Source organism: Sulfitobacter sp. F26169L (assembly GCF_026410285.1).
Classification (GTDB): Bacteria; Pseudomonadota; Alphaproteobacteria; order Rhodobacterales; family Rhodobacteraceae; genus Sulfitobacter.
The window spans coordinates 1-57,671 of the sequence record NZ_JAPMLP010000013.1; the positions used below are offsets into that span (position 1 = coordinate 1).

Here is a 57,671-nt window from a genome sequence, read left to right on the forward strand (position 1 = left end):
TTCGGGCCAACACCGCTCAGTAAAATCAAGGAGGGAACCATTCGCCCCGTGATACAGGGCCCAGAAAACCATGAGTTTTTCAACAGAATACGGACAAAGCGGAAGTTTGCAGGTGCAGCTGTCGCCGGCGCAGCATTTTCTCCGAAACGGACGTTCGAAAGGGCAATTTGGAGCAAATCTCAAGCTGACCTTTCGCTGTAATCCGTTCCCAAAACCGAGATGCGGATAAAACGGGCTTTCGCCACAGTTGCACCTACGCCCAGTCTGGACACTGTTTGTAGCCTTCGATGTGGTCTCGTGGCTGAAATGGATGTGTGAATGCACCATTGCCACATAAAAAATGTCCAAAGGTTCTATTCACTTGGAAGCTATACGGCCGTCGTTCCGCTGTTCCCGACTATCAAAAAATATGAACATATCCGAATGCTGTGGAAACCTTCATCAATGTAGCTCACGGGCTGTATCATTCAGCAATATCTTCTGCCCAGAGCGTCGGTTTTTCTGTGATGAAACGTTGCATCAGGGCGATGCAATCAGGATCATCTGCAACAATCACCTCCACGCCTTTGGACCGCAGGAAATCTTCGTTGCCGCCAAAGTTTGTGTTTTCGCCTATCACCACACGGGGGATGCCGAATTGGATGATTGTCCCGGTGCACATCATGCAGGGGCTCAGCGACGTGTACAGCGTCGTGTCGCGGTAGGTTTTCTGTCGTCCCGCTTTGCGCAGTGCGTCCATTTCGCCATGAGCAATCGGATCACCTTTTTGTACGCGTTGATTGCGGCCTTGGGCAACAACCTCTCCGCCACGTGCCAGAACGGACCCAATCGGGCAGCCGCCTTCGTCAAATCCGGCTTTGGCCTCGTCATAGGCGATGCGCAAAAGGCGTGTGTCATCTGCGTTCATCTGCTGTGTCCTTTGCCGTTAGGATTGGGCCGGAATAGTAGGGCAGCGTTTCAACAGTTGGTTGCCAAATTTCGTCCCGCTGCAATTGGTCCATATGATCGGCAATTTGATCCAAAGTAGCAAACCAAACATCTTTTGTTTGCTGCGTCTTGGTGATCCACGCCTCCACTTGAATCCAGCGGGCCAGCCGACCGGTCAGAAAAGGATGGATAATCAGCATAAAGAACCCCCCGGCGTCGTACTGCGCGTCGAACTCCTCCCAAAACCCTTCGAGACCTTTGGACGGGGCCGCAACAGGCATCATGTATCCGATCTCGTCATAGTGGGCAAAGGGCGGCCAGTCGTCTGTGCCCCAATGAACCGGCATCTCGTAAAGCGATCCTTTGCCGGTCTCCAGTTCGTAGGGAATGTCATCCGCCATCATTGAGCTGTCGTAGCGCATCCCGTGTTCGATCATGAGGTCCACCACTTCTTGCGTGATGTTATAAACCGGCGCGCGATAGCCACGCGGCTTTTGACCGCAGATGCGTTGATGTACATCCAGCGTGCGCTCAAACCACTCACGCTGTTGGCCACGTGTCTTGATCGGATCTTCATGTAGATACCCGTGGTGGCCAATCTCGTGACCGTCTTTCAGGATCGCCTCTGCTACATCTGGATAGGTTTCCAGACACCAGCCAGGGATAAAGAACGACTGTTTTAGATCCAGACGACGGTAAGTATCCAGGATGCGCGGCAGGGCTACCATAGGACCATAGCGCCCCATTGAGATAGGATAAAGACGGTCGTGGCTGTCCTCAGGCGTGGCGATGTGGATCAGGCTGTCCGCATCCATATCGAATGTAATCGCTACTGCGCATTTCGCGCCGTTTGGCCAAGGGATCGGGTTGCGGATCACAGATCAATTTTCGTTCAGGACGTGTGCGCTGGCAGTGTCCCATGACAGCCAGATTTCCGCACCGCTTTTGAGGTCAAACTTAGACAACTCGCGCTCTTGCATCTGGACTTTGAACTCATGGCCTGTTGAGTTTTCCAGAAACAGCGTGACCATGGAGCCAACAAATTCCTCCGAGATCAATTTGCAATGCGCTTTGTTTCTGGCATCGGGCTCATCTATGGAAATGTGGAGCAAATCAGCCGAGATGACAAAGCTGGCTTTCTGGCCTTTGACCAAATGCACTTCCTTTGTGGGCACAGTGAAGTCACCTGATGGCGTGGCGATACGTGCGGTGTCGTCTGACAACGACGCGACCTTGCCCGACAGGATATTATTGCGCCCCACAAACTCAGCGACAAACTGGTTGGCTGGTTCTCGGTAGATGTCCTTGGGAGAGCCGATCTGGGCGATCTCGCCTTTGCCCATGATGATGACGCGGTCTGCCATGGCAAAGGCTTCTGATTGGGAGTGGGTGACGTAAACGAAGGTAATGCCCAACTCCCGTTGTAGATCGGTCAGGACTGCCTGCATGCGGATCACAAGGTGGGCATCAAGCGCCGAGAGCGGTTCATCCAATAACAAAATCTGTGGCTCCATGACCAGTGACCGCGCAAGCGCAACGCGCTGTTTCTGGCCGCCGGACAGAGTTGAAATATCGCGATCCGCAAATTCCAGGATGTCCATCTTATCGAGCCATTTAAGGGCGCGTTTGCGGCGCTCGGCCTTGTCCACGCCGCGCATCTTAAGTCCGAACTCGACGTTCTCGCGGGCCGTCAGAAATGGGAACAGCGCAAGCGATTGCCAGACCAGCGGCGTGTCCCGTTCGTGCGGGGCAACATCGTTCATCACGTGGTCGTTCAGGCGGATCTCACCGACGCTGGGGGCCTCAAGTCCGGCAAGCATCCGCAAGGTTGTGGTTTTGCCACAGCCCGATGGTCCCATAATCGCCAGAAATTCACCTTCGCGGATTTCAAAATCAAGCTCTTTTACAGCAACGAAATTACCAAAATGCTTTTGGACTTTGTCAAAGACAACCAGCGGTTTGCTCATGTTTTGATGCTCTTTAATTGGCGGCTGGCGAAAAACACTTGGGCCAGCACAACGAGGGTCATGGAAATTAGAAATACAAAGGTGCCGATGGCGTTGACTTGCGGATCGATGTTGCCTTGCACGATCTCAAGGATGATCACTGGCAAGGTCTTGTTCAGTCCAGAAACAAACCAGGAAACGGCGAATTCATCGAAGGAGACAGCAGCTGTCAGGAACAAGGCCGAGAAGATCGCAGGCTTGCAAAACGGAATGATGACGTAGCGCATGGTTTGCCATTCGGAGCCGCCAAGGTTCCACGCGGCTGATTCCAGATCAGGATCCATCTGGTTCAGGCGCAACCGTATTACGGCCATGGCAAAGGGTGCGGTCAAAACGCTGTGTGCGATGATGATAGAATAAATTTGCCCCGACATGCCGATTTTCGAGAACCAGGCCAGCATTGCCAGCGCCATGATGATCAGAGGAATTGTGGGCGGCAGCAAGATCAAAGCAAGGTACGGGCCCTTAAAGCGGAAGTTGTAGCGGAAGTCGGAATAAGCGGTGCAAAACCCGAGGAAGGTCGCAATCACGGCGGTTGAACAGGACACGATCAGACTGTTCAATGCCGCTTCCCAGACATCAGGATCAGCGAGAATTTTCGCGTACCATTCTGTCGTGAACTCCCCCAATGGGATGGTGGGAAACCGTTGGGAGTTGAACGAAAAGATCATGCTGAATACGATCGGAGCAAAGACGAAGGCAAAAACCATCGCAACGTAGATGCCCAAAATCACATTGAGAGAGCGGCTCGGGTTCATTTCGCGCCCTTCTTTTTGCGGTAGGCCAAGGCGATTCCGGCAAAGGCGATGGCGAAAAGCGTAGCCATCATCATGATCGCGACCACGGCGGCGCGCGGCCACTGTTGACCGGACTTTGTTGTATCAAGGATCAAGATCGGCAAGGTCGGTTCCTGTGACCCGCCCAGATAGAACGGGGCCACAAAGTCACCAAACGACAGGATGAAGCAAAAGATTGCAGCGATGATCAGACCCGTCTTGGATAGCGGGATGATCACCTGCCAGATGGTTCTGAAGGCGGAGCAACCCAGATTGCGCGCAGCCTCGATCAGGTTCTTGTCGATGTTGGCCATCGTAACAGTTTGCAAGATCACCACCAGAGGCAGTGTCAATGTCATGTAACCCACCAGCGTACCAAAACTGGTATTGAGCATCGTGTAGGGACCAAGGCCGATGTAACCGAGCATTCCGTTGATCACTCCGCTCTCAGATAGGATGACGAACCATGAAAAGGTACGTACCAGATAGCTGGTGAAAAACGGGATGATCAGCAGGAATATTGCCCAGCGGCGGGTGCTTTCAGAAGCGCGGAAAGCCAGTGCAAATGCGGCTGGAAAGGCGATACACATCGCACAGATGGTCGAGACCCCAGCGATGAAAACCGTGTACCAGTAGCTGTCCCAGAAATATCCGCGGCTCAGCATTTTGGACCAGTTCACAAATTCGAACGCCTCGGTCATGCGGTAATTCTTCACAAGGAAGAATGACATCGCGACCATGAAGAGAACGGGCCCGACGAAGAAGATAAACTGCCAAAATATGATGGGCAGCCGCCATGTCAGCGCATAAAGATTAAATTTTCGACCGGATGATGATAACATGTTCTAGAGGCGATCCTTTGGTAAAAGGGGCGACGGAACGGCCGCCCGTTTTTATGTGTTCAGGGGCCCAATCAGGCGTTCTTGTACTCTGACCAGAAGTCGTTCCAATCCTCGAGCCCTTGCTGCTGCGGTACATCGCGGTAATGGATGCGGCCTTCGTTGATCAATGTGATCGGATCTTGCGCATCACCTTCGATTTGGTGCGACCGTGTGGCCTCGGCCAAGTCCGCTTCGATCAAGGCAGCGCGCCCCGCTTTGGTGACGCAGAAGCCAGGGTAGGCCGCCATCTGCGCAGATTTCACCTGACCCGCAGGGGACATCATGTATTGTATGAACTTCTTGACCTCAGACGCCTTTTCGCTGCCCTTGCCGATGGAATAGCTCTCCGTGAATTGAATGCCGCCCTCTTTGGGAATGACTGACGCAACGGGTGCGCCGTCTTTTTCCAAGACGCCAGTGATCCAGTCACCGATGCCGACCATCGCCTGCATATCACCATTCTTGAGGCCGTTGAACGTGCCGCCGTAGTCAAAGAAACCACCGACCTGCTTACGCAGACCCATTGTGGTTTCCTGTACTGCGTCCCATTTCGCATCGTCTAGATCCCAAAGGCCAGCACCGTTGCCATTATAGAGGCTCATCATGCCCAGCGTCGGCAGGTGCCAATCAAAGTGGCCAACCTTGCCTTCAAGCTCCGGTTTCCAGAAGCATTCGTAGCTTGTCGCTTCTTCGGCAGTCACGGAATTCTTGTTGTATGAAACTCCAAGGTGACCGCCCCGCAGCATCATGGAATACATCTTGCCGTCCGCCCAATGGCCGGGGAACTGTTTGAAGTCTTCGTGCAGCATGTCGTCCAGCGGATAATCTGCCGGATTCATCTCCTCGATGTAGCCTGCAAGGTTCAACTGCTGCACAAACTCGCCGTCCGACAGGATCAGGTCATACGTGCCGGGAGGGGATTGCGCGATCAGCGCCAGCATGTTGTCGCCTCCCGCATAATATTTCGGCACGAATTTGACATTGTTTGCAGCTTCATACTCCGCAACCATGTCAGGCTCGCCGTGGCCATACCAAGCCAGCATATTGATATCGGTTGTGGCAGCCCACGCGCGGCTGACGAAAGGAGTGGTCAGAACCGCAGCGCCGCCTGATTTGAGTAGTTGGCGGCGGCTTAGGCCATAAATTGAGGAATTCAGTGTTGGTCTAATCATCATCTTCTCCCAGTTGATCGCCCTTCCGCTAAAAAAAGAGCCTCCGTTGCTGTGCTTAAAAGTAGGTTCTGCGCCGACTTGGAGGAATGCTATTGCAAGATCACAGTTTTGGGAAATTTATCGTTGATATGTCTGCATAATGAACGCTTATCCAGGGTGTATGTCCGAAGATTGTGCTTCTAGCGTTTTTACCATCTCGTCGATCGCCGCATACCCACCTGCACCCAACTGCGCCTGTCGAGCGAACAGACCGATGTGTAAAGGGGGCAGCACGGGTAGGCCGTCTTTTTCTGTGAATTTACGCATACCGCTTTGAACTGTGGGGACGGTTAGACAGGACAGGCCCAACCCATCTTGGACCGCACGTTGAACACCGCCAATTCCGGGGCTCGAATAGGCAATGCGCCAGCTTTTTCCTGCCAGTTTCAACGCCGTGGTCATCCGGTCCCGATACACACATCCATAAGGATGAACGACAAGTGGGATGTCGGCCCCGTCAGGGATTTCAAAGTCGGTGGCACCAACCCAATTGGGTTGCTCTTCCCAATTGCGGAACAGGAATTGCTGATCGTCCCCGTCGAACAAGGCAACCGCTATGTCGATCTCGTTACTGCGCAAGGCAGATAGCACGTTCTTGGATAAGTCGCAGCGTATCTCGACTTGCACTTCTGAATATTGCCGGACAACGCTCGTGAGGCAGGATTGAAGCGTGTTCACGGCATAGTCTACCGGCAATCCAACGCGCAGTTTGGAAGACTCGCTTGGTTTCTCGAACTGCACCATAGCTAGATCGTTTAAACGCAGGATTTGTCGGGCGTGAACCGCCAATGCCTCGCCCCGTTCAGTTAGGGTAATTTCCTTGCCTTTACGCTCAATCAAGTCGTACCCAACCGTTTGTTCCAGCCTTTTGATTTGCAAGCTGATTGCTGGTTGCGTCCGACCGAGGATCTCAGCAGCCCGCGTGAAACTGGCTACTTCAATGACAGTTATAAAGGCCCTCAAGAGCTCTGTTGATAAATTGGTAACACCCATATTTACAACATTAGCGACACTTATTGAGAAAGGGAAACAATAAGGACACTATATGCACGCATCGTCCTCAGACGCTATTCAAACAAGATGCTGACGGATTCCCCATTTGCGATACGTGTTATGGCCTTTGCAAACATCGGTGCGATGGAAATGGTACGAATGACCGAAGATGCGCTGACCGCCTCAGTCGCACCAATCGTGTCAGTTATTACCAAAGAGGATAGATCTGATGCGTTTATCCTCTCGACTGCCTTGCCGGACAAAACGCCGTGCGTGATATACGCTGATACCTCAGCGGCGCCGCTTTCTAAGAGGGCAGTCGCAGCATTACACAAAGTGCCACCTGAATCGACGATATCGTCAACGAGAACACAGGATTTTCCAGTTACGTCGCCGATGATGTTCATCACTTCAGAAGAACCCGGTTTGTCGCGGCGCTTGTCGACGATCGCCAAGCCGCTAGAAAGTCGCTTGGCCAATGCCCGGGCACGAACCACGCCGCCCACATCCGGCGACACAACCATAATATTCTCACGGCTTTTTTGTTGTTCGATGTCGCGAACGATTTCCGGCACGGCATACAGGTTGTCGGTCGGGATATCGAAAAAGCCCTGAATCTGCGCCGCATGCAAATCCATTGTCAGAACCCGATCAGCGCCTGCGTTGGTGATAAGATTCGCCACCAGCTTGGCTGAAATCGGTGTGCGTGGCGCGGATTTGCGATCTTGGCGTGCGTAACCGAAGTAAGGGATTACCGCGGTGATCCGGCCAGCCGATGCGCGGCGCAGGGCATCTATCAATACCAGCAGCTCCATCAAGTTGTCATTGGCAGGATATGATGTTGACTGGATGACATATACGTCGTCACCGCGCACGTTTTCATGGATTTCCACGAAGACCTCTTCATCGGCGAAGCGGCGCACATTGCACTCCGCCAGCGGTACTTTCATATGTGCCGCAATCGCTTCGGCAAGCGGACGATTACTGTTTCCACAGATTAATTTCACCTGTCGAGCCCCTCTTAGCTGAGTTTTCTGGAGTCTGCGCCGAGCTTAGTTGCTAGACCGGAAATGCCATCTCGGGTTTGTAAGTCTTAAAGCTTTCGAGATACTGGGCGTTGGCCTGCCGCTGCCACTCTGTGTCCGGTTGAATGGCAGTGACGCACTTGTATTTCTTGCGGTATTCTGCGGTGTTTTTGTTGTCTTCCATGACAATCGCAACCATGCCGGCCACTTTGCCCTTTTGCTGTTCAACCAGCTGCACAGCACCGTGCATTGTGCCGCCGGTTTCGACCCACTGATCCACAAGCAGGACCCGCGTTTCCGGTGCAAAGGCTGGCAAACGCATCTCCATCGCTTGGGTCTGGCCGGAGTAGTTGGTCATCGACGCAATATCTGTGTCAACACACAGCTTGCCAGTCTTGCGGATTGGCAAAAAGCCTCGCCCGATCCGCGCAGCAATGCCAGCGGCCAGAACAAACCCCATTGCGTCAAGCCCAGCCACAACGTCAATATCATCTGGGTTCAGATCAGCACAAAGATCATCCAGCAGATCGTGATAGGCTTTGCCGTTGATGTAAATCGAGGTCGGGTCCAGCCATGCAAATTTGTCGCCCTTTGTGTTCGGCGCCATAAGCGAGAAGTACCAACGGTCGTCTCTGGGTCCTTTGTCATGTGTCATATCATATTCTCCTTATTTCTGTGTGACGATCATGAGGTGCTTCAGGCGTTCGGGGTCGATGTTGTAAAAGTCCCCTTGGAAATTGATGCCAGTTGCCACCATGAAAAGATCAACCGCATCTGCGTAGCGCGCGGCGTTTTGAGGCGTTATTCCGGAGGCAAGGCCAAGGGCGGTGTCTCCGCAATGTTTCCGGAATATCTCGATTTTACCAACGTCTGCAGCGTGGCCAGTCGCAACGCCGGAGGTAACGACGACATCCATGTAGTTCGTGGCGATGCGCGCGCTTTTGCCATACAGTGCGGGATCAACATCGCGCTGTTTCTTGAAGGCGGTGCCACCGACATACAGCCCGTTCCAGCCACTCGTCTTGCGGATTTCTGCGATCTCATCCGCTTCTGGCTGATCACTCTCGGATCGACGCTCGTCCATACGGGCATCATCCGCCCAATAGCCGTCAACTTGAATTCCACTCGCCTGCAGCTCGCCTAGAATTGGAAATGCAATTTTGCCCGTCACAGCGAGAAAATTCACGCCGATCCAGTAGTCAGGATACGCCTGACGCATCTCTTTAATAATCGGGATCAGCTTTTCTTTCTCGAAGTCGTGGTTGATCAGAAAGACGCCGGGACAGCCGCCATTTTTTGCAACCTCGATGTTGCGCCGCGCCTGTTCGGCATCAAGAACGTGAATAACGGGCAGTATGACAGGGCCGGATGTGTCGAAGCGTTTATGGAAGTCTTGCCTGTTCATATTTTACCTCAATCTCGCAGATTTCGATCAAAGGTAGCATCGGCTATGAAATTTAGAAAATTTATAGTTGTTATCACGTCATAAGTTATACAAATACAATCGGGCCGATGTTTTCCTGTTCGCCAGTGGTTATCCCCCGAAACGGCGCAGTGACTAAGATAATATCTGGGCGGCTTAAGTATTTTGCATTTGGACAGCGACGCTTAGATTCTGGCCATCATGAAAACGTCTGCTCACAGAGGTCAGAAATTATTGCTTCTATGGCTGTCGAGCACATAAACAGGCCCTTAGTGCACCGCGCAGAAATTGGTATTTTGGGCTCTTTTATTGCATCGGGAGCCAATTGAAGCAGACCGCTTACGGAAAACGGAAGGCTAGTGCCGTTCGCTCAAAACTCAAATGTCGATTTTCTGCGCGATGCTTAGGCCATCTTCGGCTCCCACGTCCAGGTACTGCACTGTGCTATCGATCTTTGTATGGTGCAGAAGCCGTTGTACCGCCCGTCAATTTCCGGTTTTGCGGTTGATCTTTACGGCGTTGGTCCTGCGCATAGAGTGCGTGCCGTAACCGCAGTGTTCCAGACTATTGGCTTTCGCGCGGTCCCTGACAAGCCGTCCATATTCGCATGTTCAGATGAAAGGGTGGGCGTGGAACCTACTTGAAAACATGAATCTGCTTCTAAAACTCTGGACTTTTGGCCCGGGTGTGTCGGTGATCCCCCCGAAACTAGGGGGAAGCGGAAGTAGAATTTTCTCGGCAAGATATCTAAGGAGATTTTGATGAAGATGACGCGATATAATGAACCCCAAGGGCTTGCGGTCCTGCGCCAAGCCCAAAGCTATGGCCCGTCTCTGAGCTGTGCCGCGAGCACGGGATGAGCAACGCGTCGTTCTACAATTGGCGGTCGAAGTATGGCGGGATGGATGCGTCGATGATCAGCCAGATGAAGGCCGTGGAAGACGAGAACCGATGTCTTAAGAAGATGTATGCCGGGATGAGCATGCAAGCTGAGTTGCTGAAGGAATCCCTTGGATAAAAGTGATTTGGCCAGCCCTGTGGCGGGGTCTGGCCGAGAACGCGGTGGCGCGACACGGTGTAGGCATTGCGCTGGCCTGCCGAGCCTTTGGTCTCAGCGACATCTGGCATCGTTACAGCCCGCTGCTGAGCGACGATAATGAGCAGATCGCCGATCTGCTGGTTGGGCTGACGACCGCCCGGAAGACTTGGGGTTTTGGGCTATCCTTCCTGCATCTACGCAATGCGCAGGGCCATCCGTGTGAAACCACAAGCGGGTCTACCGGATCTACTGCGAACTGGGACTGAACTTGCGGATCAAACCCCGAAAACGGCGAAAGCGGGACAAACCCGATGCGCTGGCGGTGCCGGACGCAACAAACGTGACTTGGTCGATGGACTTCATGGCGGATCGCCTCGGGGATGGCCGGGCGTTTCGGCTTTGGAACGTGCTGAATGATTTTAACCGCGAGGGTTCAGGCATCGAGGTTGATTTTTCCTTGCAAGCCAAACGGGTTATTCGCAGCCTCGACCGGATCATCGAATGGCGCGGCAAACCAAAAACTACTTGGGTTGATAACAGCTCAGAATACATCAGTGGCAAGCTGTTAGAATGGGCTGGCAAACAAAGCATTACCATCCAGCGCTGACGTTAGACAGTGCTGAGCAGTTCACACTCCTCGGCGTTTAACTGCAAAACAACGATCAACTTAAACTGGAGAGAAAAAGCTGTAGAGTGACTTTAACTCGGGCTTAATTTGCTGTGTTCTTTTACAACGTGATTAAGTAAATGGAGACCATTGGTGAATACGCGATTCTTAGAAACATTCGTTACAGTCGCTAATCTCGGAAGTTTCCGGGCCGCTGCCGAGCAACTGAATGTCAGCCAAGCTACGGTGTCCAGTCGGATATCGTCGCTGGAGACAGATTTGCAGGTTGATCTCTTTGACCGCGAATTTCACGCCACCCGCATCACAGTAGCTGGCGCGCTGATTTTGAACAAAGCCCAGAACATGCTGGCGACAGAGCGTGAGTTGCGCAACACCTTGTCCGACCCAACCAAAGCCGTAGGGCGGATCCGCTTGGGGCTTGTTTCCTCTGTTGTACACACATGGCTATGCGATCTGATCGAAGAGGTGGCGCGCTGTTATCCCCGTCTGGAATTGGAACTGACCGTTGAACCTACGCCCAACATTGCGACGGCGTTTGAACGCGGTGGCTTGGATATGTTGCTGACTACGGATGACCGCCACGATGAAACCTGCATCTGCGCAGAGCTTCCGCCCCTGGCAATGGGCTGGTTTGGACCCGAAGGGATGCGCGGTGAGACCCTGTCACTTGCTGATGTGGCCACCGGTCCGTTGATTACTTTTACCCGCAATTCGCGTCCCCATTCCAATGTTCTGGCGCTCTTCAATGAATTCGGTCTTAGGCCTTCAATCGTGCACTGCATCACATCGATGGCTGCAATTGCCCGGCTGACTGAACGCGGCCTCGGCATCGCGACACTGCCACTGGCGTGCGATCTGGCTGGGCCAGATTTGTGCGAACTTGACGTAGATGCAAAACTGCCGTCTTTGCCCCTGTTTTGCATCTGGAGGCGCAGCTCGGACGCGTCCACCTACAAGGCGATTGCCGAGCTGGCCAGAGCCTGTGCAGATCGCCATCAGCGGCCCTAATGATAGGATCTGTTGTGGTATGATCGAAAAATCCGATCACCCCCCCCTGAAGATTTCCGTTTGTAAATAAATCGCATCTGTTTGAAAGTACCTTAACAGCAATCGACAGAATCTAACCGCAGGTTGAAGGGGGTGGGCCGAGCCCTGCCACCTACAGAGAAAGTTCTGTCCAAGATCAGGACACACAATGACCAATATCCGCAAGACAGACCAAGCGCAGCTATTTGTCTGGAGCGATATCGACCCAGACCACGAAGCAGATTTCAACCAGTGGTATGACCGCGAGCATATGGAAGAGCGCGTGCGGATTCCAGGTTTCACAGGTGCGCGCCGTTACCGCGCTGTCTCGGGTTCCGCGCGCCGCTATCTTGCGCTTTACCGTGCCAGCAGCCTCGCTGACTTCACCTCAGAAGCTTACCGTAAAGCATTTACAAAACAAACCCAGTGGTCTGTCACTAACTTTGGCCGCATGTCCAACACCCGCCGCCGCGTGATGCATGTTGCCCAAGAAGGTGGTTTCGGTTGGGGTGGCGCACTGGTGCTGATTGAGCTGGTCCCCGGCTCGATGGATGCCGAGGCTATCGGCAAAGTGCTGTCTGAAACGATGAACAAAGATGGTGTCCTTCGGGTTCACAGCATGATCCCCGACGAGGCCTTGTCAACGCCCCTTCCTTCTGAAAACACTGAAGGCCGTGTTCTGGCCCCTTGCATCGCTGTCGATGTGGCATCCGAGCCGATTGCCGAAGCGACCCTGCGCGATCTGAAGGAAAAGTTGGGTGACGCAGTGCGCGAGGCGGAAACGTTCCGTCTGATGTGGTCGCTTGATGAAAACGATCTACCCGCTATCGACGACTAAACCGTACGATCGTGCTTTGCAAAAACTGTAAGGCAGAGACAACAAATAAACCAACAAGGAGATACTAAAATGAAAAAACTTCTCATCGGTACAGCCATTGCTGCGCTAACTGCAGGCATCGCGCATGCCGAAACATGGAAAATGTCGGCAGATGCGCCGGACGGCAACTATCTGACCAAAAATATCCGCGCATTCGCTGAAGACGTGGCGCGCTTGTCGGACGGCGCTCTGGAAATCGACGTGGTATCGAACTCGGTTTTGCTTAAGCGTCCAGAACTGAAGCGCGGTGTTCAGCGCGGCATCGTACCCATCGGAGAAGTGCTGATTTCTGCCCTTGGCAACGAAGATCCCGCTTTTTCGGCTGACGCGGTGCCACTTCTGGCGACCAACTTTGATGAGGCACGCACGCTTTGGGAAGCCTCGCGCCCGATCTATGAAGAAAAGCTCGCCGAAGACGGCCTCGTCTTGCTTTATGCAGCGCCTTGGCCGCCACAGGGCATCTATATGAACAAAGAAGTGACAGATGCAGAATCGTTCGACGGTGTGAAATTCCGCGCGTATAACCCCTCGACCGCGCGTTTGGCCGAACTTCTGGGCGCTGTTCCTGCCACCATTGCCACTTCTGAGATCAGCCAAGCTTTTTCGACTGGCGTCATCAACGGCATGATCACATCGCCCTCGACTGGCGTTGACAGCCAGGCTTGGGATTTTGTTTCCCATTACTATGACGTGCAGGCCTTCCTGCCAAAAAACATGGTGATCGTGAATAAGGGCGCCTACGACGATCTGCCCCCAGAAGTTCAGAAAGCGTTGCAAGAAGCAGCCAAGCTGGCCGAAGACCGCGGCTTTGAGATGGCAGAGACAGCTACAGGAGAAGCGACAAAAACCATGGCTGACAACGGCATGCAGGTCCTTCCTACACCAGAGGGGCTGGCGACAGATTTCGGAGAAATCGCAGCCACCATGCGTGCCGAATGGTTGGAGGAAGCAGGCGAAGACGGCCAGAAAATCGTCGACGCAATGAATTGATCTGGAAAGCTCAGGCGATTAATCGCCTGAGCTTTTTAGTAGAAAGGTCGGAGTGTCCGCATCTCGACCGCTTTCCTAATTTGGAGCACCTGCATGTTGCTGACACGCCATTTATTTAACTTTTGCGGAGCATTGGCCGCGCTGTCTCTGCTGGGCATCGCCATTCTAATCCTTTCGCAGATCGGGCTTCGCCTGATGGGCAGTCAAATCCCGTCCGCCGATGATTTTGCGGCTTGGGGGTTAAGTGCTTCAATCTTTCTCGCGCTTCCCGCAGCATTGATGCACGGCGACCATATTCGCGTGACCTCATTGCGCCAGTTGATGCCTGAAAGACTAGGGCATTTCGCTGATATTCTGGCGGCGGGATTTGCGACCCTGATGATGGGATGGGTGGCATGGGCGATCTTCGGATACATCCAAGAAAGCTGGACCTACGATGAGGTGAGCCAAGGAGTTATCGCCGTGCCTCTTTGGGTACCGCAAGCGCCGATGGCTTTAGGGGCGGCGCTGTTTGCGTTGGCGTTTGCAGAACGCACGTTACGCCTGATCCTCGGCCTATCAGTAGAAATAGACAACACCGAAGAACAAGCGCGGGGAGAATGAACATGGATATTCTTTTACAATCCGCTACGCTTGTCGTCACACTGCTGGTTCTCTTGGGGCTAGGCATCTGGGTTGGCGTTGCACTTCTGGCATCAGCCGTAGTGATATTTATGGTTTTCACATCGACTCCGGTTGATGCCATTCTTGGAACGACAATGTGGGCCCATTCGGCCAGCTGGACGTTGACCGCCTTGCCGCTGTTTATCTGGATGGGCGAGATTCTCTACCGCACCCGTCTCGCCGAAGATTTGTTTTCCGGCCTCGCACCTTGGGTCGGGCGATTGCCCGGCGGATTGGCCCACGTCAACGTAATTGGTTGCGGAATTTTTGCGGCTGTTTCGGGGTCATCTGCGGCCACAACAGCCACCGTAGGCCGCATATCGCTGCCCGAGTTGAAATCGCGTGGCTATGCAGACCGTTTGGCCATCGGGTCTCTTGCGGGATCGGGCACACTCGGCCTTTTGATCCCACCGTCGATTGTGATGATTGTGTACGGTGTCGCGGCACAGGTGTCGATCAATCGTCTTTTCATTGCCGGCGTTGTACCGGGGCTGATGCTTATGGCGTTATTTTCCAGCTACATTGCCATCTGGTCAAAGATGAACCCTGATGGCGTACCAGCCCCCGAACCGCAGATTTCATTCGGTCAACGCTTGGCGCGGTTGCGGATGTTGTTGCCAGTAGTGGGGTTGATCATCGGGGTGATCGGATCAATTTATGCTGGCGTTGCAACAGCAACCGAAGCAGCAGCCATCGGCGTAGCGGGTGCATTGATCATCGCCGCCTTTGGGGGGTCTCTGACTAGTCGAACATTTCTCGACTCGCTACTGGGGGCAACCCGGACATCCGCGATGATCGGGTTCATCCTGCTGGGGGCGGCATTTCTAACTTCCGCGATGAGCTTTTCCGGCTTGCCAGGGCAACTGGCTGAGATCATCTCGTCCAGCGGGCTTGGCGCGCCGGGGCTGATCGCAGTGCTGACTGTGTTTTTCGTGCTGCTTGGGTGTTTCCTTGACGGGATCTCGATCGTCGTACTAACGACTTCGGTTGTCATGCCTGCGGTACTCGCAGTTGGAATTGATCCGGTTTGGTTCGGTATCTACCTGATTATCGTGGTTGAGATGGCCCAGATCACGCCACCTCTCGGGTTTAACCTGTTCGTAATCCAGAAGCTGACAGGCAAATCCATTTTCGTGATAACCAAAATGGTTTTCCCTTACTTTATGATTTTGGTGCTGGCCGTCGTTTTGCTGACTGCCTTCCCGGGCATCGCGACCTGGCTTGTACAGCAAACCCTCTGAAGGATTAGTTCTCATGGAAAACACGCCTCAATCTCTTCTCGAAGCGGCGCGTGCCCGCGCCACAGCTCCTGATTTCACTTGCACGTTCAACGATGCGGTAAGTGGTGCGGGGTCTCTGTCCGGTCTTAACGTTGCGGTTAAGGATCTGTTTGATGTACGCGGATACATCACCCGCGCAGGTTCCGTAGTCCGTAAAGACACCGCGCCCGCAGTCAAAGATGCCGAGGCAGTGGCAAGATTGCGAAATTCCGGAGCAGGACTGGTAGGTCACGCCAACATGACGGAATTTGCTTATTCGGGCTTGGGGCTGAACCCGCATTTCGGCACCCCGCTTACACCGTTGCGCGAAGGCTGCATCGCTGGGGGATCTACCTCTGGCGGGGCTTCTGCCGTCGCGCGGGGCGTGGCTGACGTGGCTCTTGGCACGGACACGGGTGGTTCTGCCCGTATTCCAGCAGCCTTTTGTGGCCTGTTCGGGTTCAAACCTTCGGCGCAGACCATCCCTCGCGACGGCGCCGTCGCGCTCTCGCATTCGCTGGACAGTGTAGGCATTATGACACGAGATGCAGGTCTGCTGAGGCCTGTTCTAAATGTTCTGTGTGACACACCTGTACTCGAAGCGGCGATGCCCCGTGCTGTGATCGTGCCGGAAAACTTTGGTATGGACGATCTGGATGATGAGGTGATGGAGGCCTTTGAAGCCACCCTAAGAATTCTCAGCACGGCCGGCGTTTCTGTTCGGCGACTGAAACTTGATATCTTCGATCGTTACCTTAGCCTGCCGGTCTGGCAATTCTCTTCGGTTGAATCACGTGTATATCACGGAACCTATTTCGACACAGCCCGCAATGATCTTGATCCGCGCGTAGCCTCACGCATGGCGCGGGCCGATGGCGTCACAGGGATTGACTATGCCCGCACTATGGCTGCCAGAGGGGCATTGATTGCCGAGGCTATGCAATTGTTTGGCGATACGCCGCTTGTGATGCCAACCGTAGCGATCATGCCGCCGAAATTTGACGATCTGGACGATGATGCGATTTATGATCGCATCAACCTGCTGGCTCTGCGGAACACAAGTTTTGCTAACCTGATAGATGGGTGTTCGGTCAGTCTTCCGATTTCCAGTCATCCGGGCGCGGGTCTGATGATTACGGCCAGCTCAGGACGAGATGCTATGTTGGTGACGATGGCGGAATCGCTTCAAGGTACGTTGTGAGCACCCCGACCCATACCGAACGCCCGACGGCTTATGTTGCACTGGGTCAACAGCGGTATCGTGTGCAGCATGTCGCGGATACGGGGCTGATCGGCCTTACTGACGTCGCCATTTTTGAAGATAAAATCGTTGTCCTCCGACGGCGCGCGCCGGAACTTGTCATGCTTGCGCTTGATGGTTCGATCCTGAACCAGAGTGTCGAACTACCTCAGTTTGTTTGCGGTCACGGACTACGTGCCATTGGTGATAACCAAATAGTTGCCACAGACATGGACGGACACAAAATCGTGCTGCTGGATGCGCGATTGAGAGAGATCGCGCGCATGGATTGCAAGGAGCATCCTGCATTGGGACGCCCGTTCAACCATCCGTGCGACTGTGTGAGGGGGGCAGACGGCAGATACTATGTTGCTGATGGATATGGAAACAGCGTGGTCCATATCTTCGACGCCAACTTGCATCATCTCAAAACATTTGGTCATCCCGGCAGCACTCCAGGGGCATTCTCGACGCCTCACAGCTTGATTTTCGACGCTCAGGGCCGGCTTTGCGTGGCCGACCGCGAAAACAACCGCGTCCAGCAGTTTGACGCCGAGGGCAACTGGGTCGGGCAAATAGAAGGAGTGTACAAGCCGATGTCGCTTGCTCTCACTCCCGATGGTATGTTGCTGGTTAGCGATCAAACGCCGCGCTTGTCTGCCTACGATCCAACTGGTCAGTTGATCGGGCGCTGCCGGACTTTTTCAACCTATGCTCACGGATTAGCTGTTCAGAAAGACGGCACCATCGCCATCGCAGAAATGAACCCTGACCGCATAACCTTATGGGTCCCGGTCTCGGGTGTTGACGGGCATTGAAGTTCGGTCTGATCCAATATGGAACAAGTCGATCTACTTGATAAGGCGAACCGATATCGTTGATTTGGACTCCACTTACAACGCTCCGTAACCCGCGTTGTATCTTTTCAGAAGGGCCTTAATCAGGTCCAGTGCCGTTCTGCTTACAACCAAGTATTCCCCGCCTCGGCATCTACGGTATGCGATCCCAATAATTTGCGAAGAACAACCTGCCAGTAAATCACATACAGTTGTCAATAGAGGCTATTACGGTCCTTGATTGGTTAATCATTGTCTGCTTCGGGTAAGGTGCGCGGCAGCGATGGAACGCTCGGCTAATGTCCGCAAAGTGCCGACAGCGGTCATCAAAGCAGCTGATAGCCTAGAAATTGAATGCTGCACTGCCTTCAGCTCTTTGTGCCCGCTTTTCTTCACTGAACCTACGCCCGCTCTGATCAATCACACGTTACGGATCTGGTCTTCATCGCAGTAAAATTCGTCAGAGGCGCTTATTATCGACACCGGTACAAGAATTTCAACCTTATCCGCTGATTTAAAATCAGCGACAATTAGCCATATTTAGTAAGAATATCGAAAAAATACATACAATTAATCACAGCCCGTGCCCCTGGGGGGAGCGCTCTAGACCCATTACACGTCTTTGGTGTAAATCAGCGATTACTTGACAAATATCTCTCCAACACATGATATCGTCCCCACGAGATTTGACATTTTTCTGAGCATTGTTGTTTTCAAACACCCCAAATCAATTTTTCCAGGGAGCAAACTAATGAATATTAAGACACTTGCCACGGCGGCTGGCATGTCGCTCGCAACTGCAACCGCTAGCTTCGCAGCTCCGTTAGATTTTGACTTTTCCTTTACCGATGGTACAAACACGATCACAGGTTTGATTGAAGGTCTCGATAGCGATGGGATTGGTCAAACGGCCACACAGATTACAGTTGTGGGCATTATAGATACATACATATTTACCTCGTTTAATGCCAATTATTTCGATGTAACTTCTGGTGTAGTTGACGTGTCTACTGTGGGTGTTGTTTCGGCATCCTCTGTTGATGGCGAAACGACAACAGGTGAAGCTACTTCGTTTGAACTCGGTGGCGGTTTTGGACCTGGACTTGAAGAATGTACAGGGGGATGCCCAATGGGTCTTGAGTTCACTTCGGGGCCTGCAGGTTCCGAGATTTTCACTGCGGTTTCCTCTGTACCATTACCAGCCGTACCATTGCCAGCCGGTGGCTTGCTTCTTCTGTCTGGCTTGCTTGGCGTTGCTGGCCTTAAGCGAAGAAAAAAATCCGCTGCATAAACATCTGCTCTAAAGGGCCACGTTGGTGCCTTGAGCATTTCTGCGTGTGAAACACTGCCCAAAGGGTTTCGGTCGGTTTACTTCGTTGCCCCTTTTTATTTGTTTAGGTAGCCGAAAGCAGACAACGGTGCGGGTGCGGCGAAGGGCAGGTTTGGCCCGCAGACTGTGAGTTCGCCCTTCAGCTCAGTTCGCCATCGCAGCGCAGGTCCGATCTGACTGGCCGCACCACGCCATTCGCATGATGCCGGTAGGGTCGGAACTGGGGCGATAGCGTCGATCAAAACGAAAGGCGGGTTGCAGTTTTTTGCTGCAGGTGCGTGTCATCCTTGATGCGAAGTTGAAGGCTGTCATTCGGGGACCTATTACATCGATTTTTTTCTGTAACGCCATAAGTAGGCATCAAGTTTGACCCGATCGTCGCTCGTCGGTTTTGCTATCGTCGCCTTCAAAGGGACGACTGATGCTGCTTTGATTAAAAGCGTGCAAGTACCTGCAGGAATATTGGATGGTGATCTCGACTCCCAATCGTGATCTGCCGCAACAATCACAGACGAACACTTCGCTAGTTCGCCTGCAGGACCGAGTTTTTGTATTATCTACAGGATGAAAATAAGGACGCGACCATCCCGTTAAATTTCTCTCGGAGATCGGACTTCTGAGCCTTGCCCATCGTATTGCGCGGAAGCGTGGCAAGAACCATAAGTTTGTTAGGGTGCTTGCCCCGGGCCAAGGTCTGGCTTGGTAGCCTGTCAGAAGGATCTGAACCTCGGCTCCACAACCGCTGCTGCTTTGGTCAACAGTCTGATCGTGGCTTCCGATGATCGGTGCCTGCAGCGTCTGCAAAAGCTGCTGCTGAGCCGGGGCCTGCTGATCCTCGATGAACTCGGCTTCGTTCCGCTCAGCAAGACCGCCGCCGAGTTGCTCTTCGAGATCATCTCCCAAAGCTACAAGCACGGCACCATTGTGAACCGCCTAATCTATCACGCCCATATCTTCGAATTGAACGTCGATCGCTTCCGGTCGCGCGATAGCCGCAAAGCCCAAACCTGAATTTTATAAACCAAGGATCAAAAAGTCTGGTCTGCAGCCAGCGCGCCAAAGCGCTGCCCAAATCAAAAATTCGACAAAATCTCTGCGGAAAACTGACCAAGTTTCCACGGGGACTACATTGACGCCGTGCAGGTGATACGGGCTTTGCGGCGAACGGGCGGTGACGTATTTCGTGCGAGCCTCCCGCTGAAAATCAGCCACTGTTCCCGCCAAGACGGGTGGGCGAAAACCCGCGCTTCTCGCTATGGTTGAAAAAATTCCTTGGCGCGAATCACCCTTAATGTCAGCCTTGGGTCAGATTTTATTTTCAGAACTATCTTTTTTTACCCGTATTTTTTTGGGGAAATGCTATGAATTTAGAAGCACTTATCGGCTTGTCTGTAAACGCAGGCAAGTCTATCGGCGAACTGTCCGAAGAGGGCGGAGCAGCCCTTGAGGCTACCCAAATAGCAACGGCGCGCACCGTCACAGAGACAGCGCGATCCCTGCTAGGGGACGCGTCTCCGGCCCTTGCCAAAGAGGTCGAGCGGTTGGAAATCACCCCCGATCAACTGGCAGAGAATGACGGGATCGAGGCGCTGATCATCGGCGCTTTGCGGCGACAAAAGACCCCGGATGCGTTGATCCAGGAGGCGCGGGGTCTTTATGCCGGCATTTACCGGGCACGCACCAAGGAGGAGCTGCCCAAGGCGTTACGGGACCAGCCCAAAACGGTGCGCGATGTGGTGCAGGATGATGTGCCGATGCTGCGCAATGCTGAGTTGCACGGCCTGATCCGGCTGGGCAACGGGGCGCGTGTGGGCCGTGCGCTTGGTGTCAAGGACGCAGTGCTGCAGAAAATTGCGGATGCCGGAGAGGTTTTTGGCGAGATGTCGGATGCGGCGATTGCCGAGCTTGAAAAAACCGGGATGGACAAGGCGGATTTAGAGGCCGTTGCGCGCATGAATGACATCGGGCGTCTGATGGATGGCAACCCGCGCCTGACAGAAATTGCCAGCAAGTCCACCGGAAACCTGAGCACGACTGCGGATCTTCTGGCCTTGTCGGCCGAGGCCTGGACAAAGCTTGCACAGGAGGCCGGGGATGACGATGGAATCAAGCGCGCGCCGGACATCTATGGACAGCTGCTGCGCGAGCGGGTCGAAATTGCGCACCCAACCAAAGCGTTGGCGCAAAATTTGCGCCCGAATCGGAAAAAGACCGAGGATGCGGTGCAAAAGCTGCTGGGTTTTCAGCAGAAATTCAAGGAACAGCCGATCTATGGCGCCCCGGATCTGGGGCGACTGGGTGTCGAGGTAGACCCCGAAATCAGGCAGGCGCACAGCGACATGCGGCGGCTGATCAACCAGTTCCCCGGTATGGCGCTGGACAAGATAATGGACGAACCGGACAAACCGATCGAGGTGCGTCTGGAAGAAACACTGCGGCGGGTCGGCGAGGCGCGGGTATTTCTGGACCGAAATGACGAGATGCTTGGGCTGGACCTGTCCACCGGGTCAAAGGATGTGGACAAGCTGAAGTTTCCCGACACCAGCCCCGAAGAGAACGCCGGTCTGTTGCGCATGGCGCGGGGGTATCAGCGGGTTCATGCCATCGCCGAGACACCGGATCTGACGGGCCGTCTGATGCAGGCGGGCGCGCATTCTGCGGTGGCGATTGCCCATGCCGGGGCCGATGGATTGACCGCCTCCAGGTTGTTTAGCGAGGAGGAGGTGGATTGGGTTGTGGCGCGCGCTACAGAGATGGCGCCCAATGTGATTGGTGCCTTTGGATCGGTGCTGGACCAGCATCACGACTGGTTTGGTGGAACGCTGGTGGGCAATACCCCCAACACGGTACAAACGTTTCTAAAGGACGTGCCTGGCTATGCCGATTTCTTTGGCACGCAGGACTATTGCACCTGTGTGCATTGCCGGTCGATCCTGAGCCCGGCCGCCTATTTCGTCGATCTGATGCGGTTCATCGAAGAAAAGATTTCGGTGCCTGTTTTTTCTTTCTCGCGGCGCGATCATCCGCTGTTTCTAGGCAAGCGGCGGCCTGATCTGTGGACGCTGCCGCTGTCATGCGAAAACACTGAAGAGCTGATCCCGACGCTTGAAATTGTGTGCGAGGTGTTGGAAAGCTATCTGGCGGCGGAGACGAATTTTGCCGGGGACATGACGGACCGGGCGGCGGTGGCGCAGCATGCCTATGGTACGTTGTTGCCGAATGAGGTGGACAGCTTTTTCCAGCCTTTGGTACTGCCGCATGAAGAGATCAAAATCTTCCTGTCGCATTATGAAATGACCCTGCGCGATGTGGTAGCCCTGACTGGGGGCGATATGGCGCGGCGGGCGCGGATGGGGCTGGGCGTAAGCGCGCCGGAACTGGCGCAGATCATCACGCCGCAGGTCAACCTGAATCGGCTGCGTAATTTGTTCGGGGTCCATTTTGGCGGCACCGCTGCGGTGGTGAACGCGTTTGAGGCCAAAGACATTCTGCCACGCAGCGGGCTCAGCCGGGATGCGCTGGGGCAGGCTCTGGCGTCGCGGTTTGTGACTGATGACGGCGCGTTGAATATCCGCATTCGCGGTGAGAAACGCAGTGTGCAGAGCGTGCAGAACGATATCGAGCGGGTGCGCGGGATGAACCGGGCATCGCTGGACCGGTTGCGCCGTATGACGCTGCTGGCGCGGGCGCTGGGGTGGTCATTTCTTGAGCTGGACGTGGCGCTGGAGCAGGGCCGCGACATGGGCGCACCTGCGGATTTTCCGCCTGTTGTTCTGACGTCTCTGGTCGGGATTGATGCAATTGCCAAGGCGCACCGGATTGATCTGGATGAGGCGCTGGCGCTGGTATCGCCCATGCCGATGCGGGCCACGCGCGAGGACGCGCTGCCGTTGATGGATCGGCTGTTCAACACGGTGCCTTATCAGGATGCGCCGCGCTGGCCGGATGCGGCGCAGATTGTTTTGCTGCCCGCCTTTGCGCCCGAAAATGCGCCGGTTGATGCCAATCTGGCGCGCTTGCAGGCCGGATTGCGGCTGGATGACGAAGGGCTGACGCAGCTGGTCAGCGGGCTGGCGCCACTTTTGGGGGCCGATCCTGTGGCGCTGACCGGGGGAGGGCAGCCCGATCTGGCGGCGCGCTCTTTTGCGCTGAGCCATGCGAACCTGTCGCGGCTCTATCGCTATGCGTTGTTGTCGCGGCTGCTGGGGCAGGGAACCGGGCAGCTTGTTGATCTGGTGGCGCTGACGCCGCAGATTGCCGGGGCCGAACTGGCGGGGCTAGCGGATGTGCAGGCTGTGCTGACCTATGCCCAAGCGCTGGCGGCATCCGGACGCGAGGTGGCGGATATCACCTTTATCACCGGCGGCACTGACACGGACACAGACGGCATGGCGGCGGATATCGTGGCGTCGGTGACGGCGGACGAGGCGCTGCTGTTTCCGACCGGTATTTTCACCGTGATCGAGGGGGTAACAGACACCGCATCCAGCGCGATCATCGCAGCGAATGCGCCGCTGTTCGAGGACATGGGCGAGGTGTTGCGGCTGGCAGAAGGCTATGACCCGGCGGTGCCACTGGTTTTGCCTGCGGATGATCTGGCGGCTGGCGTGCAGTTGCCGGTGACGCTCCGTGCTGATCCGGGGTTGTTGCAGGCCGCGCTTGATCCTTATCACGCTCCGCAGGTTCTGGTGGCGGAACTGCCCGGGGTGCTGGGTGTGCCGGGCGAGGTCATCACCGCCGGGCTGGCCCTGTTGGGTGCTGATCCAGGGGCGGCGCCCTTGGTGAGGGCGCTGCGCGGGGATGACAATGCGGATGCGATTGCGGCTTTGTTAAAGGTGTTGGCGCCTGTGGCGCAGCTGTTGTCACCCGCTGGCCTTACACCTGTGCGGCTGGATTTCGTGGCTGCGAACGCGGCGTTGTTTAACATCAACAATCCGCTGGCGTTGTCGAACCGGGCGGTTCTGGCGGTGGATCGATATGCCGCGCTGGTTAAGAATTTGCGCGTGGCGGATGAGGACCCTGCGCTGGACGCCGGGTTGCTTGGCTACGTCGCGGGCACCGGATTTGCGGCGGCGGATGTGTTGGAACTGGCGCGATTGAAAGATTGCGAACCCTCGCTGATCACCGGGCTGCAAACCGCGCTGGATCTGCCCAATGATCCGTTGGCCGCCTTGTCGCGCCTGATTGATGCCGTCACGGTGGCCCGGCGGCTGTCGGTCAATGGAGCGGCGCTGATGCAGGCGGGATCGGATGATTACGCTACGTTGCAGATTGCGTCTGAGGCGGTGCAGGCGGGCTTGCGCGCGAAATACGACACAGAGGCAGAATGGGAGGACAAGGTTGAACCCTACCGCGATATGATTCTGTCGCGGCGGCGCGATGGGCTGGTCAGTTTCCTGCTTTATTCCTCGGCACCGGAATTCAAAACAGTGGGCGATCTTTATGAATACTTCCTGATTGATCTTGAGATGGAGGGCTGCGGGCGCACATCGCGCGTGGTGTCGGCCACCGCGGCGCTGCAACTCTATGTGCAGCGGATCACGCTGAACCTTGAAGAGACGCCGGGAGGGCACGCCGATCCGGTGCATGTCTCGCCCAGACTGGTGGATGCGGATGACTGGTCCTGGCGCAAAAATTACCGCGTCTGGGAAGCCAATCGGCGGGTGTTTCTGTATCCGGAGAACTATCTGCTGCCGGAACTGCGCATGAACAAGACGCCGCTGTATGAGGCGTTCGAAGAGGCGATGTCGGCCAATGATATCAATGCCGATACGGTGCGCGATGCCTATGTCAGTTACCTTTCCGGGCTTGAGGTCTTGTCGCGGATGAAGGTGTCCGGCAGCTTTCTTGAGAAAGACAGGGCCAACAAGGCGGATGTGCTGCATCTGTTCGGGGTTACCTCCGAGGACCCGCCGCGCCATTTCTACCGTCGGATCGAGAATTTCGTAGCGGGTATCACCGAGGTGTCCAAGGCGACCAACTGGGACAGCTGGCGTGAGGTCAAAGCTGACATCGGTGTGCGCAAGGTCAGCCCGATTGTGCATCAGGGGCGGCTGTATCTGTTCTGGACCGAGGTATCGACCAATCCGCGCCAGAAGATCACCAATGGCAATGCGCTGTTCACCGGCTATGCGCATAAGTTTACGCTGAAATTCGTGACGCGGCGGCTGGATGGCAGTTGGAGCACGCCGCAGGGTGTCAAGCTGGACAATGCGCCGTTCCACTTTGGTGACGGCGTTGTGGTGGATGAAATCAACGAGGTGCGACTTGGCCAGTATGACGGCGAAGGGCATCCTCATTACGATGGTGCAACGTTCCACAAAGAGCCGATGAATGGCTATAGCCTGAGCGGCTTTGCCTGGGATCGGGTCTATCCCGAACATTGGGATTCCAAGGGCGAGGATCTGGTCGTTCGCGGCTATGACTTCCGGGTCAATGCCACGCTGGATCTGTATGAATTGCGGCTGGGTCAGACGTTGACTTCGGGGGTTGAGGACGTGCGCGTGCCATGGGTTGATCCGGCCACCGCACTGATCGGGTTGCTGTTCGGGGCGCCTTGGTTCTTTCCCTCTTCCAACATGTTGTGGTCTGCGGACCGCGACGAAGGGCGCAAGCTGTATCGCGGCAGATCGATTCCGCCATTTTTCACGCCATATGCCACGGGCAGCCTCGCGATTGAGCGCGAAAATTACTACAAAATCAGCAGTAACCGGGCGGGCATGAATTATATGCTGAACGGCCCTGGCATGACCGAAGACATCATCGACAGCTGGTCCAACACCCTGCGCAACGAGGTCGCCAAAGCGTTTGATGGGCCGGAATTAATCACATTTGACCGCGATCAACCCGAGTTGTCGGTGATGAACGGCGCGCCCAATCACGGCATTATTGACGTGAAAGGCGCGTTGTTTGCACTGCTGGACAAAGTGGATAACCCGCGTAAATACCGGCTTGAGCGGTTGAACAGTTCGGTGATTTCCGACATCGCGCGCACCCTGCATACCAGTGGCGTGGATGCGATGCTGGACATCAAGGCACAGGAGGCGCTAGCTGAACACCCGTTGCCGTTCGATATCGTGAATGCACGCATCAATGGCGCGCCTGCGCATGTGGGAGACATGGATTACGAGGGGCCGATGGGCGTCTATCTGCAGGAGATTTTCCTGCATCTGCCGATCACCATCGCCACACAACTGAACGGGCAAGGCGATTATGACGCGGCGCAACGCTGGTATCACGCGGTCTTTGATCCGACGGCCAGTGACGAGATCACAAACCTGCCGGCGGGTCTTTCCGCGGCCGAACAAAAGCGGCGCAAGTTGGACCGGACCTGGCGCTATCGGAGGTTCCGCAATCTGGCGGTCGAAAGCCTGCGCGATATGCTGGAAAACGATGCGGCGATTGAGGTGTATAAGAACGATCCGTTCAACCCCCACGCCATCGCCCGGCTGCGCATCAGCGCCTATCAGAAATACGTGGTGCTGGCCTATGTCGATAACCTGATGGACTGGGCCGACAGCCTGTTTGCCACGGACCTGCGCGAACAGATTGCCGAAGCTGAACAGCTTTATGTCATGGCTCTGGATATTCTGGGGCAGCGTCCGGTCAAGCTGGGGGACTGCGGTGAGTTGATCGGTGCGCAGCTGAGTTTCGAGCAAATCGAGGACCGGGTGGTTGATGATGACGAATTGCTGTTGGAGATCGAGACCGCGATCATCGGGCGGCGGCGCTGGCGCGGTGGTGGCGGCACGCTGACGGGGTCGCGTCCGGATGTGCGCGACAGCACCTGGTCAGCGGTGGATGCGCTGCGCAAGAAGGGCGTCGATCTGGATTTGATGACGCCCGCCCCCGACGGATTCACGCTGGATTCATCGCGCGATGTGGCGACTCTGTTGCAGGGCAAGGCCAAGCTGGCTGCCGACGTCAAGCGCGGCTTGCGTGATGCGGATGCGGTGCTGGCGCGGGCGGTGTCGCGCGATATGGCAGAATCGACTGTCAGCCCATTTGGAAAGCCCAACGACAGAACAGCGCGCACTGCGCGGACGCGCAGCGAGGCGACAGGCATCACCAATGTTGCGGCGCTGATGCCGCAAGGTGAATTCGCAGACGGGGCACGGGTAAATGCGGTGTCTTCCAAAAACCGGATCCTTGGCAAATACGCAATCCGCGAGAAGCGCGGGATCGTGGGTGCAGGCGGCGGTATGAGCTTTGTGCCGGGTTTCGGCATTTCGATCACGCGGCAGATCAATCCGGTGTTTTGTATCCCCGAGAATGAAAAACTCGGCAAGTTTTGGGATCGGGTCGAGGACCGCCTGTTCAAGATTCACAATTGCATGAACATCGACGGGGTCAAGCGGCCACTGGCGCTGTTTGCGCCGCGCATTGATCCGGCGATGCTGGTGCGGGCGCGCGCTGCGGGCCTGTCGCTGGACGACATATTGGGCTCTAACGCCGCTGAATCTCCGCCTTTCCGGTTCCGTTTCCTGCTGGAGCGCGCACGGGCGGCGGTGGGGCTGACGCAATCGTTGGGTGGCGCATTGCAAGCGGCCCTGTCCGGGCACAGCGCCGAGGAATTCGGCCAGCTGCGGAATCTGCATCAAGCCAATCTGCTGGAGCTGAACAAGGGGCTGCGCGAGATCGAGATCAAGAGCGCGGAGACCGGAATCGAGGAACTGGTGGCGCGGCGCGTGGTGTTGGATGAAAAGCGGTCGCATTACGCAAGTCTGCTGTCGACGGGCGATCTGCCTGCCGAGGCGATGCAAAAGGCTGCCAAGATGGCGGCAAAGGACATGACCCTGCTGTCAAGCCTGCTGAAAGCCGGAGCGGCGATTGCCCATGCGGTGCCGAATTTCGGCGCGCCTACAACGATGGAATATGGCGGCTCCAACGTGGGCCCGGCGCTGGAAGCGGCGGCGGCTGTCGTCAGTTTCGTGGCCGAGGGACATGACAAGGATTCGGTGTCCGCAGGAATGATCGCGGGCACGCAACGACGCAATCAGGGCTGGGCGCATCAACTGGCTATGGCCGAACGCGAGCTTGAGGCCATCGTGCCGCGCGAAGAGGCGGCGGGGTTGCGGCTGGAACAGGCGCGTAAGGGGCTGGACATCCACAAGGTGATGATCGAGCAGAACGACGAGGTGATCGAGTTCTACGGCGACAAGTTCAACAATCTTGAGCTGTATTCCTATCTCTCGGGCAGCTTGCAGAAACTCTATCGTCGGGCGTTCAACATTGCGCAGGGCTATGCGCGGCTGGCGGAGAACGCTTATCGCTTTGAGACCGGCGAGGATGTGTTCACCATAACCGGTCCTTATTGGGAAAGTGCCAAGGCCGGGTTACTGGCGGGTGAAAAGCTGATGCTCGATCTGGCCGCGCTTGAGCAGCGCTATATCGAGGGCAAGCGCCGGTCGATGGAAATTAACCAGACGTTTTCGCTGTCACAGCTTGATCCGGCTGCCCTGATGCAGCTGAAGGCGACGGGGGGCGCGAATTTCAGCCTGCCGGAATGGGCGTTCGATCTATTCTATCCCGGTCAGTACAAGCGGCGGATCAAGGCCGTGCGGCTGACGTTGCCGTCGATTGCGGGGCCATACACAAATATATCGGCCACGCTGGCGCTGACGGAAAGTTTCATTCGCAATGACGCGAGCGGGGCAGGGGCGCTGAACACTGCGCCTCGCAGCCGTGATGCGATGGTGGCGACATCTACCGCGCAATCGGATGCGGGCGTGTTCGAGCTCAGCTTTCGCGATGAACGGTATCTGCCGTTTGAAGGCGCGGGCGCGATCAGTTCCTGGCGGCTGGATTTACCCAGTAATTTTAGGCCTTTCAGCTATGACAGCATCTCGGATGTGTTGCTGAATATCAGCTATGAGGCGGAATATGACGCCGGGTTGCGCACGTTGGTAGAGGACGAAAACTCGGCTGCAGGCAATGCGTTGGCGCAGGTTCTGGGGGCGCAGACCCAGCGCCGCGTGATCAGCCTGCGGCAAGAAGCGTCCACGACTTTCCAGCGGCTGGCAAGCAGTGCGCCGGGAACGGCGGTGGCTCTGAACCTGTCGGACATGCATTTCCCGCTGTTCCTGCGCGGGCGGCAGTTGAATGTCGCGCGGGTGTTGCTGGCACTGCAGCCCGAGGGCGCGGTCACGCCGCTCAGTACCGAGATGTCGCTGAATGGCAAACCCGGCACCGGGTTCGCGGCGGACCCCGATTTCGGCGGGCAGTTCGTGGCCACGGTGGCGACGCCCTTCAATAACGGTCTGTTCGGCGCGCATGACCTCGTGATCACCACGCCGGGCGAGATTGCTCCGCAGGCGGGCGCGGGCGCGGTGGATTTCGATAGGCTGAAAGATATTCAGCTTATCATCGAGTATACAGTCGGGGGGCCGATCGTGTGAATGACCGCACCACATTTGAGCCTGCAGGCTTTGATCTGGAGCGGTTGCACCTGGGCGCCTCGCTGAGCGTCGGAACCGCAGACGGATCCGTACAAGCGAGCATCCCGCTGCGCCTGACCCCGGGGCGTCACGGCTTTGGCCCCGCATTGGCGCTGGGGTATGGCGGCGGGCGCGGCAATTCGCTGTTTGGTGTAGGTTGGCATTTGTCGGGCGCGGAAAGCGTGGCGCTTGAGACCGGCTGGCGGTTGCCCGAATATCGCGCGGGCGCGGACCGCTATTCCTTTGGCGGGCAGGACATCGTGCCAATGCTGGATGCAGCGGGCGCGCCAGTGGTGCAGATGCGCGCGGGCTATGTGATTGAACGCTTCCGCGCGAGGGTGGATCGCGCGCCGGAGCGGTTTGAATGCTGGACCTCGCAGGCGGACGGGCAGGTGCACTGGCGGCGCTACGGGTCCGATGGTGTCGTGTCGATCTATGGTCGGCGTGTGGACGGTTTGACGCGGTTGGCAGACCCAGAAGACACGGCCCGCGTGTCGCATTGGCTGATCGAAAGCAGACATCACCCTAAGGGTGACGCGATGCTGTTTACCTACCTTCCGGAGGACCGGGCGGGACGGGATGCGGGTGCGCCGTTTGAACAGGGGCGCAAGGCCGAGGCCGCCCGTCACCTGACGCGCATCAGCTATGGCGCGCCGGCCCCGCTTGGCCCTGAGGATGCGGTGCCAGCGGGCTTTGGCTGGCACTTCGAGGTAGTGTTTGATTATGGTGGGCACGCGGATCAGGGCGGGCTGCCGCAGTTTGCCGCCAGTCGGCCTTGGGCGCATCGCCCCGATCCGTTTTCCACCTTTCGCATGGGGTTTGAGCTGCGCACGCGGCGGTTGTGCCGGCGGGTGATGATGTTTCACCGTCTGGCGGAACTTGGCGGGGAACCGGTCTGTGTTGGTGCGACCGAACTGACTCATTTGGACAGTGCGGATGGCCAGGTGCTGAGCGAAGCGCGCTATGTGGGATACCGGCCGGCCACGCTAAACCAGCCGGCGGTCAGCCGCGCCACACCGGCGGCGCAGTTCACCTATGCGCAGGTTGATTTCGCCGCTGCCTTTGAGGCCGCCCCGTCCCCGGCGCAAGGCGGGCTGACCGGCGGCATGGATCGGCGCGGACATCTGTTCGTTGATCTGCTGGGCGAAGGTTTGCCGGGGGTTTTGTATCGTGCGGGGGGGCATTGGCAGTGGCGAGAGAACCTCGGCGGCGGGCGGTTTGCGCCGGAACGCGCGCTGGAACATACGCCCAACCTTTTTGAAACCGCTGCTGCGATTGCGGATCAGGATGGCGACGGGCGAACCGAGGTGGCCACACTTGTGGGCCGGGACGCCGGACAGTGGGCGCGCTCGGACGATGGTGCAGGGTGGCAGGCGTTTCAGCCGCTGCTGCATCAGCCACGGGTTGATTTCGGTGGCGCGGTGGTTGCTTTTGCCGATCTGAACGGCGACGGGTACTCCGATCTGCTGGTCGAGCGGGGGGATTATTTCGATTGGTACCCCGCCGAAGAGGATCGCGGTTTTGCGCCCGCGCGCCGGCTGATGAAGCCGGGCGGTGCGGTGGTCGGGCTGAATGGCACCCATGCCAGTTTTATGTGGGCGGATATGACGGGCGACGGGCTGGCCGATCTGGTGCAGCTGCTGCCCGGCAACGTCACGTATTGGCCGCATCTGGGGCAGGGGCGTTTTGCCCCGCCGGTGGTGATGGAGGACGCGCCGGGCTTGCCGGTGCCGATTGATCGTAACCGTGTGCAGCTGGTGGATCTGACGCAGAACGGGCGTGCCGACCTGATCGAGATTGGTGAGGGCGAGCTGCGCATTTGGCACAACCTTTCGGGCAACGGGTTCGCGCCGCCGGTGCAGCTGCGTGGGTTGCCGGTGATTGATGATGCCGCCCAGATCGAGGTGGTGGATATTCTGGGGCAGGGGCGGCCGTGCCTTGTGTGGACGGATACTGCCGCGACGCGCATGGAAATGGGATTGCGGTATCTGCCACTTGCCGGGGTGGATCAGCCCGGATTGCTGCAATCGATTGAGACCGGCGCGGGGTTGCGCCATGAGGTCGTGTGGGGATGGTCGGGGCAGGATTATCTGGCTGCCAAAATTTCGGACCGGCCTTGGGCCACGCGCCTGCCCCGGCACCGTGCGGTCGTGCGAACCCTGCGCGGGCAGGATGCTGTCACCGGCCACGTCCACAGCAGCCATTTCAGGTTCCGCGACGGCGCCTATGACGTGGAGGATCGGCAGTTCGCTGGCTTCGGCATGGTCGAGACACTGGATCAGGATGTAACGGGCGTAGTGTCCGAGGCGGCGCCGCCCCGGCTGTCGCGCAGCTGGATACATCTGGGGGCGGCGCAGCCTGCGGACCTGCCGGGAATCTGGACCGGGGATGTAACGCTGCCCGCACTGGTCATAGAAGACGACGCCGCCCTCAGCGACGCGGAGCTGGCCGATGCGCAGCGCGCGTTGACGGGCATGACGCTGCGGGTGGAACATTATGCTTGCGATGGGGCTGGTGTACCGCAGGACGACCCCCTTCTGGTTAGCGAGAGCGGATTCCGCGTGACGATGATCCAACCGCAGATATCGGACATATTCCGCGCCAGTTTCGCGCCGCTGGATTCCGAAAAACGGGTCTGGACCTATGAGGATTCGCCGAGTGATCCGCGTGTGGATCATGCGCTGAAGCTGACGCGCGGCGGCGAAGATGAGGAACTGTCGGTCGAGATTTCATACCCGCGGCGGTCCGGTCCGGACCGCGATCCGGCGCAGGCCAGTGGGCATGCCACGGTGCGCAGGCGCAGATATAACCGGATCGACGGTGATGCTGCATTTGCCACCGGCATCCTGCGCAGCGTCGAGGATTTCGTGGTGGATGGGCTGGCGCTAAGCCCTATGCCGCTGGGGTATGACATCGTGGTGGCGCAGTTGGCGAGCGCGCTGCAATCGGTGCTGCCCTATGGATCGATGCCGGGGGCAGGGTTGTCGGTACGGCGGGTGCAATGGCAGAAAGTGGAATACTGGAACCAGGGGCGCACTGGCCCCGCGCTGACGCCGCTTACCGCCTTGCCGGTGCTGCAGCGATCGATTGCCTCGGCGCGTCATTCGGTGGCGGGGTATGCGGCGGATTATGCCGCTGTGGGCGATCCGGTCGCTCTGGCTGCGGCGGCGGGGCTGAGCGTTTCGGAGGCGCATTACTGGACCACGGGTGCTGTGATCGAATACGGCTCGGCGGATGAGTTCCATCTGATGCAGCGCACCATCAGCCCGGAAGGCGCGGTAACGGTCCGGCAGTGGCGGTCAGATGGGCTGGGCCTGCTGCGGGCTACGGCACCGAATGGCAATGCAACAACCGGGGTGCTGGACCCGATTGCGATGGGCTACCGCGAGGTGACGGATGCCAATGGCAACACGGATCAGGTGGCCTATGACGCGCTGGGGCAACCGGTTTTGCGCACCCGGTTCGGAACGCAGATCGGCACGGACGGGGCGCTGCATCCAGCGGGGTGTGACGCGCTTGCGTTTGATCCTGATCCGACGCCGGGAATGACGGTGGACAATGCGCTGGCGGACCCGGAGGCAGCGGTGAGGCTGGTCTCGGCTGTGATGGCCTATGATATCAGCGCGGTGCCCTGGCGCACGGTGTCGGTGATCCGCGAGACGCCGGTTGAGGACGGCGAAGGCCGGCGCGATCCGGCAACGCGGGCGCTGGTGGTGCTGGATTACATCAATGGGTTGGGCCAGACCTACCAGCGCAAACAGCGCGCCGAGGCAGGCCCGGCAGTCGCGCGCGACGGGCAGGGCGCATTGGTGCTGGGGGCTGATACGCGCCCCGCGCTTGCCCCGGCGGATCCGCGCTGGCGCACATCGGGGTTCACGGAAACAGCGGCCAACGGGCTGGTGCTGGCCGAGTTCGAGCCGTTCTTTACCGGCACGTCTGCGCTTGAAGATGACGCGGGGCTGAAAACCTATGGGGTGGCGGTCAGGCTTCAGTATGACGCTTTGGGGCGGGTGGTGGCGGAGCATCATCCCGATGGCACCGTGGCGCGCACGCGCTTTGGCGCATGGGAAATCGTCAGCCATGACCGCAACGATGCGATCACCGGAACGGCCTACGCGGTGCAGCGTGGGATGCTGGCGGGCAATGATCCGGCGCGCCGGGGGCTGGATCAGGCGCTGAGCCATGCGGACACACCCACCATCAGCCTGCTGGATGCCACGGGCGAACCGGTAGCAGTGCGCGAACAGGGCGCAGGGGCACAGGTGCTTGAGACGCGCAGCATCGCCGCACAGGGGCAGGGGCGCAGCACGACCATTGATCCCCGCGGTTTGATGCTGGAAGAACGGTTTGATATGGGTGGGCGCGTTACCGTGTCGGTCACGCCGGATGCGGGACGACAGATCAGCCTGACGCGCTATGACGGCGCGCCGCTGCGCAGCTGGGATGCCCGTGGTGTGGAATTGCGGCTGGAATACGATGGCTTTGCGCGCCACATCGCCTCCCATGTGGTGATGCCCGATGGTACGATGCGGCAGGTGTTGCGGGTTGAATTTGCCGACCCCGGCATCACACCCGGAGCAGCGGATCACAACCTGCTCGCGACGCCGGTTGTGACCCATGACAGCGCGGGCCGTCACGAGGTGACCCGACGAAGCATCGACGGCAGCTGTCTTGAGGAATCGCGGCAGTTTCTCGCGGGGCACCGGGTGCTGCCGGACTGGCAGAATATCGCCGCGAATGTGTTAGAACCCGCCGCCCATGTGACGCGGGCGCAGTTTGATGGGTTGGGTCGGGCGACGCTGATACAGGTCGCGGATGGAACAAGGCTGAGCTATGTCTATGACCGGCTGGGCGGGACCGCGCGCGTGGGTTTAACCACCGCAGATGGGGCAATGGCGGACCAGACCGTGCTATCGGGCACGCAATTCGGGACCGAGGGCGAATTGCAGCGCCTTGTTATGGGCAACGGTGTCACCCTCACCCGCGATTTCGAGGCCGAGACCGGCCGCCTGAGCCGGATGCAGGCAGTGACCGCCGGGGGGCGGGTGTTGCAGGACATCGGCTATGTCTTTGATCCCGAGGGTAATTTGGTCTTTGCCGAGGATACAACACAGGCGGGGGCCGGGGCCGCGCTCGCGGGACTAACTGTGGGGGCAGCCCAAAGCTATACCCATGATCCGCACTACCGGCTAATCCGGGCTACGGGACGGGTGCATGGTGCGCTGCAGTTGAACCACTACCGCGCGGCGGGGGGCATCAAGCAGACCGAACATATCAGCCTGAACAACGGGGCCGCGATTGAGCGCTATACCCGCAGCTACTCCTACGACGCGGGAGGCAACCTGACGCAGATCCAGCATCAGGGCGACACGCTGAACTGGACCCGTGATATATGGGTCTCGGCGGGGTCGAACCGGTCGCTGCCTGCGCTGGGGCCGGATGGTGTGCCGGTGGTGAACCCGGACGCGGCGTTTGATGCGGCGGGCCATCTGTTGCTGCCGGGGCATCTGGCGCGCATGGAATGGGGCTGGGAAGGGCGCATGATACGCGCTGTGATCATCGACCGGGGCGATGTGGCCACGGATGACGCCGAGGTGAACATATATGGCGCGGATGGCATCCGTCTGCGCCGCGTGGTGCAGCGCCAGACGGCAGCGGGTATGGAGTTGTCCGAGACACGTTTCCTGCCGGGATGCGAACTGCACGAAATTCGCCGCGAGGGCGGGCCGGTCACGCTGGCACGCAGCACGGTCGAGGTGGCAGCAGAGGGGCTGGCACTTGCGCGGCTGCATCAGTGGACCGTGGACAGCACCGCGCGAGAGACCGACAATGTCGCCGCCAAACGCCTGCGCTACCAGTTGGTTGATCACATCGGGTCCGGCACGCTTGAGTTGGATGAGGCGGGTGGCATCGTCACGGTCGAGGAATATTTCCCCTTTGGTGACACGTCGTTTATCGGCGGGGATGATTTGCGCGATGTGGCGATCAAGGAGGCGCGCTTTGCCGGGGGGCTGCGTGATGACACCACCGGGCTGTATTGCTTTGAATACCGGCATTACGCACCGTATATCGGCAACTGGGTCAGTCCGGACCCTGCTGGCAGTATAGATGGTGTGAATCTCTATCGCTATGCGCGCAACAACCCGGTGCGGTTTGTTGATCCGACTGGGCTGGACAGTCAGGACACGGTAATCAAACAACCCGATGATATTCCGGCGCATGTAAAAAAAGCGATCTATTTGCCGGACAACAAATCTTTCCAGACGTTTGACAGCTATGCCAAGGGCGTCACAATCGTCGATCCACAGACCGGAGTGCGCTACAGCCTTACTGTAAAAACGACAGCGATCAGGGACGAGAGCGGCAAATTCGTGCGCTGGTGGGCGACTTTCAGCGACCCGGTGCCTGTCGCCCCGCCGGCCGAGGATCCCAAGACCGATGCCGACAAGACCGCCGGCAAGAAAGCCAAGCCGCAGAACGATCCACCGCCCCCGGAAGAAGACACGCCAAAGGTTGAAGGCGATGGCCCCGGTCTGGGCGACAAGGGCGAGGGGAAAGGCGGCGGCGGTAATGCCGACAAGATTGACCCCGCTGACGCCAGCAAGGACGACGCCTCGGGCACCAAACCGGGCAGGGGCGCGGGGGAGGATGACGATGCCAACCCCAAGGACAAGGGGAAAGGCAAGGGCAAAGGACCGGATGATACGGCCAAACCCGGCAAGGGCATGCCGGGTAAGGATGGCGGAAAAAAGGGCGGCGAGGACGACGAGACCCGCAAAGGCGTCAAGGAGGGCAAGGACGAAAACGTCAAAGACCCAAAAGATCCCGAAAAGGAAACCCGCGAAAAGCCCCCCAAACCGCCCCCTGGCCTGCCAACGGGCGAGGATGGTATTCCCTGGTCCGAGGGCATGGATGTCACTCCGCTGGAGGATATTCCCGAAGGGGCAGAATTCACCAACGATCCGTCCAAGGTCAACAGCCACGGCAAACCCGGCGGCACCCAGGACGGCCAGAACGGGGGCAATGGCGATGCCAACAGCCCCCGGCCAGAGGGCACCGGCGGTCAGGGCGGCAGCGGGGCGGCCGGCGGGGCTGGAAACCAGCAGGGCGGTGGATCAGGTGGTAGCAAGGGCTCCGGGCCCGGTGATCCGCGCAATAAGGAAGGTAAACGCGGCCTGAAGGGCGGACGCGGCGATATGGAGCTGCCCTCCTGGCTGGGCTGGGTCGATACCGCGATTGATGGTGTGCAACTGGCGTTGGACGTGATCGGCCTGATCCCCGGCCTCGGTGAGATCGCCGACGGCATCAACGGGCTGATCAGCCTGGCGCGCGGCGACTATGTCGATGCGGGCCTGTCCTTTGCCGCGATGATCCCCTTTGCGGGCTGGTTCGCCACGGCGGGCAAATTCGGCAAGAAAGCCGTGAACGCCGCCGATCTGGCGGGCGATGTCGGGCGCAATGTTACGAAATACGGCGATGAGGCGCTGACACCGCTGGCCAAGGGCGGGGCGGGTGCGCTGGATGACGCGGCCAAGAAATCGGTGCGTACATCGGGCAAGCCGGTTGCGGGCAAGGTCAAGAAAACGCACAAGGACCACCCGTTGCTGGATGATGCGACGCCGCGCGGCGGCAAGCGGGCCTTGTCGGATCAGGGCGCACTGCCGAACTGCGGCCAGCACAGCTGTGAAATGATCACGGATACCGTGGGCAAACGCATTGACGCCGCTGATTTGATCAAGGAACACGCAGGTCCCTCATGGGGGCATGAATTGCGCAAGGCGCTTGCCGCCAAGGGGGTCAAGGCGACTTCGCTGGGCGGGCGCAACATGGATAGCATTGCCCGCCTGACAAAGAGCGGCAATCCGGTGATTGCGCATGTGACGGGCAAGAACGGGTTCTCGCATTGGGTTGTGGTGGACGGAATCACGACAAAAATGGGCAAGAAGGTGGTTGCGGTTCGCGATCCGCACGGGCAGGCTTACTTTGCGGCCTATGACACGTTCAAAAAGGCGTTTGCGGGGAATTTGGTTTGGCTGAAATGACACAAGTGGTACAACTGAAAGCAACGTTCCCGGACAATCTGCGGGGCCGCGAAACGGCGGCCACGGTTGATTTCCCTTGCCGCTTCTACCGCAAGGCAGGCAAGACATGGCTGATCCTCGCGCCGCCCATGATTGAGGTTGAGGGTGTGGTGACCGGCATCGACGCGCATGAGCTGGAAATCCGCGCGCCCAGTCTGGTGGGCACGGATATCAGCCATGACCTGATGGCATTGGTCACGCTGGGCGCGGGGGTGCAGGATGTCTATCCGATCCTGTCGCTCAGCCTGTTCTATCCCGGTCTGGGCTGGCTGTCGGTGCTGGAGAACGGGGCGTATGTCGATTTCGACATGGAAGCGCGGTTCAACCCGGATTAGGGTCGCATCCCGCTCACGGGCAAATTATCGACACAAACCGATATACGCGGCTCGGAAGCGCTATGATTGCTAACGACGAATTTCTGATCGCGATGGATACCCATTTAATTTTAGCAGCAGAAAGCTGCCCCGTTCTTGGATTATTCACATTCGCGAAGAAGGATCTATAATTTATAGGAGATCCTGACCGGACGCTGCTGCCCTCAAATACAGTGTAAGCGCTGAAGCCATTGCATCGGTCGCCAAACGTTTGCGGGCGTTGGACGTGCCGATGGTGTTATCATTAGCAGACTATGCCTCTCAGCGAGGTATGCGATGCCCTCGCGGGCGCCAAGAGGGTCGGTAAACCGATAAACGAACGACACCTTTTTGATGCGCTGAACTTGGCTGTCCGTAGCTGATACTGACAGCACTACGGGCATCTGACGCTTTAGGTGCGGTAGAAGGGACCATTCGAAGGGTGCATATTTCGTACAAATGGATGATCAATAAAACTCAATAAGGCATTGATAAAAATGTGCAAAAATAGGTGACAGGATCGAATTTCCGGACTGAGCCTCCGCCATAATTAGCTTTGTAGTAAGTTGAGTGTGGGCCTTTTTTTCGCCGTGGACTGACAATTGGGGGAGGCTGGGGTGCAGGCATCTACTCGGTGTACCCTTAGACGTAACGCGTACTAGCGGGTGTACGGGGGCTCTGATCATTGCTGCTTTTTACGTTATTCGGATAACCAGACATGCTACTGCATGGTGTGAGGGTAACCCTTGGCATTGTTCATCGTATCCCATATGCAGTCCGATATGCCCTTAGATTTATAGACAAAAATGAATTCTACATCGGCTGGCGCTGACCAGATAGAGAGGTTGAAAGCCTCTGTTGCGGGGCATGTAGCGACGTTGTTTACGCGCCCTTCAAGCTTGAAGTTCGGCGAGCGGGGCCGTGAATGGTCCTGGCGTTGGGGGTATTGGGGGCGGGCTCTTTCAAAACTTTATTGCGCTACCGGCGATCCGGACCTCCTCGCGCTTTTTGACCAGACACATCAAGGCTTCCGAGCGTATCGTGACGACAGCTTGAGGCTTCGGGATGATTTGCGCGGCAGGGTTATGAAGACGTGGGGCACACGGTTGCGCGGCCAAAACGACAAAGGCCACAGAGCGTGTGAGGTCGAGACGACGGGGCTGTTGCTGTTGCCCTATACCGATCTGCTCCTGCGTGCAGGTGACGAACTGCCCGAGAATCTGCGTGCCGGTTTGATCGAAACGGTGCGGCAGGGGCTGGATGCCCACGCCCGCGAGTTTCTGGAGCATCCTCCCTCTGATGGCGGGTATTTCGTGTCCGAATGGACCGGCGGAGTAGAACCGCTGAACCACACCCATCTGTATGCAGCCGTTGCGGCCGAGGCATTTGGGATCACCGGTGAAGAACGCTATTTGAAGATTGCGCAACAGGCGTATGCGTTTTTCAGGCACAACTGGTTCGAGGAAGAAAACCGCACGGTGTCGTGGGCGTATGCGCCGACACCCGACAGCAGCAATATGATGCACGCACCACAGGTTTTCGGGCAGCCGGGGTTTGATCATGCGGTTGGTGGCGAGCTATTTTTTAAAGCGGGTGTGACAATCGAATTGCCGCTTGCGATGTACCGCATCGGCCTGATTGACCGGACCGATCTGGAACTGATCGCTGCATCGCTGCGGCAGAATGTTCTGGTAGGCCGCACCACCGTCAACATGTATATCAGCCCGCGCAAAATATTGCCCGACAGGCTGCAGAAGAGACAAACGCAGATGATAAAACCGGAATACATCTCAATGTACTACCGGCTGGCCCCGTTCGATCCGTTTATGGAAGGCAGACTTGATACATTGATCGATGCCCGAACGGACTGGTTTCCAGACGGGTTGAAGGATGGTTCGGCGGCACTGTTTGCCGCTGCTTTCCGCGCATTCGAGCCGCGGGGCCGGTTTTACCATACGTGGTAGATGTCGCGCCTGCAGGGGCGGGGATTACCCCCGCGTGCCTCAGCGCGCGCTAAGGGCAATCTGCCGCTTTTCTGCTCGGGATTTGATGAGGATTAGAATAACTTCATGAAAATCTTCGAAAAAGAACCGGTGCCAGAATTTGGCGTAGGCCCCCAGATTTGAATTGTCATAGGTGCGTGTGTGCAGCGTCAGGCGGGTTTTGCCGGCAAGCTCGTCAAGCGTGTATCCGCCTGAAAGCACGTTGAAATATCGACCACCCACTGTGATATGCGGATCTTCGATGCCCTCGGCGGCCCAGCCGTCAGGGAACGCGAAGGTCCACTCGATGCGGCGGTTTGAATCAATCGCGGTGATATGTTCGCGAAAATGCACATGCTCACCCCAGTGGGAATGGCGCACAGTGGCGTCCGGCCCCTCCTGCCAGATGGCATGGGTCGGCTTGGGCACACCCAGCAAATGGGAGGCGCGTGTGGGGATTTCGTTTGCTGCGATGTCGGGAATGGTTTTGAGCATATCAAACACCATGGCAACGGGCGCGTCAATAACAATACTGTTTGAAATCAGATAGGTACGCGGCTGCGTCGGCAGCATATCCAGCATGAACAGGGCAAGCACGGGCAGCGTGATTATCTTCAACGAGCTATGTCTGCCTGACAGCCAGCGCTGCGCCGTGAGGTAGATAACACCGCCCACAAGGGTTCCGATGATGATCGGCACAATCGCCATTGCCACACAGATCAACCCCTCCAGCCCGGAAACGAGGGATCCCAGAACCGACAGCAAAGAGATGCCAACCAGCCAGACAAGTGCGCCGCCGAACGAGCGGAACGTCCCCGCAGGGCGAAAATGCAGGATGACGCATCCGGCAATGACCGGAAGGCCGATCAGGAACCCGAAACTGACGGTATTCACGCCAAGCGCCAGCATCACCGCAAAAAGGCCCAACATTCCTGCGGCAAGCGCGAGCGCCGGAGCAAGAACTCTGATAGTTTTCGCGAACATGGGCTGGTTGCGTGCCTTCTATCTGGGTGTAGTGTGTGACAGATGTGAGTGAGTCCGATGGCATGCGCAAGTGCGAAGACTGTTGCAGGCGTTAAGTGCGCGAAAAACAATGCGTTGTGCGGTCGAGGTTTAGCAGGCTTTTGGCGATGTCGCTGGAATGTGGGGATGCTGTGGTCTAGGTTCGCCCAGAGTTTATTGCTGCGAAACGGGTTGTGCGCAATGGCGCAGCGTTGCCGCAATCAGCGAGATTACTGAAAAGGAACATGGCATGACGGAAACCACTCAGGAACAGACAGAAGACCGCAATCCGGCAAAGGGCATTGCCGTGATCGTGATCGTTGCGTTACTTGTGCTGACGGTTATCTACGCCCTCAGCGACCGGCTGACGCCGTCGTCGTCACGTGGTGTGGTTTCGGCGCATGTTGTGCAGATCGCCGCGCGTGTTTCGGGTGAAGTGACGCGGGTTTTTGTTGCAGATGATGCGGTGGTGCAGGCAGGTGATCCGCTGTTCGCGCTGGATGCCCGCCCGTTCGAGCTTGCTCTGGCGCAGGCCGAAGCAAATCTGACATCCACAATACAGGGAATAGATGCCTCGGGCGCGTCTTTGGTGGCGGCGCAGGCGGGTGTGACGCAGGCGCGTACCGCATTGGAAACCACGCAAAGCGAGACGGACCGCGTACTGCGACTGGAAGAACGCGGCATCGTTTCAACAGCGCAGGCGGACGGCGCGCGCGGCAAACTGGCCGATGCCAAGGCACGGCTGACCACTGCCGAAGCAAATCTGGAAAGCGCGCGCAAACAGCTTGGCTCCCAAGGTGCTGACAACCCGGCGATCCTCGCAGCCCAGGCACAGCTGGAGCGCGCGCAATACGATCTGGCCTCAACCGTTGTTCATGCACCGCATTACGGTGTGGTAACAAACGTTATGCTTGCGCAGGGGCAGTTTGTGGGCGCGGGGAATCCTGCGCTTACGTTTATTGACGCAGATGCTGCATGGGTGACGGTTGATATGCGCGAAAACCAGCTTCAGGCGTTACAGGCGGGGGATCCGGCGCACCTGCTGTTTGACGCCGCCCCGGGCCGGATATTCGAGGGGCATGTGCAAAGTATCGCCTGGGGCATCAATCCGGGGCGCAACGTGCAGGGCGGGCTGGTGGTCAACCAGCCCAGCAACCGCTGGTTTGAACCTGCGCGCCGCATCCCCGTTCACATCGAACTGTCCGGCGGGATGCAGGCATGGCCCAAAACCACTCGCGTTGGTGGCAAGGTTCACGTGGTTGTGTTTGCCGGAGGGCAGGGTAACCCGCTGGCCTGGATCGCCTCTGCAATGCAGCGGGTACGCTCGTTTGCCAGTTACCTTCACTAGGGGGCCGCGATGTATGTGACGCCGCGTCCAACCCTTGCCGAAGATCCGCTTTATGCTGTGCGCCTTGGCCTGACAGGTGCGCTGGCCTATGCGGCCATACCGCTGATCAATCCAGCTTTACCGCCGATTATCGCGGCGCTGCCCGTCGGGCTGATTGCCGCGCAGCGCAAGGCATACAATCCGGTCAAGATGATCGCCGCGCCGGTTGTGATGATTGTGCTGGTCTATGTGATGACGTGGCTGGTTGAACAATTGCGCCCGATGCCGCTGGTTTATGTGGGTGCGATGTGGCTGACCTATTTCATGGCCTTCCGCATGATCCTGAAAACCGGTGCACCGGCGGGGATGCTGATTATTATCGTCGCTGTGTTGATGTCGGTGATGGGGATGCATGGCACCGCCACCGTCGAGACGATGCGCGACGGGTTTGTGCAGGCGGCGCTTGTGGCGGCGGTGCTGGGGCCGGTTGTGTATCTGCTGGTCCCGGCGCGCACAAAGGAAATGCATGTGGATGAACCTGTCCCCAGTCCGGGCCGTGTGGAGACCGGTGCCGCCATTCGGGCAACGGCGCTGCTGGGGCTTTCGTTCTGGCTGTATTCGGTGATGCAGCCCTCGGATATGATGATGGCAATGGTTGCGGCGATGGTGATTGTGTTTCCCACCCGCACCGCCGTCTGGTCAGAAGCGGGGCAGCGGGTGCGCGCAACTCTTTACGGCAGCGGCGTCGCGATCGTAATCCTGGCGTTGTTTGTGTTCTCACAGCACCTGCTGATCCTGTTGGGCCTTGTTTTTCTGTCAGGGCTATATTTCGGCAGCAGAATGCTTGAGGGGCCACAGCCCAGCATGGTGTATCAGTATGCGTTTTCGGTAACACTGTCGCTGGTGGCAGGCGCCCTGTCGACGCAAGATCCCGGCTATGCCACTTTCACGCGTATTGTGCTGACAATGGCCGGGGCGTTTACGGCGGCCTATGTTGTGGCCCTGTTGGATTTGTTGACAAACTGGCGCGGCAGCGATGCCCCGCACCCGGCCAACATACCCGCCTGACATGGTAAAGCGGCCTATCATAATTTCCGGTGTCCGTGCAGCCCGCTGCCAGCAGAATTATTCTAAGGAACTTTGCGCATGAATATACTACTGATCCTGCACGCATTGGTGGTCGTCGGTTTTACCTTGCGTATATTGATGCGCTCCAACCTGTCACCGCCTGCACGGTTGGCGTGGATCGTGGTGCTTGGGGTTTTGCCGGTTGCGGGCACCGTGGTTTATTTCCTGTTTGGCGAAGACGAAATCGGCAAGACCGGCAGGGCGGCACGCACGGAAATCTTTGATCGTATTCGCACCGATGCGGCCCCGATAATGGGCAATGCCGATGATCTGCCGACGCTGATTGATCCGCTGTATCAACCCGCATTTGCCTATTGCGGCTCGATCAACGGATTTTATCCGATGGCGGGCAATACGGCGCAGCTGATGGCTGATGCAGCCGATACGCGGCGGCACATGATTGCCGATATCGACGCGGCCTCCGATCACGTGCATGTCCTGTTCTACATCTGGCTGGAAGATGACACCGGCACCGATCTGGCCGAAGCATTGATGCGGGCAGCGCAGCGCGGCGTGACCTGTCGAGCCATGGCCGATGGCATGGGCTCGCGGGTGATGATCCGGTCAAAGCTGTGGCAGCGAATGGCGGATGCGGGGGTGCAACTGGCTGTGGCTCTGCCGCTTAGCAATCCCGTTCGCACCATGCTGTTCAGCCGGATTGACCTGCGCAACCACCGTAAAATCACCGTCATCGACGGTGCGATAACCTATTGTGGCAGCCGTAATTCTGCCGACCCCGAATTTCGGGTCAAAGCAAAATTCGCACCGTGGGTCGATATCATGGTCCGTTTTCAAGGGCCGGTTGTGGCGCAGAACCAGTTGCTGTTTGCCAGTGATTGGATACGCGCCACCGGAGAAAAACTGGACCCGCTCGCTATTCCCGCCACACCTTCGGCAGAAGGTTTCGCGGCACAGGTGATGGGTGACGGCCCGACAGAGCGGCACGGCGCAATGCCACAGCTTTTCTCGACCTTGCTGGCAAATGCGCGTCGGGAGGTGACGATCTCGACACCGTATTTCGTGCCCGATGCCACAGTGATGGATGCCCTTTGCGCCACGGCAAAGCGGGGAGTGTCGGTTACACTGATTTTCCCGATGGTGAATGACAGCTGGATTGTGGCCGCCGCCAGCCACAGCTATTACCGCAGGCTGGTTGAGGCGGGGTGCGTGATCCATGAGTTCACGGATGGTCTGTTGCATGCCAAAACGCTGACAATTGACGGTAAAGTCAGCATGATCGGCTCGTCAAACCTCGATCTGCGCAGTTTTGATCTGAATTATGAAAACAATATCCTGCTACAGGATGCGGAATTGACCCGCGACATCCGCACACGCCAGCAGGATTACATATCCCGTTCTGCACCTGTGACATTCGCCGACATCTCGGCATGGCCGTTCTATCGTGTGATCTGGAACAATATCATCGCGACGATCGGTCCCGTTCTGTAGAGGGCTGCCTTGGCATCAGGGAGGTGGCAAGGGCAACACATCACAGGCGGCATGTGGTTGCGCGTATCAATCCGCGCGGGCGTTGCGCACCCAAGCGACGATTTTGCCACGGTTTTCTGGCGTCATTGTCGCTATCGCGTTCGGGGGCGGCATTGCGTTGCTCAGGCCTGCGTGCAGGAAAATCTGCTCTGCGTAGCGGGCCACATCACTTTGTGTTTCCAGCACGACGCCTTTGGGCGCCCAATGCATCCCCTCCCACGCGGGTTCGCGCGCATGACACATGGAGCAGTTACCCAGCACTACGTCATAGGCCTCCTCAAACCCGTCGGCAGAGGCGTATTGCTGCTCGTACGGGGTCAGATCGCGGCTCTCGGCCAGCTCATAGGTGTCGGGGCCGCGCACTGTGGACAACCAAGCAATAATGATCATTAAGATGACCGTCACGGCCCATGTCCAGTTTGGGCCTTTGCCGGTGGCGTGCATCGTGTTGAAGTAGTGGCGGATCGTAACACCCGTCAGGAAAATCAGGCTGGCGATGATCCAGCTGTATTCTGTGCCAAAAGCAAGCGGATAGTGGTTTGACAGCATCAGGAAGATGACAGGTAGTGTCAGGTAATTGTTGTGGGTCGAGCGTAGTTTGGCGATTTTGCCGTATTTTGCGTCCGGTTTGCGGCCTGCCTTGAGGTCGGCCACAACGATGCGTTGGTTCGGCATGATCTGGAAAAACACATTCCCCGTCATGATTGACGCCGTAAACGCCCCCAGATGCAGCAACGCTGCGCGGCCTGTGAAAATCTGGTTGTACCCCCATGCCATCGCCACCAGTAGCGCAAACAGCAGCAGCATCAGCAGGGTTGAATGTTCGCCCAGCTTTGACTTGCACATGAAATCATAGGCAATCCAGCCAATAGTCAGCGATGCCCCCGAAATCAGAATGCCCTGCCACAGCGACAGATCAGCCTTTGTCGGGTCCAGCAAATACAATTCACCCCCCACCCAATAGACAATCATCAGCAGGGCAGCACCGGAAACCCATGTGATATAGCTTTGCCATTTGTGCCAGATCAGATGTTCGGGCATGTTTTCAGGGGCGACCAGATATTTCTGGATGTGATAGAACCCGCCGCCATGCACCTGCCATTCCTCACCGTGGACACCCGTAGGCGCATTGGCCGCCTTGCGCAGCCCCAGGTCCAGCGCGATGAAAAAGAACGATGCGCCGATCCATGCCATCGCTGTGACCACATGCAGCCAGCGCACCGCAAAGGCGATCCAGTCCCAGATAATGGCAAAATCGTACATGGCAGGCTCCCCGAGTCTCTGATTTTTTCGCAAGTCTAGGCGAAAGCTCATTCTTCTGGTATCACCGCTTAATACCAAAGAGCATCAAAAAAAGACTGATAATGGCCTATCTCGACAACATCCGCACTTTTGTGCGTGTCTATGAATTGGGCAGTATGTCTGCGGCGGGGCGTGATCTGCGAATTTCGCCTGCGGTCACATCGTCGCGGATTTCCCAACTGGAAGACCACCTGAGCGTGCGACTGTTCCAACGTACCACCCGCAGCCTGACACCGACAGAGCAAGGCAAGGCGTTTTATAGCGGCGCGGCCGAGATTTTGGAAGCGGTCGACAATGCCGAAGCCAAAGTTGTGAACCTAACCGAAAACCCTAAAGGGTCATTGTTTGTCGCGGCTCCGCTGGGGATCGGTCGGCGGCTTGTCGCGCCGCTGGTGCCGGGATTTGTCGGAGATTATCCCGATGTCTCCGTCCGGTTGCGCCTGACGGACCGCACAGTTGATCTGACAACCGAAGGTCTTGATCTGGCGTTTTTTCTGGGCCAACCCGAGGATAGCAACCTGCGCATCCGCAAGATAGCCGATGTAGAGCGCGTGTTGTGCGCCAGCCCTGAATATGTCGCTGCGCGGGGCAATCCCGCTTCAGGTGCCGACCTGGTCGGCGATGGGCATGATTGTCTGATCCTACGCTTTCCCGGCGCGACGGAATTCCAGTGGCGTCTGACCACCCCCGAGGGGTCGAAACGGTTTCGCGTAAAGGGCCGGTTTGAATCAGACGATGGCGATGTGCTGACGGACTGGGCATTGTCGGGCAACGGAATTGTGATGAAACCGGTTTTTGACGTGGCCGAACACTTGCGGGCAGGGCGACTGGTCGAGGTGGCCGCACAAACGCCACCGGTTCCGATCCAGATGGCATGCCTGTTCACCCACCGCAGGGGGCAGGATCCGAAATCACGCCTGTTTATGGAATACGTGATTTCGCGGATCAGCGATGTTGTGACGGGCGCTCAGCTGCCGCGATAGGTCGAGTATCCGAACGGCGACAGCAGCAGCGGCACGTGGTAATGTGACTCCTCTGACATGCCGAAACGCAGCGGGATAACATCCAGAAAGCGTGGGCTTTCGGGCGGTGTGCCGGTGGCATCCAGATATTCACCGGCGTGAAACCGCAATTCGTAAGTTCCGGTCTGGAAATGCGCGGCTGGCAAGATCTGCTCGTCCGTGCGGCCATCGTCATTGGTGGTCAGGGTTTTCAGGTGGGAGCGCGTTTCGCCTTCGATCCTGAAAAGCTCGATCTTGAGGCCTTGCGCCGGACAACCGCGCGCGGTGTCCAAAACATGGGTGGTCAGAAATCCGGTCACGATATTCTCCTCGACTTTGATACCTTATAGGCAGAAACTTTTCATATCAGCAAAGCGTGCCCGCCCGAAGGCTCTTTCGCTTTTTTTTTGAAAACCGATATGATTGTTTTGAAATATACGTGCGTGACCAAGGAGGTGCGACAGTGCAAAGATACCCGCGTGATATGACAGGTTACGGTGCAAAGCCGCCTGCGGCAAACTGGCCGGATGGTGCGAAGATTGCTGTGCAAATTGTACTTAATTATGAAGAGGGTGGCGAAAACAACATTCTGCACGGGGATGCCGCATCCGAAGCGTTTCTGTCAGAGATCACCGGTGCCGCCCCTTGGCCGGGGCAGCGACACTGGAACATGGAATCGATCTACGAATATGGCGCGCGCGCGGGGTTCTGGCGGCTGCACCGGATGCTGGGCGATCTGCCAGTCACTGTCTACGGCGTTGCAACCGCGCTGGCCCGCGCACCCGAGCAGGTGGCCGCGATGCAGGAATCGGGCTGGGAAATCGCCAGCCACGGTTTGAAATGGGTCGAGCATAAGGACATGCCCGAAGACGAAGAGCGCGCCCAGATTGCCGAGGCGATCCGCTTGCATACCGAAGTTACCGGTGAAGCGCCGCGCGGCTGGTACACGGGGCGCTGTTCTAACAACACCGTTAAGTTGGCCGCTGAAACCGGGCAGTTCGCTTACGTCGCGGACAGCTATGCCGATGATCTGCCGTACTGGTTGGATTTTGACGGCAAAAGCCAGCTGATTGTGCCCTACACAATGGATTGCAACGACATGCGATTTGGCATTCAGGCAGGGTTTACCACGGGCGACCAGTTCGAAAGCTATCTCAAGGACAGTTTTGATTACCTTTACGAAGAAGGCGAGGCCGGTGCGCCGAAGATCCTGTCTATCGGGTTGCATTGCCGCATTATTGGCCGTCCGGGTCGTGCCGCGGCCCTGCGCCGCGCGATAGAGCATTTCAAATCACACGAAGGCGTTTGGTTTGCCACACGTCTGGAGATTGCGGAGCATTGGGCAAAAGAACATCCCGCCAAGCCGCAACTGCGTGCCTCGCAAATGGACCGTGAGACGTTCGTGGCCGAGTTTGGCGGCATTTTCGAACATAGCGCATGGGTGGCGGAAGGGGCTTATGATCTGGAACTGGGGCCAAGCCATGACTGCGCCCAAGGGGTGCATCAGATGATGGTCCGCGTGTTCCGCAGCGCCGACGAGGACAAGCGTCTTGCCGTGTTGAATGCGCACCCTGATCTGGCTGGAAAACTGGCGGCAGCCAAGCGGCTGACGGCGGAATCCACAGCCGAGCAGGCCTCTGTCGGGCTGGATGCGCTGACAGACGGTGAACGCGCCGAATTTGTCGCGCTGAACGATGCCTATACCGCCAAGTTTGGCTTTCCTTTCATTATTGCAGTGCGCGACAACACCAAGGCATCAATCATGGAAGCCTTCAAGCGGCGCATCGACAATGACCGCGACATCGAATTTGCACAGGCCTGCAAGCAGGTGGAACGCATTGCGCAACTGCGCCTGATCGAAAAGTTCGCACAGTGAGCCAGCGCATCAAGGTAGAACCCCTGACCGCGCAGACGCTGGCCCCTTACGGGGATGTGATGGATGCGTCGGGCGCAGCAGACAAGATGATCAATCAGGGAAGGTGCGCGCGTTTCCACAACAGGGCGCGTCTGGATTTTTCCGACGGTGCGGCAGGCATCAGCATTTTCAAAAGCGACAAAGCCACGCTACCGCTGCAACTGGAACTGGTCGAGCGGCACCCGCAGGGCAGTCAGGCATTTATTCCGATGTCTGACGATCCGTTTCTGGTGGTGGTTGCACGCGACAACAACGGCACGCCGCAAAACCCGCGTGCCTTTTTGACGCAATCGGGTCAGGCGATCAATTTTCATCGCGGCACGTGGCATGGCGTACTCACGCCATTGGTTGATGCGGCGCTGTTCGCCGTGGTTGACCGGATCGGGGACGGCGCAAATCTGGAGGAATACTGGTTTCCAACGCCATATATCATCGAAAACTAAAACAGACTGGTGAAAAAAATATGCCAGCAAAAGCAACAATAGGGACGGACATTATGACAACAAATTCAATCGGGACACCGGAACAGCTCCGCGATCCCAATTTCACACCTGCGCTGCATCGCGCGATCCCGTTGGGGATACAGCACGTACTGGCGATGTTTGTGTCCAACGTAACGCCAGCGATCATTATCGCAGGTGCGGCGGGTTTCGGTTTCGGGTCAGACGCAGGGGCGCAGGGCTTCCCTGACATGACCTATCTTATCCAGATGTCGATGCTGTTTGCAGGTATCGCCACCTTGTTCCAGACCATCGGCTTTGGTCCGGTCGGGGCGCGTCTGCCGATCGTACAGGGTACGTCGTTCGCGTTTATTCCGATTATGATTCCGCTGGTTGCAGGAAAAGGTGTCGAGGCGCTTCCGGCGCTGTTTGGCGGGGTTGTTATCGGCGGTTTGTTCCACACCCTGATCGGTACGTTTATCGGCAAAATCCGCTTTGCCCTGCCGCCGCTTGTGACTGGCCTTGTGGTGACCATGATCGGTCTGGCCTTGGTCAAGGTCGGCATCCAGTATGCCGCTGGCGGTGTGCCGATGATCAACAACCCCGAATACGGATCGATGCTTAACTGGTCAGCGGCGCTGGTCGTTGTGTTTGTTACCCTTGCCCTCAAGTTTTACGCGCGCGGTATGCTGGCAGTCTCGGCAGTGGTGATCGGTATCGTGGTCGGGTATTTTTACGCCATGTTAATGGGGATGGTGACCCTTGAAGGCATCGCCACCAGCTGGGGCCGTGCCGCACCAATTGCCTTCCCAAGCCCGTTCAAATACGGCTTCGAAATCAGCTTTGCAGCGGTGATCGGCTTTTGTCTGATGGCATTTGTGTCGGCTGTGGAAACTGTGGGCGACGTGTCTGGCATCACCAAAGGCGGCGCGGGCCGTGAGGCAACCGAAGCCGAGATCACAGGCGCAACCTATGCCGATGGTATCGGTTCGGCTGTTGCGGGTGTCTTTGGCGGTTTTCCCAATACGTCTTTCAGCCAGAATGTGGGCCTGATTGCGATGACGGGCGTGATGTCGCGGCATGTGGTCACAATCGGCGCGATCTTCCTGATTATCTGCGGCCTGATCCCGAAGGTGGGCGCGGTGATCCGCACCATCCCGATCGAGGTTCTGGGTGGTGGCGTGATCGTAATGTTCGGTATGGTTGTCGCGGCGGGTATCTCGATGTTGTCGGACGTGAACTGGAACCGCCGCAACATGGTGATTTTCGCGATTTCGCTGTCGGTTGGCCTTGGCCTGCAACTGGACCCCAAGGCGGTTCAGTATCTGCCAGACGCCCTGCGTGTGCTGATGACATCGGGCCTGCTGCCTGCGGCACTGATCGCCATTGTGCTGAACCTGATCCTGCCCGAAGAACTTTCGGATGAGGCCACCGAGGAAGTATCAGGTGGCCACGCAGGACACGGCGAGGGATCGCTGCCCAAACATTGAAGTAGAACAATCTTCCCCGCCGGATCATACTCCGGCGGGGCGGGGCGGGCGCGCCGGTCAGGCCTGACGGTTGGCCATCCGGCGCGCCATATCTATCATACGGGCGGAAAACCCCCACTCGTTATCGTACCATCCGAAAATGCGCAGTTGAGTATCACCGATTGTCTGGACCTCGGGCAAGGCAAGGATCAGCGATTCAGCGCGGCCGCGCATATCGCGGGATACGCAGGGATCATCGGTTGTTCCGATTATGGCAGGCAGACCGGCCACCGCAGTGCGCAATGCATCAACGACATCGCCCGACAACGGCTTATCCAGTTGCAGGGTGGCATCAATGGCAGACACGCTCAAACTCGGGACGCGCACGGCGGCAACGCTGGTGCGCGCGCCAAGGTCGGGCAATACCTTTTCCAGCTCCTTTGCCGCACTTGTGGTGGTGGGCACCATTGATTCCGCCCCGGCACGGCTGCGCGCCAGATCACCGCGCGGTGCATCTACCATCGGCTGGCTGCTGGTATAGCAGTGTATCGTTGTAACGTGGGCGCGTGCGATACCGAACTTGCTATTGATCACATTCAGCATAGGCGCAATCGCGTTGGTGGTGCAGGAGGAGTTGGAGACAATCCGCGCGTCGCCAAGTGACTGCTCGTTTGCACCCATGACAATTGTTGTATCGGCAAACCCCGATGGCCCCGAGATCAGAACCGCACCGGCACCCGCCTTCAACCCGCGCTCTGCGCTGGCGCGCGAATGTACCTTGCCGGTACATTCCAGAACAACATCAGCCGCGGCAACTTCGGTGCCGCTCAGCTGGTCAAGGGCTGAAAACCGGATGAATTTCCCGTCGATACGCAATCCGCCCTCTTCGGCAATAACGTCAAAGGGCAAGGGGCCGAACGTGCTGTCGTATTTGAACAGATAGGCACAGGTTTCCAAAGGCGCGATATCGTTGATCAACGCAACGTCGATGTCGCTATGGCCAGGCTGGGTGAGGATCTGGCGCAGAATGGTACGCCCGATCCTTCCAAAACCGTTGATGACAATCCGCATCTTGTATTCCTATGATTGAAGTGCCCGATGCCTGCATTGAAAGTTACATCGCCGCAAGCGCTGCCGCAGTCATGTTCGATTTCTGCAACGGGCACAACCGCTGTGCAAGGCTGCAAGATCAGGCCGAAACGTTCATGGGTTCCCACATGTCCGTGATGACGCCGTTTGCGTAAACCGCTATATCGCCGAAATGAAGCAGCATCGCCTCGCTTTGGGTGGGGCGCAGGAAAACAAAGTCATCGGGTTGCAAATCAACACGCGCGCCGCCTGTCAACAGTTCCTGATTGGATGATCGCCCGTAGGTCGGGTTCAGGCCCAGCCCCGGTGGATCAACAGGTTTTGCTTTCCAATACCCGCCATGAATAAAAATACGCGTCGCCAAATTGGGGTTCAGCAGGTTCTTGAGACGGTCAAACCGTTCCAGCACGGGTGTTTGCATCGGCCCCAGTACCTTGAGCGCGGGCGTAGCGATAAACAGGGCAGGCGCATAATCCTGTAGCATGTCGGTGTCGAAATCGGTAGGCCGCAGCAGCGCCGAGCCGACCGAAACTTCGTTCGCGATGGTGGTGTCGGTGTATAGCCGGAATGTCGGGCTGCCGCCTGCGTTGCGTATCATCGTGCTGACGTAATCCGCGCCAAATACCACGCGCGCCTGATTAAGCGCTGCGGCATGGATGCCCCACGCCTTGCGCAGTGCCTTGTCGCGCAGGCCAAAAGTGTCGGGCAGCTTCGCGACATGCACTTCGTAGCCCAAAAAACCGTGCAGGGTGAGATGGGGGTGGCCATGTATCAGCGCCAGCGCATCCGCCAGCGCCTCACCGGGGACAAAGCCGCCGCGATGCAGGCCGACATCAATTTCCAACGATACCGCCAAAGTAAGGCTGCGCGCCTGTGCCAGATCGGCGTACTCGCGCAGACGCTGCGGCGTGTCGATCAGCCAGCCGATGCGCGCGCCGGATGCAGCGCCCTGATTGTTGGAATAAAACTGCGCGGCGGCTTTCACGGGAAACGGCTTGCCCAGCAGCTGATCCGCGTCGGGGAAGGCGTTGGCAAGTTCGTTCAACATCGGCGCGTTGAAGGTCATAAAACGGCTGGTCGCCGTGCCTTGCGACACCGCCTTCAGCAACGGGATCGAGGGCAGGGATTTTGCCACCAGCCTCAAGGCCATATCCGGTGCAAGGTCGTGCCGGAGCCTGCTGATATTGCGCTCAAGCCGGTCACGGTCCAGCACAAGGGTAGGCTGGGTGATGTCGGCAGCTTTCAGCGCGCTCTGGATACTAGAAAAGTAGGGATCGCGAGGGCCGCTTTTGTCTTGTCTTTTCAGCATGTGATGCCTTTCGGGTGATGCCGGCGTCAGTGGGCGGATACATCAAGGATTTTTGCAAGATGCGGATTGATGAAACGCCCTTTCGGGTCAAGCTCGGCCCTGAGTTTCCGGAACTCTCCGAAACGGGGGTATAATTCCGCCAGATCGCGCGCGCCGAGCGAATGAAGCTTTCCCCAATGAGGCCGCCCGCCGTGACGGCGAAAAACGGGTTCAATCAACTCGAAGAACCACATGTAATCATCAGGCTGATGTGCATGTACCGCAATCGAGATAAGCGGTGCGCCTTCGAACGGGCTCAGCCAGCCTGTATCGGCGGCAGTTTTGCGCACCTCAATGGGAAAGAATACATCCGGCCTGGTGCGTTCGATCACGTGCAAAACCTCGGCCAGCACATCCATCGCGCCCTTTACGGGCATGTGGTATTCCATCTCGTTAAAGACGGTTTTGCGCACACTGGCCAGCAAATCGAAACTGGTGCCGATCTGTTCCTCGTCTTTGGTTTTGCCCAGAAACGTATTCAGCAGGCGCCGCCGCAGTTTGGGCAGACGTTTGGTTGCGGTGCGCAGCAATCGAAGATCCCGCAAGGACGCTTCATCGTTGCTGGCGCCCTTGCGCATGTCCGGCCGGGTGGTTTCGTCATGGGTGAGTTGCAGGGCATAATCACAGAACGGCAGGACGAAAAATTCGAAATTGCGGTGCCTGTCCCAGAGGTCGTCCGCCTGCGCCATGATGTCTGCCAGTTTGCGCACAGTGCTTTTGCGATGCAGTTTGAATGCGGGGCGGACCGACAGACCGGTTTGCGTCAGGATACCCAGCGCGCCCAGCGATACGCGCGCGGCATCCAGCAGATCACGATCCGATGTGTCGTCGGCCTCGATCACATCGGCGCCGGCGGTCAGCAGCCGGACACTGCGCATTTCTCCCGCAACGCAAGGAAGATCCTGCCCCGTGCCATGGGTGGCAGTCATTGCGGCACCGGCGAGGGATTGCACATCAATGTCGCCAAGGTTCTTGAAGGCCAGCCCCTGCGCAAGCAGCGCTTTGGACAGGCTGTTGAGGGATGCACCGGCCTGAAGGCGCGCAACGGCCCCGCTGGTGTCCCTCCGCTGATCGAGGACTTCGCCTTGCATGTTGTCCAGCGAAATCAACGTGCCATCAGTTGCCGCCAGTGCCGTGAATGAATGGCCTGCACCGCACATGCGCAGCTTGCCTTGGGAGGCAGCAACGCCCTTGCGCAATTCGTTCTCGCATTCAGGGCGCAGTATTTGCGCAGGGCGGGCGGTGACAGAGCCTGACCAGTTTGACCATTGATGCGGCCCACCTGGGTGGGGCGACGCGGTTTTGGGGCGTGTGGTCGTTTCGGTTTCTGCCATGGGGCGGCCTTTGCGCTGGGGTGTTTTTCCCAGCTTACCAGCGATGTGCAACGCGTCCAGAGCAGATGACAGGCGCGGTTGGCCGCCGCCCCCGTAACGTGGGGTCAGCCTGCATTTTTCATCCGGCTTGCCTCTATAATATCCGCTGTGGCCTCGGCGGTGGCGGCGGACAATGTCCAGCCCAGATGCCCGTGCCCTGTGTTGTAGAACACGCCTTTCTTCGATCCCGGCCCGACCTTTGGCAACATTGACGGCAGCATCGGGCGCAACCCAGCCCAAGGCACACAATGCTCGGTTGAAACATCGGGAAAGAACGTCTCGCACCATTTGCGCAATGGCTTGATCCGGTCGTCACGGATATCGAGATTGTAACCGTTGAATTCCGCCGTTCCGGCGATGCGGAAACGGTTTTTGCCGAGGCGGGAAGTGACGATTTTTGCCTCGTCATCCAGCAGGCTGACCCAGGGCGCTGCATTGCGGGATTCATCTTCGTCCAGATTGACCGTGATGGAATAACCCTTGACCGGATAGATGTTCACACGGTCACCGAACTTTTGCGCAATTGCTCTGGAGCCGACACCGGCACAGACCACGATCCCGTCAAAATGCTCGTCCTGATCTTCGCCTTTTGAGCGCCAGCTCAGCTTCACGCCCGTACCTGTATGCTGGTAGTCACTGACATCGGCGTTGTAGTAGAACTTCACCCCCAATGCCTCGCACCCTTTTGAAAGCGCGCGTGCATAGAGGTGGATATCACCGGTAAAATCGCTTTCTGTATAATATCCGCCAAGGGTTTCGGTCTGTAATGCAGGTTCGATCTGCTGGACCTCTGCCGCCGAAACCTCGCGACGGTCCAGCCCCGCTTTGGTTAGCAGGTCGTTGACGCGGCGGGCATGGTCAAATTCGCCTTGGGATTTATAGACGTGCAGGATGCCGCGCTTTTCCATATCGAAATCAAATCCGATCTCGTCCGCGAAACGCAACAGGTGCTTGCGCGCCTCAATCGCCATTTTGGCCGTGGCTATTGTGTTGGCCTCGTAATTGGCGATGTTGCCCATAAATTCGGCCATCCATGACAGTTTGTGCCAGCTAGGTTTTGGGTTGACCAATAACGGCGCATTCGGGTTTAGCATCCACTTGAGCCCTTTGAATATCGTGCCCCAACGGGTCCAGACCTCAGCGTTTGATGCGCTTAACTGTCCGCCGTTGGCAAAAGATGTCTCCATCGCGGCATATCTGTTGCGGTCGAACACGCTGACGGAATAACCGCGCGAAGCGAGAGAGTAGGCGGTGGTGATTCCGGTGATACCGGCTCCGATGACTGCGATATGTGTCATTGGTATTGCTCTTTCATGTGACGCAAGGATGGCCGGACACAAAACGGCAGGCGCGCCGCTCTCGTGTCCCCATCTGTCACGTAACCTGAGAGCTTGACCGCCAATCGGCAGCTTTCTCCTTCGGTGGGCCTGCTGCGTATTACAGACCACTCTCCAGATATAAAGTGTCTGCCGTTGGCAGTGACTTGCACGGTTCATGTGCCTGAGAGTTTCCGGGGCGTTGCTCCTTCGGCGTCAGCCATTCGACTGATCTCTCCCATGCGAGTCGCACTATATGTGTTTCGTATAAGAAACTTTTTCACGTCGGGCAAAGGCTAAATAGAGGCTATAACACAAAAGCTGTCCGATGGTTGGATTGGCTTTCGGATAATTCGTTTAACGACACTCCTTTTAAGCAGTCACGCGCCAGACCGTCGAAACGGTTTTTTTGCTGGCGGAATTCGATCGGCAAGTGCAAACCGTGTTGGCTGATTTGCACACCAAATACTGGCTGGCATGACTTACCTTCAACAATTGGCAACCTTTCGTCCTTTGGCCACTTCGCGGAGTGAGAAACTCTGTGAATGTTAAACAGGATCACGTTTGTTCATCTCCAAACAGGATTTGCCTGATAATTTTCTGCTTGCTCGTACCTTTTGCCTTGCATAACGCGCCATGACATCCATATACCATCCACACAGATGGAGGACTGAGATGAGCAACGTCAGACAGCTACGTGACAAACAGCCGGATAATGAAAAAATTACGATCAATCTCGGGTATGTCGACCTTGGTCGCATAGACCTTCTGGTGCAGGAAGGGTTCTACTCAAACCGGAGCGACCTGATCCGCACTGCTATCCGCAACCAACTGGACAGCCATGTGGAAGTTGTCAGCAAGTCACTTGAACGACACACGATGGAATTGGGTCTGCGCGACTATTCTGTTTCCGATCTGGAAGCAGTTCGGGACGCGGGCGAGGTTTTGCACATCAAGGTTGTTGGGCTTGCGCGGTTTGCTTCAGACATCACACCAGAACTTGCACTACAGACCATCGGTTCGATCACGGTGCTGGGTGCATTGCAGGCTAGCACAGATCTAAAAAAAGCACTCGCCGACCGCATTAAGTAAAATGCGCAAACCTAAGTAAGGATATCAATTTGAAACTCTTTAACGTCGGCGCTCTGCGCCAGGCGACCGATGACTCACGTCTGTTGGCCGCCAATGAACTGGTCCAACGCACGCTGGCCCAACATGGCCTTGTGCCCCCAAGTGGGAAAGCTGGAGGGATGCAGGAATTCAACATGCCCTCTCTTGATGGCATGCTTGCGAAATTTTCCGGAAAACTCGGGAAAGGTGCAGAGCTGCCGGAGGCGGTGCCAGAGGGGGCCAAGTTCCTGAATGACACTTTTAAATGTGAAGCTGGCAGTCGTTCCTTTCGAACTTACGTTCCGGCTTCGGCAACCGGCGGTGTGACTGGTGTCGTTGTTATGCTGCATGGCTGCACTCAAACACCGGAAGACTTCGCCG

At 57.4% G+C, this 57,671-nt stretch carries 40 protein-coding genes, 1 pseudogene and 2 riboswitches (1 of these 43 running past the window's edge); of the genes and pseudogenes, 24 read left to right on the top strand and 17 right to left on the bottom strand.

Going from position 1 to position 57,671, the window contains the following annotated elements:
• The coding region (locus OS189_RS17500; protein WP_267168637.1) for a hypothetical protein at positions 1–201 on the top strand (201 nt) is incomplete at its 5' end.
• 262 nt (positions 202–463) lie between these two features.
• Here the strand turns inward: OS189_RS17500 and OS189_RS17505 are convergent.
• From OS189_RS17505 to OS189_RS17550, 10 genes are all read right to left on the bottom strand, one after another.
• Positions 464–907, bottom strand: a complete 444-nt coding sequence (locus OS189_RS17505; protein WP_267168638.1) for a nucleoside deaminase — start codon at positions 905–907, stop codon at positions 464–466.
• Positions 894–1,805, bottom strand: a complete 912-nt coding sequence (locus OS189_RS17510) for a polysaccharide deacetylase family protein (protein ID WP_267168639.1) — start codon at positions 1,803–1,805, stop codon at positions 894–896. Before OS189_RS17510 ends, OS189_RS17505 begins: the two co-directional genes overlap by 14 nt.
• A gap of 3 nt (positions 1,806–1,808) precedes the next feature.
• Positions 1,809–2,894 (bottom strand): ABC transporter ATP-binding protein, encoded by a 1,086-nt coding sequence (locus tag OS189_RS17515; RefSeq protein WP_267168640.1) that lies wholly within the window; start codon positions 2,892–2,894, stop codon positions 1,809–1,811.
• Positions 2,891–3,691 (bottom strand): ABC transporter permease, encoded by an 801-nt coding sequence (locus tag OS189_RS17520; RefSeq protein ID WP_267168641.1) that lies wholly within the window; start codon positions 3,689–3,691, stop codon positions 2,891–2,893. Before OS189_RS17520 ends, OS189_RS17515 begins: the two co-directional genes overlap by 4 nt.
• Positions 3,688–4,551, bottom strand: a complete 864-nt coding sequence (locus tag OS189_RS17525; RefSeq protein WP_267168642.1) for an ABC transporter permease — start codon at positions 4,549–4,551, stop codon at positions 3,688–3,690. The genes OS189_RS17520 and OS189_RS17525 overlap by 4 nt, the downstream gene beginning before the upstream one ends.
• A gap of 71 nt (positions 4,552–4,622) precedes the next feature.
• The gene (locus OS189_RS17530) at positions 4,623–5,762 is read right to left on the bottom strand and encodes an ABC transporter substrate-binding protein (RefSeq protein ID WP_267168643.1); all 1,140 of its coding nucleotides are present in this window, start codon (positions 5,760–5,762) and stop codon (positions 4,623–4,625) included.
• A 147-nt stretch (positions 5,763–5,909) separates the two neighbouring features.
• Positions 5,910–6,794, bottom strand: a complete 885-nt coding sequence (locus OS189_RS17535) for a LysR family transcriptional regulator (RefSeq protein WP_267168644.1) — start codon at positions 6,792–6,794, stop codon at positions 5,910–5,912.
• A gap of 74 nt (positions 6,795–6,868) precedes the next feature.
• Positions 6,869–7,801 (bottom strand): ribose-phosphate pyrophosphokinase, encoded by a 933-nt coding sequence (locus OS189_RS17540; protein WP_267168645.1) that lies wholly within the window; start codon positions 7,799–7,801, stop codon positions 6,869–6,871.
• A 52-nt stretch (positions 7,802–7,853) separates the two neighbouring features.
• Positions 7,854–8,474, bottom strand: coding sequence for a phosphoribosyltransferase family protein (locus tag OS189_RS17545; protein WP_267168646.1), 621 nt, complete (start codon positions 8,472–8,474; stop codon positions 7,854–7,856).
• A gap of 12 nt (positions 8,475–8,486) precedes the next feature.
• On the bottom strand, positions 8,487–9,224 hold the full coding sequence (locus OS189_RS17550; protein ID WP_267168647.1) for a BtpA/SgcQ family protein: 738 nt from the start codon (positions 9,222–9,224) through the stop codon (positions 8,487–8,489).
• A 779-nt stretch (positions 9,225–10,003) separates the two neighbouring features.
• On the opposite strand from OS189_RS17550, the pseudogene OS189_RS17560 reads away from it, so the two are divergent.
• The 14 genes and pseudogenes from OS189_RS17560 to OS189_RS17625 all read left to right on the top strand — a co-directional run.
• Positions 10,004–10,882: pseudogene (locus OS189_RS17560) on the top strand (transposase); the annotation flags it as partial.
• 159 nt (positions 10,883–11,041) lie between these two features.
• Positions 11,042–11,917 carry a LysR family transcriptional regulator gene (locus OS189_RS17565; RefSeq protein ID WP_267168648.1) on the top strand — a complete coding sequence of 292 codons (876 nt, stop codon included), beginning with the start codon at positions 11,042–11,044 and terminating at the stop codon, positions 11,915–11,917.
• Between the two features lie 187 nt (positions 11,918–12,104).
• On the top strand, positions 12,105–12,773 hold the full coding sequence (locus OS189_RS17570; protein WP_267168649.1) for a DUF4286 family protein: 669 nt from the start codon (positions 12,105–12,107) through the stop codon (positions 12,771–12,773).
• Positions 12,774–12,842: 69 nt separating this feature from the next.
• Entirely contained in the window at positions 12,843–13,802 is a 960-nt protein-coding gene (locus OS189_RS17575; RefSeq protein WP_267168650.1) for a TRAP transporter substrate-binding protein, read from the top strand.
• 93 nt (positions 13,803–13,895) lie between these two features.
• Complete coding sequence (locus tag OS189_RS17580; RefSeq protein ID WP_267168651.1) at positions 13,896–14,405, top strand: TRAP transporter small permease; 510 nt, start codon at positions 13,896–13,898, stop codon at positions 14,403–14,405.
• A 2-nt stretch (positions 14,406–14,407) separates the two neighbouring features.
• Entirely contained in the window at positions 14,408–15,706 is a 1,299-nt protein-coding gene (locus tag OS189_RS17585) for a TRAP transporter large permease (protein WP_267168652.1), read from the top strand.
• A 13-nt stretch (positions 15,707–15,719) separates the two neighbouring features.
• Positions 15,720–16,925 carry an amidase family protein gene (locus OS189_RS17590; protein ID WP_267168653.1) on the top strand — a complete coding sequence of 402 codons (1,206 nt, stop codon included), beginning with the start codon at positions 15,720–15,722 and terminating at the stop codon, positions 16,923–16,925.
• On the top strand, positions 16,922–17,782 hold the full coding sequence (locus OS189_RS17595) for an NHL repeat-containing protein (protein ID WP_267168654.1): 861 nt from the start codon (positions 16,922–16,924) through the stop codon (positions 17,780–17,782). The genes OS189_RS17590 and OS189_RS17595 overlap by 4 nt, the downstream gene beginning before the upstream one ends.
• 769 nt (positions 17,783–18,551) lie before the next feature.
• A complete protein-coding gene (locus OS189_RS17600; protein WP_267168655.1) occupies positions 18,552–19,091 on the top strand; it encodes a VPLPA-CTERM sorting domain-containing protein in 540 nt (179 codons plus the stop codon).
• A gap of 738 nt (positions 19,092–19,829) precedes the next feature.
• The gene (locus OS189_RS17605; protein WP_267168656.1) at positions 19,830–20,141 is read left to right on the top strand and encodes an ATP-binding protein; all 312 of its coding nucleotides are present in this window, start codon (positions 19,830–19,832) and stop codon (positions 20,139–20,141) included.
• A 350-nt stretch (positions 20,142–20,491) separates the two neighbouring features.
• Complete coding sequence (locus tag OS189_RS17610) at positions 20,492–29,527, top strand: Tc toxin subunit A-related protein (protein ID WP_267168657.1); 9,036 nt, start codon at positions 20,492–20,494, stop codon at positions 29,525–29,527.
• Positions 29,524–37,608: a SpvB/TcaC N-terminal domain-containing protein gene (locus OS189_RS17615; protein ID WP_267168658.1), complete on the top strand. Its 8,085-nt coding sequence runs from the start codon at positions 29,524–29,526 to the stop codon at positions 37,606–37,608. Before OS189_RS17610 ends, OS189_RS17615 begins: the two co-directional genes overlap by 4 nt.
• Positions 37,605–37,982 (top strand): hypothetical protein, encoded by a 378-nt coding sequence (locus OS189_RS17620; protein WP_267168659.1) that lies wholly within the window; start codon positions 37,605–37,607, stop codon positions 37,980–37,982. The genes OS189_RS17615 and OS189_RS17620 overlap by 4 nt, the downstream gene beginning before the upstream one ends.
• An 824-nt stretch (positions 37,983–38,806) precedes the next feature.
• Complete coding sequence (locus tag OS189_RS17625) at positions 38,807–39,964, top strand: hypothetical protein (RefSeq protein WP_267168660.1); 1,158 nt, start codon at positions 38,807–38,809, stop codon at positions 39,962–39,964.
• Positions 39,965–40,003: 39 nt separating this feature from the next.
• Here the strand turns inward: OS189_RS17625 and OS189_RS17630 are convergent, their stop codons facing one another.
• A complete protein-coding gene (locus tag OS189_RS17630) occupies positions 40,004–40,966 on the bottom strand; it encodes an SRPBCC family protein (RefSeq protein ID WP_267168661.1) in 963 nt (320 codons plus the stop codon).
• Between the two features lie 268 nt (positions 40,967–41,234).
• On the opposite strand from OS189_RS17630, the gene OS189_RS17635 reads away from it, so the two are divergent.
• From OS189_RS17635 to cls, 3 genes are all read left to right on the top strand, one after another.
• Entirely contained in the window at positions 41,235–42,332 is a 1,098-nt protein-coding gene (locus tag OS189_RS17635) for an HlyD family secretion protein (RefSeq protein ID WP_267168662.1), read from the top strand.
• Positions 42,333–42,341: 9 nt separating this feature from the next.
• Positions 42,342–43,379, top strand: a complete 1,038-nt coding sequence (locus tag OS189_RS17640) for an FUSC family protein (protein ID WP_267168663.1) — start codon at positions 42,342–42,344, stop codon at positions 43,377–43,379.
• 78 nt (positions 43,380–43,457) lie between these two features.
• Positions 43,458–44,888, top strand: coding sequence for a cardiolipin synthase (gene cls, locus OS189_RS17645; protein WP_267168664.1), 1,431 nt, complete (start codon positions 43,458–43,460; stop codon positions 44,886–44,888).
• A gap of 66 nt (positions 44,889–44,954) precedes the next feature.
• Here the strand turns inward: cls and OS189_RS17650 are convergent, their stop codons facing one another.
• A complete protein-coding gene (locus tag OS189_RS17650; RefSeq protein WP_267168665.1) occupies positions 44,955–46,190 on the bottom strand; it encodes a urate hydroxylase PuuD in 1,236 nt (411 codons plus the stop codon).
• A 101-nt stretch (positions 46,191–46,291) separates the two neighbouring features.
• On the opposite strand from OS189_RS17650, the gene OS189_RS17655 reads away from it, so the two are divergent.
• A complete protein-coding gene (locus OS189_RS17655; RefSeq protein WP_267168666.1) occupies positions 46,292–47,212 on the top strand; it encodes a LysR family transcriptional regulator in 921 nt (306 codons plus the stop codon).
• Here OS189_RS17655 and uraH read toward each other — a convergent pair.
• A complete protein-coding gene (gene uraH / locus OS189_RS17660; protein ID WP_267168667.1) occupies positions 47,197–47,550 on the bottom strand; it encodes a hydroxyisourate hydrolase in 354 nt (117 codons plus the stop codon). The genes OS189_RS17655 and uraH overlap by 16 nt on opposite strands.
• Positions 47,551–47,693: 143 nt before the next feature.
• Between uraH and puuE the strand changes: the two genes are divergently transcribed.
• The 3 genes from puuE to OS189_RS17675 are packed head-to-tail and all read left to right on the top strand — an operon-like array spanning position 47,694 to position 51,075.
• The gene (gene puuE, locus OS189_RS17665) at positions 47,694–49,106 is read left to right on the top strand and encodes an allantoinase PuuE (protein WP_267168668.1); all 1,413 of its coding nucleotides are present in this window, start codon (positions 47,694–47,696) and stop codon (positions 49,104–49,106) included.
• The gene (locus OS189_RS17670; protein WP_267168669.1) at positions 49,103–49,588 is read left to right on the top strand and encodes an ureidoglycolate lyase; all 486 of its coding nucleotides are present in this window, start codon (positions 49,103–49,105) and stop codon (positions 49,586–49,588) included. The genes puuE and OS189_RS17670 overlap by 4 nt, the downstream gene beginning before the upstream one ends.
• Positions 49,589–49,641: 53 nt before the next feature.
• Entirely contained in the window at positions 49,642–51,075 is a 1,434-nt protein-coding gene (locus OS189_RS17675; protein ID WP_267168670.1) for a uracil-xanthine permease family protein, read from the top strand.
• Between the two features lie 57 nt (positions 51,076–51,132).
• On the opposite strand, the gene OS189_RS17680 is transcribed toward OS189_RS17675, so the two are convergent.
• From OS189_RS17680 to OS189_RS17695, 4 genes are all read right to left on the bottom strand, one after another.
• Entirely contained in the window at positions 51,133–52,125 is a 993-nt protein-coding gene (locus OS189_RS17680) for a type I glyceraldehyde-3-phosphate dehydrogenase (RefSeq protein ID WP_267168671.1), read from the bottom strand.
• Positions 52,126–52,243: 118 nt separating this feature from the next.
• Positions 52,244–53,452 (bottom strand): alanine racemase, encoded by a 1,209-nt coding sequence (locus tag OS189_RS17685; protein ID WP_267168672.1) that lies wholly within the window; start codon positions 53,450–53,452, stop codon positions 52,244–52,246.
• 26 nt (positions 53,453–53,478) lie between these two features.
• Positions 53,479–54,825, bottom strand: a complete 1,347-nt coding sequence (locus OS189_RS17690) for a D-arabinono-1,4-lactone oxidase (RefSeq protein ID WP_267168673.1) — start codon at positions 54,823–54,825, stop codon at positions 53,479–53,481.
• 104 nt (positions 54,826–54,929) lie between these two features.
• Positions 54,930–56,162, bottom strand: coding sequence for a D-amino acid dehydrogenase (locus OS189_RS17695; protein WP_267168674.1), 1,233 nt, complete (start codon positions 56,160–56,162; stop codon positions 54,930–54,932).
• A 63-nt stretch (positions 56,163–56,225) separates the two neighbouring features.
• A riboswitch (glycine riboswitch) is annotated at positions 56,226–56,329 on the bottom strand.
• A 13-nt stretch (positions 56,330–56,342) separates the two neighbouring features.
• A riboswitch (glycine riboswitch) is annotated at positions 56,343–56,431 on the bottom strand.
• A 424-nt stretch (positions 56,432–56,855) separates the two neighbouring features.
• Between OS189_RS17695 and OS189_RS17700 the strand changes: the two genes are divergently transcribed.
• Positions 56,856–57,272: a ribbon-helix-helix domain-containing protein gene (locus OS189_RS17700; RefSeq protein ID WP_267168675.1), complete on the top strand. Its 417-nt coding sequence runs from the start codon at positions 56,856–56,858 to the stop codon at positions 57,270–57,272.
• A gap of 29 nt (positions 57,273–57,301) precedes the next feature.
• Positions 57,302–57,671, top strand: partial view of an extracellular catalytic domain type 1 short-chain-length polyhydroxyalkanoate depolymerase gene (locus OS189_RS17705; RefSeq protein ID WP_267168676.1) — the beginning only. Its footprint extends 713 nt past the window's final position; the window shows 370 of its 1,083 coding nt (coding positions 1–370); the start codon lies at positions 57,302–57,304; its stop codon lies beyond the right edge, outside the window.

Coding starts and splice junctions, on each gene's coding strand:
- OS189_RS17505 (WP_267168638.1), bottom strand. CDS start 907: ATGAACGCAGATGACACACGCCTTTTGCGCATCGCCTATGACGAGGCC.
- OS189_RS17515 (WP_267168640.1), bottom strand. CDS start 2,894: ATGAGCAAACCGCTGGTTGTCTTTGACAAAGTCCAAAAGCATTTTGGT.
- OS189_RS17520 (WP_267168641.1), bottom strand. CDS start 3,691: ATGAACCCGAGCCGCTCTCTCAATGTGATTTTGGGCATCTACGTTGCG.
- OS189_RS17525 (WP_267168642.1), bottom strand. CDS start 4,551: ATGTTATCATCATCCGGTCGAAAATTTAATCTTTATGCGCTGACATGG.
- OS189_RS17530 (WP_267168643.1), bottom strand. CDS start 5,762: ATGATTAGACCAACACTGAATTCCTCAATTTATGGCCTAAGCCGCCGC.
- OS189_RS17535 (WP_267168644.1), bottom strand. CDS start 6,794: ATGGGTGTTACCAATTTATCAACAGAGCTCTTGAGGGCCTTTATAACT.
- OS189_RS17545 (WP_267168646.1), bottom strand. CDS start 8,474: ATGACACATGACAAAGGACCCAGAGACGACCGTTGGTACTTCTCGCTT.
- OS189_RS17550 (WP_267168647.1), bottom strand. CDS start 9,224: ATGAACAGGCAAGACTTCCATAAACGCTTCGACACATCCGGCCCTGTC.
- OS189_RS17570 (WP_267168649.1), top strand. CDS start 12,105: ATGACCAATATCCGCAAGACAGACCAAGCGCAGCTATTTGTCTGGAGC.
- OS189_RS17575 (WP_267168650.1), top strand. CDS start 12,843: ATGAAAAAACTTCTCATCGGTACAGCCATTGCTGCGCTAACTGCAGGC.
- OS189_RS17580 (WP_267168651.1), top strand. CDS start 13,896: ATGTTGCTGACACGCCATTTATTTAACTTTTGCGGAGCATTGGCCGCG.
- OS189_RS17585 (WP_267168652.1), top strand. CDS start 14,408: ATGGATATTCTTTTACAATCCGCTACGCTTGTCGTCACACTGCTGGTT.
- OS189_RS17590 (WP_267168653.1), top strand. CDS start 15,720: ATGGAAAACACGCCTCAATCTCTTCTCGAAGCGGCGCGTGCCCGCGCC.
- OS189_RS17600 (WP_267168655.1), top strand. CDS start 18,552: ATGAATATTAAGACACTTGCCACGGCGGCTGGCATGTCGCTCGCAACT.
- OS189_RS17610 (WP_267168657.1), top strand. CDS start 20,492: ATGAATTTAGAAGCACTTATCGGCTTGTCTGTAAACGCAGGCAAGTCT.
- OS189_RS17620 (WP_267168659.1), top strand. CDS start 37,605: ATGACACAAGTGGTACAACTGAAAGCAACGTTCCCGGACAATCTGCGG.
- OS189_RS17625 (WP_267168660.1), top strand. CDS start 38,807: ATGAATTCTACATCGGCTGGCGCTGACCAGATAGAGAGGTTGAAAGCC.
- OS189_RS17630 (WP_267168661.1), bottom strand. CDS start 40,966: ATGTTCGCGAAAACTATCAGAGTTCTTGCTCCGGCGCTCGCGCTTGCC.
- OS189_RS17635 (WP_267168662.1), top strand. CDS start 41,235: ATGACGGAAACCACTCAGGAACAGACAGAAGACCGCAATCCGGCAAAG.
- OS189_RS17640 (WP_267168663.1), top strand. CDS start 42,342: ATGTATGTGACGCCGCGTCCAACCCTTGCCGAAGATCCGCTTTATGCT.
- cls (WP_267168664.1), top strand. CDS start 43,458: ATGAATATACTACTGATCCTGCACGCATTGGTGGTCGTCGGTTTTACC.
- OS189_RS17650 (WP_267168665.1), bottom strand. CDS start 46,190: ATGTACGATTTTGCCATTATCTGGGACTGGATCGCCTTTGCGGTGCGC.
- OS189_RS17655 (WP_267168666.1), top strand. CDS start 46,292: ATGGCCTATCTCGACAACATCCGCACTTTTGTGCGTGTCTATGAATTG.
- OS189_RS17675 (WP_267168670.1), top strand. CDS start 49,642: ATGACAACAAATTCAATCGGGACACCGGAACAGCTCCGCGATCCCAAT.
- OS189_RS17680 (WP_267168671.1), bottom strand. CDS start 52,125: ATGCGGATTGTCATCAACGGTTTTGGAAGGATCGGGCGTACCATTCTG.
- OS189_RS17685 (WP_267168672.1), bottom strand. CDS start 53,452: ATGCTGAAAAGACAAGACAAAAGCGGCCCTCGCGATCCCTACTTTTCT.
- OS189_RS17690 (WP_267168673.1), bottom strand. CDS start 54,825: ATGGCAGAAACCGAAACGACCACACGCCCCAAAACCGCGTCGCCCCAC.
- OS189_RS17695 (WP_267168674.1), bottom strand. CDS start 56,162: ATGACACATATCGCAGTCATCGGAGCCGGTATCACCGGAATCACCACC.
- OS189_RS17700 (WP_267168675.1), top strand. CDS start 56,856: ATGAGCAACGTCAGACAGCTACGTGACAAACAGCCGGATAATGAAAAA.